The sequence below is a fragment of the Halorubellus litoreus genome (genome assembly GCF_055378595.1).
On the sequence record NZ_AP043834.1, the window covers coordinates 57,672 to 114,249 of the forward strand.

The following is a 56,578-nucleotide window of genomic DNA, read 5'->3' on the forward strand; positions in this document are numbered from 1 at the left end:
CGTGCTCCTGTACGGTCCGCCGGGGACGGGGAAGACGATGCTCGCGAAGGCCGTCGCGACCGAATCCGAATGCAACCTGCTGTCCATCCAGGGCCCGGAACTCCTCTCGAAGTGGGTCGGTGAATCCGAGTCACGGCTCCGGGAGGTCTTCCAGCGCGCCCGAGACAACGCCCCAGCGGTCGTCCTCTTCGACGAGATAGACGCGATCGCGGGCGAGCGCGGCCAGCAGACGGGGTCCGGCGTCGGCGAGCGCATGGTCGGCCAGTTACTCACCGAACTGGACGGCATCGGCGGCCTCGAGGACGTCCTCGTCGTCGCGACCACGAACCGCCCCGAGCTCATCGACGGCGCGCTCCTGCGGCCCGGACGCCTCGAACGCCAGGTGCACGTCCCCGTCCCGGACGCGAGCGCTCGCCGCGAGATCTTCGAGGTGCAGACCGCGGACGCGCCGCTCTCCGAGGACGTCGACCTGGACGCGTTCGTCGGACGCACCGACGGGTACGTCGGCGCCGACATCGAAGCGATCTGCCGGGAAGCGGCGACGCGAGCGACGCGCGCGTACCTCGAGACCGTCGGCGACGACGTCGACCCCGAGACCGGCCCCGGCCCCATCGTCTCGCACGCGGACTTCGAAGCGGCGTTCGCGGACGTCGACCCGAGCGTGCCGGCGGACGTCCGCGAGCGCTACGAGCACTACGAGACGCGCCACGAACAACCGCCCGTGGACGCGAGCTCGCCCGCAGGCTTCCAGTGACCTGAGCCTGCGATTCAGGTACCGACGCGATAGCGCGCAGATGAAGGGCGTTACCCGTTCGGAAGCCCACGAGTAGTAGCGATTTACCGTCGATAACGGACACCTACCGAGGAACGCGAAACCTCTTGAAAGATTACTCGCGGATACTACGCGTATAACCTTGCCCGTCGCCCGCTTGACTCTCCACAGACGCCGCACGCGGCGCGCGACGACGGGACCGATTCCCGGTGGGGTTCGCGACCCGCGGTGGACTACACGAACCATGGTCATAGAGCACACAGACATTTCGAACGCGGACGACGTCCACGTCGACGTCTTCCACTGCGCGTCGATGCACGGCACACACGAGCAACAACGACACGTCATCGGTCGGCTCGAATCGATCGCCGAGACGGGGAACGTCGACCGCGTGCACCGGCAGGCGTGGGCGCACGAACTCATGCCCGAAGCAGACGACGACTGGTGCGAGGAAGCCCGCGCGACGTACTCGCGGTTCTGGACGTGGGCGCGCGAGCACGACCGCACGCTCGAACCAGCGTTCGGGACGCGAACGGTCTCGTCGATGGTCTCCGACGACAGCTACGAAATCATCACGTTCCCCGTACTGTGCGTCGCGGTGTACGCGGACGGCACCCTCGTCGAGGTGGCGCCTTCGACGGACGTGGAGACAGACACGACGTACACCGTCACGGATTGCATCGACGACCTGGAACGCACCGTGAGCGCGCAACGCGCCCGCGCAAGTACCTGAACGAGGCAGTTCGTGAAGACGACTGCGCCAGTTCGTGACCCCGTCAGGTCGCGACGACGGGGAGTGGATCGATACAGGCCACTCCAACGGCGGTCACGACGCGAGATGACGAGCGACCACAGCCGTCCCCGGCAGAACCGGATATCGAACGACCACTCGCGTTCCCGCAGGACTACGGATATAGATATATCAGTGCAGACCGTATAGGACGGTAACACGACTCTCAGGTATCCTCTAATGACCCAGTACGACGTGACACCAACGTTCGACCCCGACGACGGCCGGTACCACATGGAGTGTGACTGGCATTCGGTCCCAGGTCCCGGCATCGTCGTCGTGGAGGCGGTCGCGAACGTCATGTGCTGTGATGCACTGGACCTCGAACCCTTGCAGAACGCAGTCGACGTCGACGGACTCGAATCCATCCTCACCAGCGCTCACGTCGCCCCGGTCACCATCGAGTTCGAGTACGCGAACGCCAGCGTTCGCCTCGGCCGGGACGGCCACGTCGTCATCGACCCGAAGTAGCCCCAGTGCATCCGGCGCTCCGTCGGTCGTCGACCCGGGGAGCCATCCTTTCGGTTCACCGTTCGTCTTCCTCGTCGACGTTCAACGCCTCGTACAGCCGTGCGGTGACGACGCGCTCGACGATGTCGACGAGCGGCGGGCCGTCGTCGCCGTAGTCAGCGAAGATACCGAGCGGTATCTCGCCACCGGCCATCTCGCTGTGTCCGCCCGCGCTCCCGACGTCCGCGAACGCGGCCGCGAGCACCTCGCCGACGTTCACGCGAGCGTCCGTGGTACGCGCGCTGAGGTGGATGTCGTCGTCGACGATCCCGAACACGATGGCGGTGTCGACGCCTTCGAGCGTCACGAGGTAGTCCGCGGCCTGCGGGAGCGCGTCGCGCTCGCTCGTCCGCCCGACGTGCGAGACGAGCAGCGACCCGCGGACGCTCCGGTTCGCTATCGCGTCGGCGATAGCGTCGACGGTCGCACTACTGATCGAGGGCACGGAGAGGCGATGCAGGAGGTCCTCGTCGATGCGGTCGTGGAGGTAGCCGGCGGCGTCGTACTCCGCGACGGTGACGCCACGCAGGAACCCGAGGGTCTCCCGGCGGATCGCGAACAGGAGCGCGGTGGCGAGGGTCTCGTCCACCTCGACGTCGAGCTCGCGCACGTACCCTGTGAGGATGGTGGCGGTCGCGCCGACGTCCTCGCGGTGGTCGACGAACCGCGCCTGGACGTCGTCGGCCGGATGATGGTCGAGGACGACGTCGACGGAGACGTCTTCGGGGACCTCGTTGTTCGCGCCCGGCTTCGAGTGGTCGACGAACGCGAGCAGGTCACCGGGCTCGCGGTCGCGGACCGCCGCCTCGTCGAACCGCGACAGGTCGATGTCGAGCAAGTTCACGAACGCGCGGTTCTGCTGGTGGCTTATCTCGCCGCTGTAGTAGATGTCGTACTCGTCGATGCCGGCCGCGACGGCGATGCGGCCGAGCGCGAGTGCGCTCGCGAGACAGTCCGGGTCCGGGTTGTTGTGGCAGACGACCGTGAGGGTGTCGCCGTCCGCGAGCAGGTCGAACAGGGCGCGCGCGTCCATACCGGCCAGTCGACGTGGTGACACAAGGACCTAGGGGCGATTCGTGCGCCCGCTCGCCGCTCCGGAGGCGCACCGTCGGGGCGGCTTTTTATACCCGTGGCGGCCATCCGGGCAGCTATGTACAACTACCGGGTGGCCACCGTCTGGGGGATCCCGATCAAGGTGAACATCTCCCTCGTGGTGTTCCTCCCCGTGCTCGCGTGGATCATCGGCGGAACTGGACAGATAGAGCTCTACGCGGGTCTCGTCGAGGTCGTCTCAGGCGTACCGCTGGACGTCGAGACGCTGCAAGCCGGCAACAACGGGTTCGTGCTCGGGGCGCTCGCCGCCATCGGGTTGTTCGCGAGCGTCACGGTCCACGAACTCGGGCACGCCGCGGCCGCGCGCCGGTACGGCATCGAGACGAGCGCCATCACGCTCTGGATCCTCGGCGGGCTCGCGAGCCTCGAACGCCTCCCGAAGGAACCGGGACGAGAACTCGTCATCGCGCTCGCCGGCCCCGCGGCGAGCGTCGTCACGGGCATCGCGTGCTACGCAGCGCTGTTCGTCGTGCCAGCGTCCGCGCCGAGCGTCGTGTTCGTCCTCGGATTCCTCGCAATCACGAACGTCACGCTCACCGTGTTCAACCTCCTGCCGGCGTTCCCGATGGACGGCGGGCGCGTCCTCCGCGCGTTCCTCGCACGGTCTCGTCCGTACGTGGACGCGACGCGAATCGCGGCGCGCGTCGGCGTCATGTTCGCGATCCTCTTCGCACTCGTCGGGCTCTTCGGTGGCGCACCGATGCTCCTCCTGCTCGCGCTGTTCGTGTACAGCGCCGCGAACGGCGAGAGCCGCGTCGTCGCGCTCGAAGGGATGCTCGACGGGTTCCTCGTCAAGGACGTCGTCGACCGCGACCGCCCGACCGTCGACGCCGACGTCACGCTCGACGCGTTCGCGCAGCGCGTCCTCGACGACCGCGTCGACCACCACGTCGTCCGCGACCGGGGCGGCCGCGTCATCGGCCTCGTCGGCCTCGACGCCCTCCGCGAGCACGGTCGCGACACGGGGACGCTCGTCGGCGACGTCGCCACCACCGACCTCCCCACCGTCGACCTCACCACGCCCGCGTTCGACGCCCTCCGCGAGATGGACAAGGTCGAATATGCGTTCGTCACCGACGGCACCGACGTCGTCGGCATCGTCGAACGCGAGGACTTCGCCTCCCTGCTGGAACTCACCGGCCTCAGCCAGCGCGACCGGTTCGCGCAGTGAACGCCGGTCGATACGGTTCCACGAACACGAACACCGGAACCACGCTCGAGATAGCGAGAAACACGTAACCCATTTTACGTCAATCGGTTGAAGAGCGTCAGCAGTTACTGAACACGCGATCTCGTAGCTCCCTAGGCTTCATTCGTGAACACGAGAAGCAGTTAACAACTCTCTATCGTGTTTATATGAGGTCAAACCGGGGAGGGCGGATACGAAATTGGGGGTTCTAACATTGGAGCTGAGCTAAGAAATTTCGAGCTGTTTACCCAAATATCTCAACTTGACGCTAATGATTGGGTTCAGTTAACTGGAATCTGACTCAGAGTCTTCCTCAACGAAGTCAGATAGAGTAGTCCCACCGGTCGCATATTCGCGTTCCAATTGAGTTAGCTTCTGAGATTCATATTCCTCTAGACGAGACTGCAGATCATCTTGCAATTCTGTTTCAGCCATCTTTTCGCGGATTTCATTGATTAACTTTTTTTGATTCTTATGTGCTTTGAAGATCGCCCGGTGGCCGTCCGAAAGGCGATCGCCGCTATTCTCTTCCCTCGAAATTAAATTGTAATCAATCGCCCGGTCCAAGAAGCTCAGGTACAGTGTCTTACGTTCTTCCGGCAGGTAATTGGAAAGCTCCATTTTAAACAGACTCTTCCAGTCAGAATAATTGAAGACATCATTGCCTTGGCGATGGTGCCGGTTAACCAAGGTTAGAATCATATCCTGAATTTTCAGAATGCTGCTGGATGAATAAGTGAAGTCCACATACTCCTGATATTCCACACCGCTTTGAAGCGTATTGGAAATGTATCTTGAAAGTTGATCATCCGAGTGACCATTAAATGGGGCAGTCTTCTCATGCTTGAACATTTGATGATAGATCATACAGTCCGATCCATGAGTTGCTAAACTCCACCCGATGAGGTTAATTCCGAGTTCCTCTACCTTCTGCTGAATTTTATATTCTGGAAGCTGTCTTGACGACATCACGAAGTCCATCTCTGAGGCTTCCCAACCAACCATTCGCTCAAGATAAGATGCTACGTCAAGATCATCAGGGAGATTCTGCTCAATGACTTCTTTTTTCTCTTGATAATTTTTAAGTTTCTTTTCAAGATGGGTAGTAAGTCGCCGCTCACACTCTACAAAAACAAGAACCTCTGAATCTTCAGAGGCGATTAGAATGTCTAAATTGTTCTCTTTTTGATGGAACAGAGGCTCCGTTCTGATAAAGGAATAATCAATATCCTCCCGGTCTTGGAATGCCGAAATAACCACGTTAAAATCATCTGTTTCTTCTCGATCTTCGGATATTATGTTGGAAATCTTATCCAGATACTCTTCTTTTAACTCTCGTTTTAGTTCAGATCTTTTCGTTTCGAGTGAACTATCCAACTCTTCAACAGCTTCCTCAGGTAGACGGTTTCTCCGCTTCTTAAGATTTTCAGTCATTAGTTGGCGAGTTCTTGGACTGAGGCGCTTGGATCAACGTTCTCAACGAGAAAACGATAGAACCGTAGGATGGAGTCAAACCTCGAATTATGTTTCGGAAGGATTGTCAGCTTCTTCCCATCCGTAGTGAGGGACAACATCCCACCGTTTTGTTCATCAATTAGTCTTCCAGTCAATAGTAGACTCCCCCTCTCGGTGTTGATTTCGTATGGGTAGAACTGCCCATCTTCAAGTTCGCTTATGAAGTCTTCTCGATCCTCATACTCCAACGCATTAGACAACTGAATTTCAAGTGATTGCTTATCAATCCTCTCGAGTTCGTCCTCCTTGACTAGATCCAGCTTCGTCGACTGAATCTGCTCGTTCATACGTTTTACCCGCTTCAAGGCAAATTCCTTGACAATGTCGTTGAAGAAGTAGCTAGCGTCACCACCTTTCATAACGAACTCGCCTTCTTCTCCGAATCCAAAATCGGCGAGCGAGGGAATTTCAAACTGTAATTTCTTTGGCGTCACCCCGTATTCCATCCGTGCTTCGTCAAGCGTCTGAGCGGCGTCTTCACCTTTGTACTCTTGACGTCGTTCAAACTCCGGTCTCCGTTCCTTCTGGAAACGCCGTTCACTGCTCAGCTTTTCAGCAATAAATTTTGTAAGCCGACTCCCGTCAACACTGAGAATATCTTCCATGATAGTGTCAATTTTCTCAGGAGGAATCCAAAGATGGTAGACTCCTTCAGTAGACACAATAGCGGGTTTTGCTGTCCGCCTAAAGTCCTCGGAAGAGTTTAGAGTGAATAAAATCGGCGTCTCGGTTTCCTCCTCCATGTACAAATAAAAATAGACCTCAAACTCTTTCCTGTAGCGTGTGTAGGATTGATGGAGCCTGTAGAATTCCCCTTGCTCCGAGACCTCGAAGGAACGTCCGAACAAATCCGCTAGGTCTTCTAAAGAAAGATCTGAGGTAAGACAAATCGCTCGGAAATTGTTCCGATTATCTGAATAGACTCTCTCGGACGCAATATCCAACAGCTCTGGTAGAGTCCTCGCGGCCATTTTCACCGATCGAGTCATTGTATGTACCTCTGGTCCTCTGGCGGAGGAGTCTTATGACTCACGCTTTGTTCGCGACTGTCATAACTATTCGGTGACTCAAAACATGACCGTGATGCAGCGAAATAGGCCACCGTCTGGGTTACACCTTTCACTTTCACTCCGGGTAAGAAAATAGCTCTTTAAGTACCCCCTCGAAGCCCTGTTCGCAGATGGGAATTGAGGTCAACATTGACGACGAGTTGGACCGGTGGCGGTAGTGTTGCCCGAACGGGCATCGATCATGGGAGCCGACGAATAACCACTTCTGGTGTCATTCGTGTGCGCATCGGGTGGGGGTGGATGGTGAGTTCCACCAGCTGCACGATTTCGCTACTGACGAAAAGTGCGGCGCAGGCAGGCAGGTTACCGGGCGAGAACCGTTCGAGCACACTGCCCGGAATTTGTGTGTCCTCTCCAGGCCTCACGACCCAGATGCCGTCTCGTCCGTGTCGACTTCTTCGTCGGTGCCGCCGTCACTGACGGGGTCGGCGTCGTCGCCGAGCTGTGGTTCGTTCGTGTCGGTGTCGTCGGTGGTTCCTGGGTTGGTGTCATCGTCCGGCGCTGGGTCACCCGCTTCGAGCTGGAGGGGCGAGCGTTCCTCGACGCCGTCGGCGACGAGTTCGAAGGTCTCGACGAGGAGACTGAGCGCGAGCGGCCCGGCGATGATGCCGATGGGGCCGACCGTGAACACGCCGCCGACGAACCCGACGAAGTACAGGCTCGCCGGCATTCCCGCGCTGTACTTCGCGAGGCGCGGCCGGAGGACGGCGTCCGGGAGGAACGCGACGAGCGTCAATCCGAGGACGAGAACGAGCACCGCCTGCGGGACGTTCCCGCCAGCGGCCTCCACGCCCGCGAGCGCGACGATAACGACGGACGGCCCGAGCACGGGGACGAACTGGAAGATGCCGGCGATGACCGCGAGCGAGAAGAACGCGCCGTACCCCGCGATGGCGAACACGGGGAGCGCGATGAGGAAGGTCAGGACGCCCGTCGCCGCCTGCACGAAGTACAGGCCGTAGAGCGTCTCGCGGACGCGGTCGTGGTACGCGAGGAGTTCCTCCTGGACCTCGCCGTCGACGGTCCGGAAGACCAGCGACCGCACGCCACCGGGCTTGTAGAGGAGCGCGTACACGAGGAACACGAACAGGAACACCTTCATCGCGAGCACGGGCGCGGCACTGGCGACGCCGACGGCGACCGAGGAGAGCGTTTCGCGGACGACCGGGACGAGCGACTGGAGTTCGACCGTGTACGTGAATCCGCCGAACGCGAGTTCCATGACCTCGGGCGCGTTCCGGAAGAAGTCCAGGATGGGTTTGCGTCGCTGGTAGATGACGAGCAGGACCGGAACGAACAGCCCGAGGACGCCGAAGAACGCGACGACCGTGAGGACGGCGGCAGCGAGTCGCGGCCGGAGGCCGCGGTCGACGAGTTGGCCGCGCCAGGGCTGGAGGACGTACACGAACGTCAGCGCGAAGAACACCGTCCACACGATCTGCCAGAGGACGTACAGGGAGACGATGGAGACGACGAGGAAGACGAGACCGAGCCGATGTCGTCTGTCATCGAGCCAAGACATGTCCGCTCCTACCACGGCAGGCATCTTAGAACGATGGGGTCCCGCTCGGTTCCGCGCCGTCGCTGCACGCGTCGGCACCGAGTGGTTTTCACCGACGGACGCCAAGGCTGGGGTAGTGACAGCGCCGATGGATTCGGTCGTGGAGTGGCTCCGGTCGCGACCGTACTACGACGGGCAGGTGGTGTACGAGCGGACGACGCCCGGTCGAGAGGCGACGTTCGCGGACGTCGACGTCGACCCGCGCGTCGCGAGCGCCCTCCTCGGTGCGGGCATCGAGGACGTCTACGGGCATCAGGCGCGCGCCGTGGAGGCGGTCCGCCGCGGTGACGACGTCGTGCTCGCGACGCCGACGGCGAGCGGGAAGAGCCTCGCGTACACGATCCCGGCGTTCGAGCGCGCGCTGGACGACCGCGCGACGACGCTGTACGTCGCGCCGCAGGTCGCGCTCATCAACGACCAGACCGAGACGATGAGCGACCTCGCGGCCGGCCTGCCCTTCGGGAGCGGCGTGAACGTCGCGCAGTACACCGGGCAGCTCTCGCAGACCGAGAAGCGCGCGGTCCGGGACCGCCAACCGACGGTGCTCGCGACGACGCCGGACATGCTCCACTACGGCATCCTCCCGCACGCCCATCGGCTCTGGCAGTGGTTCTTCGAGCGCCTGGAGACCGTCGTGATAGACGAGGTGCACGCGTACCGCGGCGTGTTCGGGAGTCACGTCGCGCTCGTGATGCGTCGCCTCCAGCGGCTCTGCGACCGGTTCGACGCCGACCCCGAGTTCGTCTGCTGTTCCGCGACCATCGGGAACCCCGTCGAGCACGCCGCGACCGTTGTCGGGCGCGACGAATCCGGGTTCGCTCTCGTCGACGAGGACGAGAGCGCGACCGGGCCGCGACGCTGGCTGCTCTGGAACCCGCCCGAGTACGACGCGGACGACGGCTGGGGCGACGACGGCGGCCGCAGGCGGTCGCCGCACGTGGAAGCCAAGAACCTGTTCTGCGACCTCGTGCAGCGCGACCTCCAGACGGTCGTCTTCACGGGTTCGAGGCAGATCGCCGAACGGTACGCCCAGGAGTGCGCGACCGAACTCCGGAAGCGCGGCGAGACCGACAAGGGAGAGCACGTCGCCGCGTACCAGGCCGCCCTGCGCGACGGGAAGCGCGAGGACATCGAATCGCGCCTGCACGACGGCGACCTCGTCGGCGTGTGGTCGACGAGCGCGCTCGAACTCGGCGTCGACGTCGGCGGCCTGGACGCCGTGATACTCGACGGCTACCCCGGAACGCGCATGTCGACGTTCCAGCGCGCGGGCCGCGCCGGACGCGGCGAGGACCCGGCGCTCGTCTGTCTCGTCGCCGGCGAGGACCAGCTCGACCAGTACGTGATGGGTGACCCCGCGAGTCTGTTCGACGCACCGCCAGAGCGCGCGGTCTCGAACCCGGAGAACGACCAGTTGCTGCCCGCGCACGTCGCGAGCGCCGCACAGGAGAACTGGCTCTCCGAGCGCGACCGCGGATACTTCGGCGAGCCGCTCGACGGTATCGTCAGCGGCCTCGTTCGCGACGGGACGCTCGAACGCCGCGACACCGACCGCGGGACGCGCTGGACCTACTCGGGAGGGGGGAGCCCCCAGCACGAGACGAGCCTCAGGACCGTCGACGACCGCGAGGTCGACCTCGTCGACGAGCGAAGCAACGACGTGTTCGCGACGCTCTCGTTCGCGGACGCCTTGCGGGACGCCCACGAGGGCGCAGTCTACTACCACCAGGGCGAGAAGTACGAGGTCCGCGACCTCGACCTCGACCGGGACGTCGCGGTCTGCAGCCCGACGTGGGCGGACTACTACACGCGAACGCTCCACGAGAAGACCATCGAGGTCCACGAGGACCTCGACGAGACCGCGCCGTTCGCGCGCGAGGACGTCCCCTGTCGGTTCGCCCGCGTTCGGATGCGGAAGCAGATCACGGGCTACGAGCGCAAGGACGCCCAGTCCGGCGAGACACTCGGCGAAGTTCCGCTCGACCTCCCCGAGACGACCCTCGAGACGCGCGCGCTCTACTACACGGTCCCGAGCGACGTCCAGACGACGATCACCCAGGAGTTCGACTTCCCGGGCGCCATCCACGCCGCCGAGCACGCCCAGATATCGATGTTCCCGACCACCGTGCTCTGCGACCGTCGCGACATCGGCGGGTTGTCGACGCCCCTCCACCCGCACACGGGCGCGCCGACGGTGTTCGTCTACGACGGCCACCCCGGCGGCGTCGGCCTGTCGAAGACCGCGTACGACGACGTCCACGCGCTCTCGGCGCGCACGCTCGACATGCTCGACGCGTGCTCGTGCGAGGACGGCTGCCCGGCGTGCGTGCAGAGCCCGCACTGCGGGAACGCGAACGACCCACTGGACAAAGCCGGCGCGATGCACCTGCTCGACGCACTCACCGACGCCGTCCAGTGAGGTTTCCACCGGGAGCGAAGCGAAACCAAGTTGATTTATCAACCATCAGCCAGAAGTCGCCCGGTATGAGCGATTCCCTGGCCCCCGAGCTGTTCCGGTACGGAGTGGGTGTCGGTGGCGCGATCATCGTCGCCGTCGTCGGCACGCTCTTCTTCGAGCCCCCCATCCGGTACCTCCTGTACGGGATAGCCGTCCTCGACGCAGTGGTCACGCCGTACGTCATCGGCAAAGCGATGGAGCAGAACGACACCGCGACCGCCTGACCCATCGCGCCACGGTCGTTCCCGCGTCGACTCGAGCACGGTCGTTCCCGCGTCGCTCAGTTCGTCCGCCGGTGTCGCGCGAGGAGCGCCGCCCCCATCAGCGCGACGAACGCCACGACGACACCGAACCCGGGCGAGCCACCCGACCCGGCCGCGGACTCGCTCGCGGTGTCGACCTGCTCTCGCGTGGACGCCGCACCGTCCTCACCCGACGCCGTCGTCGCGCCGTCACCGCCGCTCGCGGTCGTCGACCCGTCGTCGTCCGACGCGTCGGTGGGCGCGGCCGTCGTCGAGCCGTCCTCGGTCTCGGGCACGCTCGTCTCCGTCGGCGTCGACGGTTCCGCCGTCGTCGTCGTCGACTCCGTCGTCGTCGACTCCGTCGTCGTCGGCTCGGTCGTCGTCGGTTCCGTCGTCGTCTGGGAACCATCCGACCCGTCCGACCCGTCCGACCCACCCGAGTCGCCGTCGCCGCTGACGTCGACGGAGAGCGTCGCGGTATCGGTGTTCCCGGCGGCGTCCGACGCCGTGAACGTGACCGTGAACGTCCCCGTGCTGTCGAACGTACGCGTGGGGGTCGCGCCCGTCGCGTCCGTCTGCCCGTCGCCGTCGAAGTCCCACTCGTAGGACGTCACACCGACGACGTCCATCGACCCGGTCGCGTCGAACGTCACCGAGTCACCGACCGTGATGGAGCGGTCCGACCCGACGCTCGCCGTCGGCGCCGTCGTGTCCGCCACCGTCACCGTCACCGACGCGGTCGCCTCGTTCCCGGCGGCGTCAGCGACCGTGACCGTCGCCGTCTTCGACCCCGTCGACGTCCACGTCTTCGACGGCGTCGCACCGGTCGCGTCCGTCTGCCCGTCACCGTCGAAGTCCCACTCGTAGGACGTCACACCGACGACGTCCGTCGACCCGCTCGCGTCGAAGTTCACGGCATCCCCCGCTTCGACCGTCCGGTCCGACCCGACGTTCGCCGTCGGCGCCGTCGTGTCCTCCACCGTCACCGTCAACGTGTCCGTCGCCGTGTTCCCGGCGGTGTCCGTCACCGTCAGCTCGACCGTGTGCGTGCCCGTCGACAGGAACGTCGTCGACGGCGTCGCACCGGTCGCGTCCGTCTGCCCGTCACCGTCGAAGTCCCACTCGTACGTATCGATCTCCTTGTTGTCGGTCGAACTCGTCCCATCGAAGTCGACGCTGCTGCCCGCTTCGGCGGTCACGTCGCTCCCGGCCTCCGCCGCCGGCGCCGTCGAATCGACCGTGAACGCGGCCGTTCCGCTCGAGTAGTGGACGTCCACGGACGCCTGCACGCCGCCGCCCGGAACGTTCGTGAGCGTCGTCGACCGCGACTGCCCGTTGTACTGTCCCTCGATGGCGCTCCCGGTGACACCCCAGTAATCGAGGAGCGACTGCGGGAGGTACACCTCCGCGAACCCGTAGTTCAGCTGGCCGCTCTCGTTGAAGTGCGGGGCGCTCACGTCGAACTCGATCTTCGGGTTCGCGCCGGAGTCGTTGTACTTCGGCGGCGCGAACGACTGCGCGTCCGTCATGAAGACGATACCGCTCAAGCTGTCGCGTCGTTCCGCGGGGAACGTCGAGAGCGTGTCCGACGCGAACGTCATCGAGACGTTCCGGTGCGTCGTCGCCCGCAGGTTACCAGTCCACTCCTCCGGGTACGGGAAGTAGTAGTCCGTCTCCGAGGGCGTCCCCGTGATGGTTATCGTCCAGTTCCCGTCCTCGTTCTGCGTGCGCGTCCAGTTGACGCTCCGGCCGTTCCCGATGAGCGCCCGCGGCTTCTTGCTCTTCACCTCGACAGTCATCTGGAGTTCCGTGTCCTTCGTCAGTCCAGCGTCCTCCAGCTCGTAGCCGTGACTGTCGTTCTTCACCTGGATCTGGAGGAGGCCGCTCGCGTAGAACGCGTTCAGGCCGATCTTCCCCTCGTCGCCGGGTCCGGAGACGATGCTGACCGAGGAACTGTTCACCATCGGGTCGATGAACAGGAACGAGTCGTTCAGGTACGTGCCACCGGCGTCGTTCCCGGCGGCGTCCTTCGCGACGTCGACCGTCGCGTTGTAGTACCCGTCGCCGTCCGAGAAGCTCTGGTCGGCGCTCAGGGTGTACTCGTAGCCCGAGAACGTCGAACGCTCGTTGAACTGCGACCGGTCGAACGTGTAGACGGCCGTCGTCTGCGGGCCGTCGACCGTCACCGAGAGGTCGCCAGCGTTCGAGCCGAGGGATTCGTTCGAGAGGAACGTCACGCTGAGGTTCCCGTCGAAGTTCTTCGAGACGTCGACGCTCGTGACGTTCGGCGCAGCCGTGTCCGAGCCACCACCGCCGCCACCGCCGCCACCGCCGTTCCCGCTCGCGGTCACCGTGGCAGTGAGGCCACTTCCGCCGCCGTTCGTCCCACCGTTGTTCCCGGCGGCATCTACGGCGTCGCGTACCTCAGTGGTGTACGTCCCAGAGCCGTCCGTGAACTGCTGGCCCACAGAGATCTCGTACGTGTACGGTCCAGTGCCGGACGTGGTGAACTGCGTGCGGTCGAACGCGTACGTGGTGCCGTTCGGACCCGTCACCTCGACGAGGACGTCGGCCGCGTTCGAACCGAGCGTCTCGTTCGAGTCGAACGTGACGTACATGTACCCGCTCGCGTTCTGGAACGTGACGTTCGAGATGCTCGGCGCCGCCGTGTCAGAACTGGCTGCCGTGAGGCCGAACTGGTCGAACGCGAGGGTCATACCCTTGTTCGTGTCGTTGAGCAGGACCGTCATCGACTCGTCGGCGTTGAACGTGCCGCCGGGGATGGTGACCTCGGCGACGCCTTCGGTCGCGTCGAGCGACGCGTTCGCGGCGACGGTCGTGCCCGTGCTGTCTTTGAGGACGACCGCGACGTCGCCAGCAGCAGTCACTTTTCCGGTCGCGTTGTAGGTGACGGAGAGCGTCGTGTCCGTCGTCGGGTCGTGGCTCGTGTCCGCCTGGTTCACCCACGGCGCGTACTTCGTGTCGGTGACGGTTATCGACGCGCTGTCGAAGGTGTTCTTGACCATCTGCCCGGATGACGTGTTGAAGAGGAACGCGTCGGCAGTGAAGTCGGCGTTCTCGCCAGCGGGGATGGTCAGCTCAACCACGCCGCTGCTTCCCGAGAGCGACGCGTTGGAGTCTATCTGGGAGTCTGACCCGTCCAGGAGGATGACTTCCAGGTTCGAGGGGTCGTGACCGCCGACGTCGTACGCGACTTCGACTGTGGAGTCGGTCCCGTTGTAGATCGTTGCGTCGTTGACGAGGACGCCTGGTGACGTGCCGACGTTCCCCGCTTGTGCGGTCCCACCCGAGAGCGTCTCCGCGCCGACGGACCCGCTCGTCACGGACAGCACCATGACGAGGACGCCGAAGAGCGCGGAGAGTTTCCGCTTGCTATCTGCTTCCCCAACCATAGTGAACTGTTGCCACACACTACTTAATTCCTTACGGCCAAACGATAGGTAGACGGCCGAAGGTTGTATATGCTAAAACCCGTCCGCTTGTTTTCGCCGCTTAGAGGACCGAATGCCACTATTTTTAATTCGGGCGATTCGTCCATTCTCTCAGACAACTCTGTTCGATTTATTTATACGAACCCGGCTTGGGACGGTCAGCGACCTGTCGACGAAAGCGCCATGATGCTGGGCGCGAAACCACCGAGACCGTGACCGCCCTCGACGACGCGACGTTCCTCGCCGGAGCACCGGAGCGCTGGCGCGTGCTCGCGGCGCTCAGAGACGCCCCCGCTGCACCCGCCGCGCTCGCCGACACCGTCGACGCCTCCCGTCGAACAGTCCAGCGGCACCTCGCCGCGTTCGACGACCGCGGCTGGGTGGAGAAGCACGACGGCGCGTACCACCTCACCACCACGGGCACGGTCGTCGCTCGAACGCACGCCAACTACCTCTCCGAACTCGACAATATCGAACGACTCGAGTCGGTGTACGCGGCCCTTCCGACTGACGCGGCCGACCTGGACCCCGCGTGGCTCGACGACGCGACCGTCCGAACCGCCACGCGAGAGGACCCCCAGGCGCCAGTCGGGTTCTACGTCGACCGCGTCCGCGCGCTCGACACCGACCGCGTTCGAATGCTCTCGCCCGTCCTCAGTCGACTCTATCACGACGCGCACGCCCGACTCGCGACCGAAGGCGTGCACACCGAACTGGTCCTCCCGACCGGGACCGTCGAGCGAGCGCGCAACGAGAACCCCATCGAGTTCCGTGCCGTCCTCGGCCTCGGCGTCCTCGACCTCTACAGGACGCCCATCGACGTGGACGTCGGCGTGACGCTCGCCGACGACCGCGTCCTCCTCTGCGCGTACGGCGACGACGGCCAGCTCGCCGCCTGCGTCGACTCGACCGACGACCGCGTGCGCGCCTGGGCGACCGACCGCTACGAACGCCACCGCGACCGCGGCGAACGCGTGCGACCCTGACCGACGGAGGCACACCCACGACAGTCGCTGTCGCGAGCGACGGACGATATCGTAAACTCCCGCCCGGTCGTCCGTCGAGGTATGACGGCTCCCTCCAACCACGACGCGCAGGCAGACCGCTCGACGCGGCACGACGACGGCGAGGGAAGCGACTCGAAGCGCGGGTCGCTCGCCCGACTGGCGAGAGCGAGCGCCGGCGTCGCCGCTGTCGCAGGCGTCGGTGGCGCGCTCTACATGCTCGGCGCGTTCGGCCCGGTCAGCTGTTGGACGTCCAGGACCTCGACCAGCGCCGGGACGACGACGGTCTCGCAGGGTTGCACGGCCGGCATCGACTACCTGTTCGGAGCCGGCGGGAACGCACCCGTGCTGTTCTTCTGGTCGGTCGCACTCCTCGCCCTCGTCGGCGTCGGCGCCACGAGCGCGTGGACCGGACGAATCGGTGTGACGTGGGCGGCGACCGTCCTCTGCGGTATCGTGACCGTCATCGGCGTGTTCAGCATCGGCTGGTTCTTCCTCGTCCCGACGGTCGCACTATTGACCGCGGCGCTCGCCCGCACGGTCGCCGCGCGCTGACGAGCAACGACCACCGCGCCCGACGCGTGACCGACTCCCCCAGAATGGATGCCGACCCAAGCCATAGCTTGAAACGGGCCGTGGTCGTACCGCCGTCATGGTCGAACTGAAACGGCTGGTTCTCGACGTCCTCAAGCCCCACGACCCGGACATCCGCGAGTTCGCCGCCGCGGCCGCGCGCTGCGAAGGGGTCGCGGGCGTCAACGCCGTTCTCGTCGAGACCGACCGCGAGGTCCAGAACGTCAAATTCACCGTCGAAGGGCAGGCGATCGCGGACGACGCGGTCGAAGCCGCCATCGACGACCTCGGCGGGACCGTGCACTCGATCGACGAGGTCGTGATGGGCGACGAATTCGTCGAGCAGAGCGAGACGCCACAGGACCCCCGATAGTCGGATGTCACGCAGAAAGCGCCTGCGGGCCGTGCTCGCCGACGAGGGCGTCCGAGCGCTCTCCCGCCGGTACTTCGTCTCGAACGGGTTCGACGGGACGTTGACGAGCGTCGGCGTCGTCGTCGGCGCGTACCTCTCCGGTATCACCGACGGCGCGACCGTGTTCGCGATCGGTGCAGGGGGCGCCGTCGGTCTCGGCACGTCCGGCGTGTGGAGCGTCTGGGAGATAGAGCGCGCGGAGACCAGAGCCGACCGGTTGCGCGTGGAGGCGGCGATGCTTCGAGACCTCGACGACACCGCCATCGCCCGCCGGAACCGGACGGCGCGAGCGGTGAGTGCGACGATGAGCGGTATCGGCCCGATAGTGGGCGTGTTCGTCCCACTCCTCCCGTTCCTGGCTCCCGACGAGACGTTCACCCCTGTCGCCGCGACCGCGCTCGCGGTCGCGCTCGGCGTCTCGCTCCTGTTCACGTTCGGCGCGTACCTCGGGTCGCTCTCCGAGCAATCGTGGGTCGTCGCCGGCGCCCGCATGGGACTGGCAGGCGTCGTCGTCGCCGCACTCAACATCTTGCTCGGCGCGTGATCGGCGTCATCCGTTCGTTCCGGGGGAACGTCGTCGGTGCGGTCGACCGGTGACACCGGAACGTCGGTGCGGTCGATTGCTGACATCGGGACGTCGGTGCGGTCGATTGCTGACATCGGGACGTCGGTGGCGTGGACGTCAGTATCCGAGCTCGTACGCGACGGCGAGCCCCGAGAAGACGACGGTCGACGCGACCGTGAACGAGCTCAGCTCCGGCACGGACAACGGGAGTGCGCCGCCCAGGTACGCGCCGAGGACGCCGAACCAGACGGCGAGACAGAGGACGATCAGTCGCCGCGAGGGCGAGGGCGTTCGCGAACGACACCGGGGTTGCATTCTCGTTCGATTGTCGCTAAGAAACATAAACTAGCCGGTTAGTGACGGATACCGAGGAACAGCGACGGATAGTGCCGTGCCTCGTCGAGCGAGGACTCCCGGCCGTGGTCACGTGAACGAGAAGAGATTCACGACGAACACGGCGTACAGGAGGAGGAGCGCGAACCCGTCGTAGCGCGTGATGACGCGATCCTGGGTGATGAAGAAGTAGAGGAGCGTCGCTACGAGCATCGCGGGGAGCGCGTACGCGCGCAGACTCGTCGAGACCGACAGCGGGCCGAGGAAGCTCGGGACGCCCATCACCCAGAACGCGTTGAAGACGTTCGCGCCGAGGACGTTCCCGACGGCGAGCCCCGGCGTGTCCTGGCGGACTGCGGCCGCACCGACCGCGATCTCGGGGAGGGACGTCCCGATCGCGATCGCGGTGATGGCGACGACCTCGGTCGCGACGCCAGTGGACGCGGCGAGGTCGAGGACGGCTTGCACGAGGAAGTTCGCGCTCGCGATCACGAGCGCGAGCGCCGCGACCGACGTGAGGACGGTTCGTGCGCTGATCGAGACGTCGGCGGCGACAGCGGTCGCGGAATCCGGTTCGGTGGGGTCGGCGGTCGGGTCGACGTCCACGGGCGCGCCGACCTGTCCCTCGAGGACGTCCTCGACGGTCTCCTCGAGCCGGCGGGGTTCCTGAAGCGTGTACGTCACGTAGACGACGAGGCCGGCGAGCGCGAGCGCGCCTTCGTACCACGCGAACGTCCCGTCCCACGTCGTGAACAGGACGAACGCGGCCGAGGCGACGAGGAGCGGGAGGTCGACCCGCACGAGTTCTCGGTCGATCGTGATGCCGCCACCGAGTGCGGCGGCGAGCCCGAGGACGAGGAAGATGTTCGCGACGTTCGACCCGACGACGTTCCCGACCACGATCGCGGATTCGCCAGCGAGGACGCCGAACGTCGACGACGCGAGTTCGGGGAGGGTCGTCCCCGCGGAGACCACGGTCGCGCCGACGACGAACGGCGACACGCCGAGCGCCAGCCCGATGCGTTCGATGGTGCTCGTGAAGACGGCCGACGCGTAGAGGAGGACGGCGAGCGAAACGACGAAGACGACGGCGGTAGCGGCGAAGTCCACCATCGGTCAGTCGTCGGTCCGGCTGTCAGTTCCCGTGTCAGTCCGGCTGTCAGTTCCCGTGTCGGTCCGGCTGTCAGTTCCCTCGCCGGAACGACTGTCAGTTCCCGTGTCGGACTGGCTAGCAGTTCCGGCCCCGTAGAGGACGGCTTCGGCGTCCTCCCGGAGCTGTTCGGCTTGCACTTCGCGGTAGCTCTCGTGCGTGGTCGTCACGCTCTCGTGGCGGAGGACCTCCTGGGCGAGTTCGGCCTTCTCCGAGTACAGTTGGTGGCCGAGGCCGCGTCGCCCGCCGTGGGGTTTGAGGTACTCGCCGTCGACGTGGACGTCCGCGGTCTCGCAGCGACGCTGCATCATCGACCGCGCGCCCTGGAGGGAGATTGCGCGTGGCGTCACGTCCTCGTCGCGCGCGAGCGCGAGCGGGCCGTCGGCGTCGAGACGCTCCTCGATGCGCTCCTCGCGCCAGCCGCGCTCGCCGAGTTCCTCGCGGAGGGTCGCGTATAGCGACGGTCGATGCAGCGAGACGAACACCGGCCAGTCCGGACTCGAGGGGGCGAGCAGCGCACGGAAGCGTTCCAGGCGCTCCAGTGCCGGCGTCATCACCTGCATCGTCTGGTGTTCGCGGGTCTTCCCGAACACGCGGACGACGCCGGCGTCGAAGTCCACGTCACCCCACGTGATGCCGTTCCGGCGTTCGTCGTCGGGGTCGCGGAGGACCTCCGCGCCGCGTGCACCGGAGAGCCCGAGCGTGTAGAACAACGCTCGGTCGCGGTGGGCCTTCAACTGGTCCCACGTCGCGCGCCTCGCACCGTCGGTCCCGGCGGCATCTCCCGCGGCGTCGTTCGCTTCGTCGACGGTCGCGTCCAGCGCCGCGAACATCGCCTCGCGCTCCTCCGGCCACCAGTACTGGCGGTCCGCGTCCCCGGAGTCGGTCGGGAGGTCCTCCGTCGCCCGGAGCGTGTCGGCGGGGTTCTCCGGGATGCGGCCGTCGCGAACGCACCACCCGAGGAACGCGCGGACGACGTCGTAGTACGTGTTCGCGCTGCTCGCCGCCAGGTCGTCGTCGCGCACGCGGTCCGCGAGGTGCTGTGCGTACCGGCGACAGTCCGTCGCCGAGACCGATTCGAGCGTCTCCACGCCGCGCGCTCGCTGGAACGCGACGAACGCGTCGAGCACGAGCTCGTTGTTCCGGCGGTAGTTCCCGGCTTCCAGTCGTCGAACGCGCGCCGCCATCGCGTCCTCCAGTGGCGTCGCCGTCCCGTCGTCGCCCATCGTTACGGGGACCGTCGCCCCCCGACCTCAAGAAACCACCTCTCGTCGGAACCCGCCCCCCGTTCCGTGACGCTTCGCGGACCGTCGACGCTGCACAGTGGCTCCGGACGTGACGCCGAGCGCGAATCGGACGCGCCGAACGCTCACCAATGGAGTGGCAATAGTTATCAAGACACGACCCGTATGCGCTATCGTAATGGCAGATACCAAACGAGGCCGCGAGAAGAAGGGCCTGCGGGACGCGCGCGAAGCCGAACTCCGCGTGCTGAAGGCGGACGTCGATGCACTCCGCGACGACGAGGACGTCGAGTTCTACGACGAGGACGACGTCGACGACGAGGACGTTCTCCCGTACCTCGTCGACGACACGCGCGACGCGTCGACGATCGCCGCAGACCGCACCGGCACGTTCGACCTGCCGCGAGACGAGTGAGTACTGTCACCTGCTGACGACCACGGGGTCCCTCGACGACCTTCCGCGACCCCAATCGCATTACGACACCAGCCCCGAGCGACAGCCGTGACAGACACCAACCGCCAGTTCGTACTCGCGAAGCGACCGACAGGCGTCCCCGACCGCGACACGTTCGAGCTCGTCGAGACCGACGTCCCCGAGCCAGGGCCCGGCGAGGTCGTCGTCGAGACGCGCTACCTCTCCGTCGACCCCTACATGCGCGACCGCATGAACGCCGGGGAATCCTACGCGGAAGCGTGGGACGTCGGCGACCCCCTCCAGGGCGGCGTCGTCGGCGACGTCGCCGCGGAGAACGGAACCGGGTTCGAGGAGGGGGACGTCGTCGTCGGGAACCTCGAATGGGCTGACTACACGGTCGCGAACGCCAGCGCGCTGACACAGGTCGATCCCGACCTCGGCCCCGTCTCCACCGCGCTCGGCGTCCTCGGGATGCCCGGTCGCACCGCGTACTTCGGGACGCGCGAGGTCGCGAACGTCAAACCCGGGGACACGTTCGTCGTCACCGGCGCCGCAGGCGCCGTCGGGAGCGTCGCCGGCCAGATAGCGAAGGAAGCCGGTGCCCGCGTCGTCGGATTCGCCGGCAGCGACGAGAAGGTCGCGTTCCTCGAGGACGACCTCGGGTTCGACGCCGCGATCAACTACAAGGAGACCGACGACTACCGCGCCGCGCTCGACGACGCCGCACCCGGCGGCGTCGACGCGTACTTCGACAACGTCGGCGGCCCCATCACGGACGCCGTCTTCCAGCGACTGAACGTCGACGCGCGCGTCGCCGTCTGCGGCCAGATATCGCTCTACAACGCCACCGAGATACCGACCGGCCCCCGGAAACTCCCCGCGCTCATCGAATCCCGCGCGCAGGTCGAGGGCTTCCTCGTGAACGACTTCCAGGCGCGCTTCGAGCAAGCCACGCGCCAGCTCGCCGAGTGGGTCGGCGACGGCACCATCCAGTACCGCGAGACCGTCACGGAGGGCCTCGAGAACGCACCCGACGCGTTCCTCGGCCTCTTCGAGGGGGACAACATCGGGAAGCAGCTCGTCGCCGTCGACGAATAGGGCTCGGAAGACGCGTCCGGTCGACCCATCCGTCGACCGTCGGCCGACGCCCCGTACTTGAATGAGCGTCCGATTCGGCCACAGTGGTTTTGAGCGAGTAAACAGCATGAACGTCCATGCTCATCCCGACGCTCGCCTACCAGGCCACGCTCGTCGTCGCGATACTCGCGACGATGGGTGCACTCTACGTCGTCCTCGACCGGGCGAGTCGCCCGGGCGGCCGACCACTCCTGCTCCTGCTGGGCGGCTCGCTCGTGTGGCTCGTCGTCACGTTCGTGTACACCGTCTCGTTCAGCTTCGAGGTGGCGCTCATCGCGTCGAAACTCACGTACATCGGTATCGCGTTCGTCCCCATCGGCTGGTTCCTGTTCGCGCTCGAATACACCGGCCGCGACCACTGGATCCGCACTCCGCTCCTCGCCGTCCTCTTCCTCGAAGGGCTCGTCGTGAACGCACTCGTCTGGGTCCGCACCGACCTCATCTGGACGTCCGTCGAACGGACGGGCGCGACCGGCACTGGCTCCGAGATAATCGAGTTCGGCGCGTGGGGCGTCGGGTTCTTCGCGCACGCCGCGTTCGCGTACCTCATCCTGTTCGTCGGCGCCGCCCTCGTTCTCAAAGGCCTGTTCGGTGCGTCGACCGCCCACCGCGGACAGGTCGTCTCGATGCTCGTCGCCGTCGTCTTCCCGACCGTCGGGAACGCGGCGTACCTCGCGCTGAGCGCCGCCGGCATCCTCGCGCTCGACCTCACGCCGATCATGTTCGCGGTGAGCGCGGTCGCCATCGTCGTCGGCGCGTACCGGTACTCGCTCGTCGACGACAGCCCGCTCGCCGCCGAGGTCGGCCTCGGCGAGCGCGAGGACCCGGCGTTCCTCGTCGACGACACGGACACGCTCGTCGCCCTGAACGTCCCGGCAGCCGCCGTCCTCGGCGTCGACGCCGACCAGGCGCCCGGAAGCGACGTCGAGGACGCGTTCGAGGAACAGTCCTCGCTCCAGGACCGCTACGACCGCAACCCGGAAGCCGCCGAAGGCCTGGTCCTCGACGACCCGCTGACGGGAACCGACTACGTCGTGAACGTCGAGCGAGTGGACGCGCCGGGAGCCGCCCACGGCGGCACGCTCTTCGTCCTCGACCCACAGCAGTGACGGCGCTCGCGCTGGCGACCGTCGGACGACGCGACCGGTAGAAGAGACTGGCTGGCGTTACGCGTCGAGCGTCGCCGCGAGGTCACCGTCGTCCTCGAGTTGCTCCAGGACGTCGCTCCCGCCGACGAACTCGCCGTCGACGAACGTCTGCGGGATCGTCTCCCAGCCACTGTGGGACTCGAGTGCCTCGCGGAACTCGTCGAGCGCCGGCAGGACGTCCACGGTCTCGTACTCGTCCCGATGCCGCTGGATGAGCGCGAGCGCCTTCTTCGAGTACCCGCACTGGGGCATCAGCTCGTTGCCCTTCATGAACAGCACCACGTCGTTGTCCGCGATGGCGTCGTCGACGGTCGCTTGCACGTCCTCGGGCGCCAGGTCCGTCTCGGGGTCGAATGGCATACCCGACCCTGGGGCTGCCGGAGGCATATGGCTTGCGTCGCTGGAATCGACGCAAGTAGCTTCGACGGTGGCACTGGTCGCGTTCGACGCTCGTCAGTCCTCGACCTGGTCGGGTGTGCGCGTGGTCAGTTCGATAGCGTGGATGTCCGTCGTCATGTGTTCACCGAGTGCGTCGTACACCATCTCGTGCTGGGCGACCACGGTCTCGCCCTCGAACGCGGGGGAGACGACGGTTGCGGCGAAGTGGTCGTCGTCGTCCGGGCCGCGCGGTCGCGTCACGGTTGCGTTCGCTTCGGGGATACCGGCCTCGATGAGCTCCGCGATGTCGCGTTCGTCCATGCCTGTCGCCTGGGTCGGCGCTCGCATAGACCTTTCCGAACGGCCCGGGGACTGGTCGACGACGTAGAGTTCGACGACGGTCGGTGCTCGGACGAGAATCGTCGTTCATCCGGGCAGAACCCCGATTCTCGGGGTCGTCGCTCGGTCGCGATGCCAGCAGGCGGGCTCGCGAGTCATGCCACTTGTTCTTTCTACACAAAGCGAAAGTGCTCGAGTAACGGGTCGCATCTGCCGTTTTCCGTGCTGTGGACGCCCACAACGCACGCTGAGCACGTTCATAAATGGTATTTCGCTATAGCAAATTTGCTTGAGCGGAAGTTGAGACGACAGTGGGTTTAGCGGGCCTGTGATGCGCGAATTTGACCGATTCGGTCAGCGGAAACTGCTCCAGATCACTCTCCAAGCGGCCATTCTTGCCAAACTTTCAACCATATGGGCAGATTTTTTCAGACGTCCAATAGTGTAGCCACTCAGACGGCGGGCTAACCCAGACAGAGTGTCTCTCTACCCGATTCCAGTTTCCTTCTTCAGCAGCGTCAGCGTGTTGTCCGCTGTAATCACCGGTGAGTGCTCATACTCGCCAGTCAATTCGGCTTGGACGAGGAGATCGACAGTTCGCCAGATCGAGTACAGCAGACACGCAAACGCGAAGTAGAAGAATCGCAGCCCAAAGTTCTTCGACGTTGTCGCCGCCATGAACCGTTTGATCGACCTGTACCCACTCTCGATCTCCCACCTGTAGCCGTACTCCGTAAGGTGTCCGCTCCCCCGATTCGTCATGAACACCGAATACTGCCGGTGATCGTCGTGCTCGGAGTCCTCTTTCCGTCGGTAGGTCAGCGTCGTCTCGTGCCACTCGTTCTTGCCGAGGTGGAGCTTCCGGTCAGTTTCATATCGGCCTTGATCGCGCTGGAGCAATCGCTTGGCCTGGGCTTTCTCGCTGGTCTGCGTCCGCTTCGGAACGACGTAGGAGTGCCCGCGCTGACTAATCATCTCCAGGACGTGCTGGCTATCGAACTCCCGGTCCATCAGTACGTTATCGACGTGAACGAGCTCTTCAGCCGAATTCAGCAAGTCCTCGACGATTTCTAGTCGTGACTCGCCTTTCCGTACCGGGCGGGCATCGAGGACGAGTGGGACAGCGTTCCCGACCAGCTGGACGGTCGCCCACTGATAGGCGTACTCGTCGGTCTGTTCTTTCGTCCCGATGATCTCGTCCTCGTGGCCGGTCCGGTCGCCGGTGAAGGGAGCAGCCTCGGTGATGTCGATAGCGACGATCCCTGCCCGGAAGAACTTCTCCGTCTCTGCGACTTCATCAATGAGTCGTCGAATTGCCTGCCGGTACATCGCTCGAATCTGCTCGATAGAGAGATCACGAATGTGGTCGCGGTGGGCGTGTCCGAGTGGTGTCCGCTCCCGCGTTGACTCGTGGACGAAACTGCGAGCACCCTCGTTTGCAGCCAGCCGCTCGCGCAGTCCGAGATACGTCTGTAGGTCTCAAAAAGCGTGCTCGTGGACCTCACAGCCCTCGCCACGATTGAGCGAGAACGCAGGGAACACGACACGGCTGACGTGCTCGGTGACTCTATCGGCGTTGTCCAGAATGGCTCGGTCGTCTGGAACCGATTCGTCCACGTCATCGCAACGAGCCGGGAGGATCTGCTCTGGTTCGCGGGGGACGGTGACGTCGGCGTTCTGCGCTTTGATGAGAATCGTTCGAGCCGCTTTCTGGACCGTCTCGCGAAGCTCATCGTTGAAGCGCGTGTGCCAACTGCGCCAGAGTGTCGATTGGTCGGGAACGGCACCCAGCCCAAGACATTCACAGAGTTCGAGATGGCTTTCGAGGTACTCGCAGAGTGCGGTCTCGTGCTCCCACCCGTGGAGTTCCTTCAGAACGAATAACCGAAATAGTGTGTCAATCTCGTAGCGAGTTGGTCCCACGTAGCGGTCGTGTACGTTGAACTGAAAATACGCTAGCGGAAGTGAGCAAACGAACTTCTCAACTGACTCGTGGTGGACGTGATCGAACCAAGCTCCTGCGACGGCGCGAATATCCGACTCTAATCCGGCAAGTGAAGCGCGGTCATACAGCGGGTTTGAAGTATAGACTGGCCACTTGATAGTCGGTTGGCGAGCAATTCGACGGAAGACAGTCCGGCGTGACTCACGCGTCACACCCACATCAGGAGATAGCTGGAGAGGCTAAAGAGTCCGTCTAATCGGTGAACGAAATCAGTCTATGAAAGCCAACTCATACCTCTGAAAAATTGATTCGAACTCAGGTCTGGCTCTGATAGAGGAGAACTAGGATGGCAAGTCCGATGAAGAAGTCCGGGAGAAACACGAACGCGCCGATATTTGGGCGAGGGCGGAAGCCGAAGACGTTGTGTACTACTGGATTTGACGTACCCGCGTATAGGAGCAGCGCGAGGCTTAGCACAAGCAGGCTTGCTGTGTACTTGTTCGGAAGATCGCGATAAAGCTGCACGTAGATGACTGCGAGTGCCACCAGTAACACGAGGTTCAGGGTGGTAAAGAAAACCTCCATCCGAATGAGCAGTTCAACCTGGGAGGACAGCGCCCTCGACGGAGGGCCATGGGACGGAACTGATGTGAATAGTGCGACTAAGAGTGCGATACCACTCGCGGCGGTCGCACTCGCTACTGTCGTTCCAAGTGGACCCTTGATCCAGTTACGAATCATCATCAACTCCGGCCTGTTCCGCCACGTCTTCCATGATGTCGAGGTTGTTCATCATTCTGTCTGAGAGGAAGTACATCTGCCCGTAATTGTCACCCTCCGTGGTCACAATATTGCTCTCCTCGAGGACTTCGAGATGGTGCTGCACTGTTTTGTAGTTCAAACCTAGGTCATTCGACAATTGATTGGTGTTTCGTGGCTGGTCGTTGAGTGCGCGGAGGATACGAAGCCGATTTCGGCCTCCACGAGACCCACCAATGAGCCACCAGAGCAACTGCCGCATCTATCGAGTATTCATTTGGTCGGTGCAAATACATTCTGTCTCGGGCCGAACGATACTACGGCCTCAAATCAGTCACTAATCCAGGAGATAATCCGATCAGCGATTTCACCGTTATTGTCGTCTTGCATCATGAGATGTGTATTTCCGGATATCCCTTCGTCCGGAAGGCTAAGCAGCGTCGATGCGGGACTTGTCTCTCCTGCGAGCTCTGCAGTTGTCTGGGTCGCTTCCTTGCGACCAGTCTGCCCACGCTCGTCGACATAATCGCCATACACGCCCATGAACGGTGCATCACCACCCATCTCCGCCACAGTTTGCGGGTCAGTCGGCGCACCGACCGGCTCAACTGCGACGATCCGTTCAACGAGGTCCGGCGCAGCTTGTGCAACTGTGAATCCGGAACTACCGCCCGCTGAGTGAACGAGCAGCACTGCCGGACCAACACGGTTGAGAAGCGCCTCTAGGGCGGCAGTCTCTTGGGGTGGTGCGAACCGACTCCCACCGCCACCTCCGGTAGTCGACCCAGTCTGGGTTCCAGCTGCTGTCTCAGTGGAATCCGCAGGTGTGGAGTTCTGGTCGCCGCCACGTCCACCCGTCTGGCCCCCACTTTGTCTACCGCCACCTCCGCCACCAGTGCTAACGTATGCGGGGAATGACGCAACGAGTTGGTCGACCGACTCAACCGGGTATCGAACGTCCTCGTATGGGTCACCGACTTCAGGTCCGAACCCCCACGTCGGCCATGCTCGATCGATAGACCACCGAGAGAGTGACGCGGAGTCAGAGTTCTGGAGGGCAGCAGTGTCTAAGCCACCTGAATCGACGTTTCGAGGCGGGTTGAATACATACACTGGATGGCCAGCTTCGGCAAAGTACTCCACCCAGCCGCGTCGACCGTCAGGTGTCGTCCGGTAAATGTACGGTGACAATCCGAGGCCAGGCACCATTACGACGGGTGACTTGTCGGTGGCCGTATCGGGCCGTGTATATACGACTTCAGCACGTCCGTCGATGACTGTACTACTGCTTGTGTTTGCGTTGCCGACGTAGAAATTTCCGAACGTCGGAGAGTCGTCATTCTGTTGTTCGGATTGCGGAGAAGTCTCAGGAGAGGTCTGTGTATTGGTGTTCGGTCCGCTGTTGTCTGTTGTGCTATTGCACCCTGCGATAGTCGCAGCAAGTGCGACTCCAGTTGCGCGAAGAAACGCTTTCCGAGAGATGCCCGATGACATACAGATCGTACTGACCGGGGAACTGACTTAGTCGATTGCCGAAATCGGCCACAGGTTAGGCACAAATTCATTCCAGTTCATGCAGAACGCCCGATATTGACAAAGGATGTTAGATTGGGATAATACTGTATCGCCCAGAGCGTATGCATTGAGAGCGCCAGTCTCAACTACTGAGGTTCGCTCCACACCCTACGAACAATCGAACCACAAACCGGCCAATACCCCGTCGAAGAATGATACCGACTGATTCTGCTGTTCGTAGTCTTACGAAGGCGAGTCAGCGTTCCGCAGCCGCCAGGTGAATATCGCTTTCAGCACGACCACGAGACTGTTCGTGTCGCCCGCGCCCCAGATGGCGGTCTCGGCCCGTGGATCGGACGGGCTCGGGTCCGTGCCGTTGACGAGCACGCTCACGAGCGTCTTCGTGCCGTCGACCATCATGAGTCGGCCAGCGGGGGTGTCTGACCAGACCCATAGCGATTCGAACAGCTCGGCACCGGGAATCTCGTCCTGAATTTGGTCTTGGACGTCCGCCGAGACGCCACCGAGGCTGATCGTCACCCCGCGATCTGCGGCGTCACGTAACGCGTCGATGATGTCCTCGGTGAGCAGGTCCTCGACGGTCATATAGACGATCTCGTCGTCCGCCTCATTGATGAACTCTATCACGCGATCGGTGACCGTTGGCTGGCCGTCGACGGTCCAGACCCCACGTTGTTCCACGCTCCGTTGAACGGGTTCGAGCTCGTCCAGCGCTGTCGTCAGGATCGACAGTCGGTGGTCCATCTCCTGTTCGAATTTTCGGACGGTGGTTTCGGCTGAAATCGCCCAGAACTCCTTGGGGGAGGACTGTTGAATGTCGACCAGTCCGAAGTCGTGGAGTTCGTCGATCGCATCGTACACCCGGGTTCGGGGGACGTCCGAGACCCCACTCACGTCTTTTGCCGTGCCTGTCCCGAGACTCACGAGGGCAACGAACGTCCGCGCAGCGTACGCACTGAGGCCGAACTGTTCGAGCTGGTCGATCGCTGTCGAGTGGGGATCGTCAAACGGATCAGTACTCATACTCTGGGGACCTCGGTACGCTTGAAACCCAGCCACGGAAAGTGGCCGGGGCCGGCACGCATCGGGTTGTGGTTGGGACACAAGTTCCGAGCCGCGTGCCGGCTTCAGGATACTGCCCCGACCAGTATATTTCTTTTGTGATTAACTGAGTGAAGATCGAATATTGTCTAAGGTCGGGCGAGAGTCGATTTGTATCCCTCTCCAAAATTTTTGTGATTCTGTGGGTTACAACAGAATTGGGGCAGTGGATAGAGGGCGGTAATAACGGCTGTATCACGGAAGTGGCCCTCTACCACTGGTGAATCGCTTCTTGGAGAGTGACAACGCCTATCCGGCCAGCGGTCGAATGCTCCGAGAACTCCGGGCATCCCCGGGTTACGAGTTGGGACACATGAGCACAGATGAAACGCTAGAAGAAGCAGTTGAGGTACTCCAGCAACTCGGCTTGAAGGAGTACGAGGCGAAGTGTTTCGTCGGGTTGTCGCGCCTCTCGAGCGGAACGGCGAAGCAACTCAGCGAGGTCACTGACGTTCCCCGAACACGGGTCTACGACGCCGTCCGGTTGTTGGAAGCACAGGGACTCGTCGAAGTCCAGCATTCCAGTCCACAGCGGTTTCGGGCAGTGCCGCTCGAAGAGGCCACCGAGACCCTTCGCGACCAGTATGAGGCGCGCGTCGACCGCCTCGCGAACGCCCTCGAACAGGCCGACCCAGTGGACCCGGAGGGCGAAGACCCGGTCCAGGAGGTCTGGTCGATGTCCGGGACGGATGCGATCGCGAACCGGTCGAATCAGCTCATCAGCGACGCAACCGAGGAGGTCGTGTTGGTCCTCGGTGACGACTCGCTGCTGACGGAGCAGTTGATCGACAGTCTGAACGAACTTGGACCTGGGGTTGATCTGTTGATTGGTGCGGTAACTGAATCGCTCGAAGCACGAATTCACGATGCCGTCCCGAAAGCCACGACGTTCCTTTCGGGGTTGGATTGGCTGCGCAGCGGAGAGGGATCTGACGAGAATTTGGCGATCGGACGGCTCCTGCTCGTCGACCGGTCGACGATCCTCGTCAGTACGATCGTTCCCAACACACAGGAGGAACAGGCGGTGTTCGGTGGCGGGTTCCGCAATGGCCTCGTCGTGATTTCGCGCCGGTTGCTGGCGCAGGGCTTGCTCCCGACACGCGATCCACACCCAGAATAGCCGCGTTCGTCGGAGCTGGCGGCGTGATCGTCGTCGGAGTCGTTCACACTCGGCCACGCTGGCACGGTTTAGTGGCCCTGTCCATGCGAGCGAGTGAGTACTGCCGCCCTCGCGACTGTTAGAGCCAGTCGTCGGGTAACTGCTCCCGATTCGTCTCCAGTAGTTCGAGGAGCGGTTTTATTTCCTCAAAGCGTGGGCCTGGAGTCACGGAATAGTGATTCAGGCTAGCGTCGATGAATCCGTGATCGTCGAGTTTCGGAAGGTGAACGTGGTGCATCGACAGGCGGGGGGACTTCTCAGCAGTGGCGTGCTCCAGCTGTTCGACATCGACCGGTAGGTCCCCGTCGGCGTTCGCGTGAAGAAGTGCAAGGAGCAGCCGTCGCCGGTCGATATGACCCAGTGCGTCGAGATGAGAGTCGAAAGACGCCGACGTCACTTCCTTGCTCATAGGAAGTGTGAGGGCATCCCAGTCCCTGAACCCCTCACATTTTTAGGAATAGTCTCTTTTTGATTATCTGCGTGAATTCTTCCCAGAGTGGTTCCCCACCCGTGTAGGACCTGGGCGGTACGAATACGTCGTGGAGGCTGAACCAGACGTATGCGTTGAGACGATCGGTCGAGACTCCGGGGTTTCACCGGTCGAATCGGTCGAGAGTCCGGGGTGCGGAGTCCCTGATTGGGGGATTCGGGGCGAACGAGGGCAGCGGAATCGGTTCGGTGATGTCTGGTCGACGTCGACCAGGAGCGACCACGGGACGATTCCACGGCAGCGCATCAGGACGAACGCGAGCATGCCAGAGCGGTAGAGGGTCGCGGATACCTCAGGGCGTACTTCGAGAGCGGGTCCGTCGGCACTCTGACAGTGTAGCGACCCCTCGAACAACATCCATCATCAAAGACTATGTGGGTTCTCTGCGTAGTCGTAAGGACCGATGCGCGACGACGAACCGGAGAAGCAAGGGCCTGCTGACGCGGGGCCGAGCAGTCCCAACGACCTCTCGCGTGACGACGTCCACCGCGTGCTCGCGTCCACGTGTCGTCGTCGCCTCGTGACGCTGCTCTTCGACGACCGGTCGCGAACCCGCGACGAGCTCGCCACCATCCTCGCCGGGTGGGAGGCGACGGGGAACCGGCCGATGGCAACGGCGACCGACCGGGCTCGTATCGAGGTGGAGCTCCACCACCATCATCTCCCGCTCCTCGACGACCTCGGAGTGGTCTCGTACGACCCGACGAGTGGCCGAGTGGTCCTCGAAGCACTCACCGACGAGACGAAGGCGACCATCGAACGCGAGCGAGACTCGCCGTCGGCCCGGGAGTGATATCCATGTTCGACGCACTCATCGGGCGAGCGCGGACCGCCCGCTCCCAGTTCACGGTGTACGTCGGCGCGGACGACCGCGGTGACGTGGACGTCGCCGAGCGGTTCGCGAACCACGACGTCCACGTCGAGTACCGCACGCTCCCCTCGGGTGGGCCAGCGCCGTTCGTCGTCGTGGAGCGCGACGGCGAGTTCGCGGGCGCGATCGCGCTCGCGGACCTCGCGGACCTCCTCGAACCGCCCGTCGTTCGGCCGGGCGACGCCGACGACGTCTCCGACGGGTACCGCGTGCTGTTCGAGGTCCTCGACGACACGGTGTTCACGGCGATGGCGCGACGCGAGTTGCTCGCGGTGAGTCGCGAGATCGAGGAGCGCGCGTTCCGCATCGGCACGGGCGTCCTCCACGCGGGGTTCCAGTCGATGTCGAGGTATCGCGCCCAGTTCGACGTGTACCGGACGCTCGCGACCGACACCGACCTCGACGTCCACGTCTACGGCGCCGACGACTGGTCGCCCCCCGAGGTTCCGGGAATCGCGTACCACGACTACCCTGTCGTGGACGGCGAGCGCTACTGGGTCATCGCGTTCCTGGGTGGCGACGAGGACTCGACGGCGAACGCGCTGCTCGCGAGACAGGACGGCGACGCGTACGACGGGTTCTGGACCGACGACCCCGACATCGCCAGCGAGGTCGCGAGCGCTCTCGACCCGGCCGCCGGTCGGTGAGCGCGAACTCGAATCCGAGACCGCGGAGCGGAGGCCGCGGTCCGGTTCGAGGTGTCAGTCGTCGGCGGCGGGCGCGACGGTCGGTGCGTCCTCGCGACCGAGCGCGTCCACCGACGCCGCGGTCCACTCCAGCGCCTCGTCGTACTCGAAGAACCCGTGGTCTTGGGTTGGGTCGACGACGGTCAGCGACAGCCAGTCGTTGTCCAGGAGCTGCTGGAGGTCGTCGTGCGCGGCGAGGACGCTCGTGACGCGGTCGAGTGGTGCGTGGACGACCGTCGATAGCCGGAGCGGCTGGTGGTGGGGCCGGTCGGCGGCGGCGAACAGCGACTGGAGCGGCAGCCCGGTCATGAGGTCGCCGCCGTTGCCCTGGTAGACGCCGACGTTCCCGACCGGGTTCTGGGTGACCTTCGACCCGCTGCCGTAGACGGCGTTGTCGACGGTCGAGAAGTAGTACTGGGCGTTGATCCACTGCGTGACGACCATCGGCCCGGTGAGGATGGCTTCGAGGGCGTCGCCGTCGGGGTCGGTCGAGTGGTCGTAGGAGTGCAGGAACGCGCGCCCGTCGAGGTCGACGTCCGCGGTGAGCTCGCGGGGGCCGACGACGAACGCGGCGTTCCCGGCGAGCCCCCACTCGGGGCGGGGCTCCGCCCAGTCCGCCGCGCGGCGTTCGACGTCGCGGACGCCTTCGTCGTCGCGCACGTCCCCGCCGTCCATCGATTCGACGCGTTCTGCGGCTGCGCCCTCGCGCGCCGCGGCGAGGTCCGCGCGGAGCTGTTCGAGGTCCTCGGCGTGACTCTCGGGGACGTGGTCGTCGTAGAGCTCGACCTCGTCGGTCGTGGTGTTGTGTTCGCCGGCGAGGAAGACGGTGTCCTCGGGGACGTCGACTCCGCGCTCGCTCAGCGCCGTCTGCACGTCGGGGTCGTTGCAGATGGCGGCGAGGACGCGCGCGTTCGGGCCGCCGGGGTTGCCGGCGCACGCGCCGCAGTCGAGGCTCGACGCGTACGGGTTGTTCGCGGTCTCGCTCGCGTGCCCCGTGAAGACGACGAGGCGACCGAACGTCTCCCAGCCCATCAGCTCGAAGGCGGTGGCTGCGTACTCGACTTGCTCCTCGGTCGTCAGTCCGACCGGGAGGTCACCGTTGTAGGTGTGCTGGTGGTCGACGACGGGGTCGCAGAACTCGTGGGCGTCCGGGACCGGTTCGTCGAGCGCCTCGAACAGGTTCCGGACGCGCTCGGGGACGAGCGTCCGGGCGGCGAGCGAGACGCCGTATCCGCCGCCGGCGCTCTCGACGTAGCCGTACGCGGTCGCGGCGTTCGCCTCCAGGGTCTCGACGATCTCGTCCGCCGCTTCGCGGATCCCCAGCCAGCGGTCGTGCGTGGCCTGGTCGTCGTCGTCGGTCGGGAACGCCGAGACGTGGTGCTCGGGGTCGAGGATTGGCGGACACGCGTCGACGGCCACGTCCGCGTCGTACCCCTCGTAGCGCATCGGGACCCCGAAGAAGCCCGCGTACCCGTGGGTCTCGTAGTCGCCCTCGGCCTCCAGGTGCCGGCGGATGACCTCGGAGCGCGTGTCGATGCAGAACACGAGTTGCGCGTCGGGCCGCCCGCCGTCCTCGCGGTCGCTCAGGGATTCGCTCGCGGACGCCACCGTATCGACGAGCTCGTCGCGGTACGTCGCTTCCCACGCGCGGAGGAACGCCGCGGCGACGTCGTCGGCGGGCTGGCCTCCCGCGCGCTCGACCGTGGGCTCGATGTCGGCGCCGACGGCGTCGGCGAGTGCCAGACGCGCTGCGAGGTAGCCGGCGAGCGTCATCGGGTGCGTCGACTGCCACTCGCCGCCGTCCGCCCCGCGTTGCTTGACGAAGCTCGTCCACCCGGAGAGCGCCGCGAGTTGCTCCTCGAAGATGGCCTGCCACTGGCTCTCCGGGTACGGGTCGAGGACGGTCGCGATGGCGTCGACGGGCCGCTCGGGGAGGTCGGCGAGGACTCCGTCCGTCGGCACGTCCCCGTCGTGCGGGACGACGTCGCGGAACGCGGCGTAGAATCCGGCGTCGCGGTTCGGCATCGACCAGTGCGCGCTGCCCTCGTCGAGGAACGCCGACAGCCACTTCGAGAGCACGCGGTCGACGCGCTCGCTCTCGGTGTCGGCATCGTCCGGGTCGGTGGTCGCCGCGTCCGCGAGGCGGTCGAGGAGCGCTTCGGGGTCGTCGTCGAGGCCGGCGTCGGCGAGTTCGGCGTCGAGCGTCTCGCGGTCTATCTCGCCGGCAGCGAGCGCCCGCCGGAACGTGTCCGCGCTCGGGTACCCGCGGCCGCCCAGGAGCGAGGCGGCTTGCGCGACCGCGTCGTCGAACGACTGCGTCTCGAACCCCGAGAGGGGGTTGGCGGTCACGAACGAGTGGATCGGCCACGCGTTCCCGACGACGCTCGCCGCGTCGTCGATAGCGGTTTCGATGCGGTCCTCGACGGCGCCCCCGGAGTGGTCCTCGAGGCGCGCTTCGGTGGTGGGGTCAGTACTCATTGTAGTCCTCCGTGGTGGTGAGCAGGGTGTCCGACGACGGTTGGCTGGCGTTCAGGAGGGCGACGTACAGGCGCCGACTGCGTTCGTGGACGCCGGTCTCGATGCCGAGGTAGATGGCGACGAACCCGACGGCGATGACGCCGTGGATGACGGTCAGGTCGGTGGTGACCGTGCCGACGGCCAGCAGCCCCGAGATGGCCTCGTAGACGACGGCGTAGACGGTTATCGCGGGGAGGAAGACGAGCGGGACGGCCGCGTACCGCGCGGTCGTCGGGAGCGAGGTGTGGGCGACGGCGCTGCGGGCGGCGTGGAGCGTCGTGAAGACGACGAAGAACGTGAGGAGGAGGCCGCTGTCGACGGCGGTTCCCTTCCCGGTGAGGGCCGCGAAGACCGCGCCACCGGCGAGGCCAGTGAGGGCGGCGACGACGGCGCCGGGGACGGTCGTGACGCGCCCGATGGTGTGTTCGGTGCGGTCGCTGGGAGTGGTGCGTTCGACCTGTTCGCCGACGCTCAGGAACTGGTAGGCCTTGTAGAAGCCGTGGAGGACGAGGTGCGTGATGGCGGCACCGAAGAAACCGAGGCCGGCCTGCATGAGCATGAAGCCCATCTGGCCGACGGTCGACGACCCGAGCTTGCCCTTGACGTCGGTCTGGACGGACTTGAGGAGCTTGCCGGCGATGGCGCTCGCGCCGCCGACCGCGACGACGGCGAGCATGGCGGTGGCGTCGACGGAGAGCACGGGCGCGAACCGCGTGAGGAGGATGCCGCCGGCGTTGACGAACCCGGCGTGCATGAGCGCCGAGGCGGGCGTGGGAGCGGTCATCGAGGAGAGCAGCCAGCCGTGGAACGGGACGAGGGCGGACTGGATCATCGCGGCGAGTACGAGCGCGCCGACCGCGACCAGCCAGGGAAGCCCCCCGAGCGAGTCGGCTACGGCCCCGATGCCGGAGACGGTGGTCGCGCCGGTCGTCGACCAGAGGGTCGCGAGGGCGACGCCGAGGAGGGCGGTGCTGGCGAGGAAGTACCGGCGTGCGACGCTGGCGGCCGCCTGTGCCTGCGGCCAGCCGTCGACGGTCCCGACGAGTTCGGCCATCAGCAGGCCCATGGCGAGCCAGAGGACGACGAAGAGCGCGACGTGGTCGGCGGCGACGAGCCCGAGCACGACGAGCGTGAACGCGAACACGGTCGCGAAGAACGTCGTCTCGTGAGCGCTCCCGGCCATGTACCGCCGCGAGTAACTGTGGACGATGCCGCTGAAGAACGTCACGACGACCCACATGAGTACGGTGAGGCCGTCGACGGCGACGACGCCCGCGAACTCCCAGGGGCCGCCGAGTCGGACGTGCGCGAGGAGTGCGGCGATGCTCGCGGCGAACAGCGACCAGACGAGCCACGTCAGTGCCACGGCCACGAGCGGCGTGTCAGCCGTCGTGTCCGGGAGCGATCCGACCGTCGTCCGCGAGGTGCGTCCTGACATCGTTCGCTCGAAGCGACCGGTTCGGGCCGTCCGCCCCGCACGCCACGACCAGACCAGTCGTATTCGGCCGATGAGAGAACAGATTAACTAATAAATCTATCTATGTTCCCAAATCGTTCGCAAGAATCGCCCGAAAGAACGTTATGTTTTCGCATGGGTCGTGGTGGCACGCCCCTGACTGTTGCGACGCCCGACGGAGAACACCCCAGAGACGGCCGTTTCGAACGCGCGGAGACAGAACCACGAGTCCACGTTCGACGCATCACTCCCACGAACGGCCACTGGTTACCAGTTCGTTCGATATTCCCGATTCAAAACCCATATCGTGAACAACGCCGCAGTGCGTTGCATGGAGGAACTCACGGGGACCATCCTCGCCGGACGGTCCTTCGAACCCATCCGGGGGCGCGTCGTCGTCGACGACGGCCGCATCGAGGCCGTCGAGGAGACCGCCACGGAATCGACCGACATCGTCCTCCCCGCGTTCGTGAACGCTCACACGCACCTCGGGGACTCCATCGCGAAGGAGGCCGCCGTCTCCCTGTCGCTCGACGACGCCGTCGCACCCCCCGACAGCCTGAAGCACCGACGGTTGGCCGACGCCGACCGCACCGAACTCGTCGACGCGATGACGCGAACGCTCCAGTACATGGCACGGACCGGCACCGTCGCCACGCTCGACTTCCGCGAGAACGGCATCCCGGGGGCGCGCGCACTCCGCGACGCAGCCGACCCCCTCGACGTCGACGCGTTCGTCTTCGGGAGCGACGACACCGCCGTCCTCGACGTCGCCGACGGCTACGGCGCCTCCGGCGCGAACGACGACGACTTCGCCACGGAGCGAGCCACGTGCACGGAGCGCGACGCCCCCTTCGCCATCCACGCCGGCGAACCCGACGCCACCGACATCCATCCCGCACTCGACCTGGAACCCGACCTCCTCGTCCACATGGTCCACGCGCGCGACGACCACCTCGACCGCGTCGCCGAACAGGACGTCCCCATCGCCGTCTGCCCACGCGCGAACGCAGTCCTCGACGTCGGGAGCGCACCGATACGCGACCTCCTCGACCACACCACGGTCGCACTCGGCACCGACAACGTGATGCTCAACCAACCGTCGATGTTCCGCGAGATGGCGTTCACCGCCAAGCAGTTCGACGTCACCGCCCGCGACGTGTTACGGATGGCGACGACCGCCGGCGCCGACATCGCCGGACTCGACTGCGGCGTCGTCGAACCCGGTCGGCGAGCCGCCCTCCTCGTCCTCGACGGCGACTCGCACAACCTCGCCGGCACCGAGGACACCGTCGAAGCCGTCGTCCGCCGCGCCACCGGCCTCGACGTCGAACGCGTCCTCCTCTAGCCCGCCCCGCGCACTCACTCGTCGTCGCGGCCGCCGCCCGTGTCGAACTTCCCGAACGGCGTCGTCTCGTGACTCCGAACCAGCACCTCGTCGGCCACGGTCAACCCCATGTCCAGCAGCTCCTGGGCGACCGGCGTGATGTCGTTGTCCGACTCCCCCACCGCCGTCACCAAGAGGTTCTGCTCGCCCGTCACCAGCTCCTGTACCGACACCACCCCCTCGATCTCGAGTATCTCCGGGATGATCGTCCCGCGCTCGGGGATCGACGCCGTACAGAACAACAGCATCCGCAGCGGATACCCCGACTTCTGGTAGTCGACGCTCGCCTCGTACCCCTTGACGACACCGCTCTCCTCGAGTCGCTGGATTCGCTTGCGGACGGTACTGTCGGACGTCCCGGTTCGCTCCGCGATGTCACCGGACGACATGTTCCGCGCGTCCTCCTGGAGCGCGTGGAGGATCGCGCGATCCACGTCGTCGATGGGCTCGTCAGCCATACCCGTGACTCCGTAGCACTGGTCCTTTACTGTTCGACATTACGCGGACGTGACGACGCCCTCGCAGAGCGTCGGTCACCCCCGGGAGCGGGCTCGAGGGACTAGTGGATGCCCATCGCTTCGATCTGCTCCTGATACCGGTTCCGGATCGTGACCTCCGTGACCTGCGCGACGTCCGCGACCTCGCGCTGTGTCTTCTTCTCGTTACAGAGCAGGCTCGCGGCGTAGATCGCGGCCGCCGCGAACCCGGTCGGGGACTTCCCGGAGAGCAAGCCCTTCTCGGTGGTGACGTCGATGATCTCGTTCGCCTTCATCTTCACCTCCTCGCTCACCTCCAGTTCCGAACAGAACCGCGGCACGTACTCCTTCGGGTCGACCGGCTCCATCTTCAGGCCGAGTTCCTTCGAGACGTACCGGTACGTCCGCCCGATCTCCTTCTGTTCCACGCGAGACACCTCGGCGACCTCTTCGAGACTCCGCGGAATGCCCTCCTGTCGGCACGCCGCGTACAGGCACGCCGTCGCGACGCCCTCGATGGACCGGCCGCGGATGAGGTCCTCGCTGAGCGCGCGCCGGTAGATGACGGAGGCGACCTCTCGCACCGACCGTGGGACGCCGAGCGCGCTCGCCATCCGGTCGACCTCGCTGAGCGCGAACTGCAGGTTGCGTTCGCCCGCGTCCTTCGTCCGGATGCGCTCCTGCCACTTCCGCAAGCGCTGCATCTGGCTGCGTTTCTCCGAGGAGATCGAGCGCCCGTACGCGTCCTTGTCCTTCCAGTCGATCTGCGTCGTCAACCCCTTGTCGTGCATCGTCTGCGTGGTCGGGGCGCCGACGCGGCTCTTGCTCTCTCGTTCGCCGTGATTGAACGCACGCCACTCCGGCCCGCGGTCTATCATGTCTTCCTCCAGAACGAGCCCGCAGTCGTCGCAGACGAGCTCGTCGCCGTCCCCGCTCGTGACGAGCCGTTCGGAGTTGCACTCGGGGCACGTCTCCGTCTCCGACTCGTCGGTTTGTTGCTCGTCCGAACTGGCGACCGATTCCTGTGTTCCACGTTCTCGATTCAGACGAGCCATCGGATTCTGTTGCCGTCTAGCCGTTCGCGACATTTATATGTGTGGGCGCGGCGGCCGTGGCCGACGTCGCTGAAAGTCGGTCCGTGGCGCTGCCCGACGGGCCGCTTGGGTGGGCGAGCGACGGCTCACCAGGGGTATCACCAGGTCAAGACGGGGAATTCGGGCTGTCAGCGACGATGCTGGCGTTCGGTGTGGACGACGAGAACGGCGGCCGTCGCGAACAGTGCGAACCCGAACAGCGTCCACGCGCCGAGTTCGAAGTTCAGGAAGTGACTGACGAACGAGGAGTCGTTCTCGTACGGCGGGAGTTCGAGCAGCGGCCAGACGAGGAAGGTCAGGAACTCCCATTCGAGACCGACGAGGGCGTGAAGCGAGTCCCCGAGGAGGTGACTGGCGTACCCGATGCCGAACACGACGGCGAGCGTCGGCCGGTCGTAGCGACGGCAGACGACCCACGCGAACCCGACGACGACGACGAGCGCGAACACGGAGTGCGCGAGGCTCCGGCCGGACGGGAGGATGGTGAACGTCCACGCGAGCGGTTTGTCGACCAGGTCGGGGAATTGCGTGCCGAGCGCGACGGCCAGCAGGTGTGCGCCGCGAACCTGGTCCGTCGGGACGCTCGCGCGAGCGAGTAGATAGCCGAGACCGAGATGTCCCCAGGGCCACATCGTGACGGGGTATCGGGCCGGGGCGGATAGCTTCGTCGGTATCGACCGTCTGGTTCCCGGGATATTCACGCTTATATTTAATGGCCGATCGGAGTGTAGCGTGTGGTAACGGTAGTTGGGACCATGAGTGAGACAGTTCATTGCACGACGTGCGACGAGGAGGTTGCCGTGGTACAGACGGTTGGCTGGCAGGCGAACGTCTGCGCCCAGTGCGGGAACGAACTCGACGACTGACGGGAACGGGGCGACTGTAGCACGCGCGGTCTGCTGTGGAGACGACACCTTCTTATCACCGCCCGGACGAGTTCCTTGCGATGACGACGCGGCGTCGCCAACGGTTCGTCGCCGGGACGATGGCGTGGGCGCTCGGGAGTGCACTCGTCCTGGCATTGGTGGACGCCCTCGCGTACGAACTGTTCTTCGTGACCACCCTCATCGGGTTCCTCGTGGTCGTGGAACTGACGGCACCGCTGAACGTGACGCCCACGTGGCGGGCGCGGTTGAAGTGGCTCATCGGCCTGGGCCTCGTCGCGTTCGCGTACGTCGTCGTTCGACGCATCCTCGAGATACTGCCGCCGGGGGTCCTCTAGATGCGCGTCGAGCTCCCGCAGTACGTGCTGGCGTTCGTCGTGCTCGTCGCCGTCGCTGGCGTCGTCTACGCCGGGAGCACGTCCACCGCTGCCTTCGGGGGGTACAACCCGGCGTGGGACGGGTCCGAGGACGCACGCGTGCTCGCTGCCGAACACGGTGAGACGACCGTCGTTCGGGACGCCGAGGCGTACGAGTCGCTCTCGTCGAACGCGACCGCGGTGGTGTTGTCGCCGGTGAGCGAGTACGATCAGGCGTCGCTCTCGGCGGTGCGAGCGTTCGTCGAACGCGGCGGGACGCTCGTCGTCGCCGGGGACTTCGGTGGCGGCGCCAACGCGTTGCTCTCCGGCGTCGGTGCCGAGGCGAGGATAGACGGCCGCCTGCTCCGCGACGAGCGACGGTACGGGGCGACCCCCGCGATGCCCCTCGCCACGAACGTCACGAACAGCACGTACACGCGCGGCGTCGACCGCCTCGCGCTCAACTATCCGTCCGTGGTGAACGCGACGGATGACGTGCGGGTGCTCGCGCGGAGTTCGTCGTTCAGCTATCTGGACGTGAACCGGAACGACGCGCTCGACGACGCCGAGACGCTCGGCGCCCGCCCGGTCGTGACGGCCGAGTCCGTCGGTGACGGCACCGTCGTCGTCGTCTCCGACCCGAGCCTGTTCATCAACACGATGCTCGACCGGCAGGACAATCGCGCGTTCGTCGTCGCGCTCGCGGACGACGGCCCGGTGGCGTTCGACTACTCGCACGCGGGCGGCGTCCCGCCGCTCGCCGTCCTCGTGCTCGTCCTCGAGGAGTCCGCGCTCGCGCAACTCGCCGTCGGCGCGGTACTCGTCGCGCTCGCCGCCGCGCTCCTCGAGGGCGTCAGTCCACTCGCCGCGCTCGCCGCCGCGCTCCTCGAGGGCGTCAGTCCACTCGCCGCGCTCGAGGACCGACTCGGCCGGGAGCGTCCGCGGACGCCGCTTCGCGACGACGACGTCCGAGCGTTCATCAGGGACCGCCACCCGGACTGGGACGCCGACCGCGTCGAGCGTCTCGCGCAAAGTATTAACCGTCGGTCGCAGAACGATGAAGGCGAACGATGACCCCGGCCGAGGCGTACGAAGCGCTCCGTGACGAGACCCAGACCGTCCTCATCGGACAGGACGAGCTTATCGAGCAGTTCACCGTCGCGCTCCTGACGCGCGGGCACGTCCTCCTGGAGGGCGTTCCCGGGGTCGCGAAGACGACCGCTGGCCACGCGTTCGCTCGCGCGGTCGGCGTCCAGTACAACCGCATCCAGATGACGCCGGACGTCCTGCCGGCGGACGTTACGGGCACGCACGTCTACCGGGAGGCGACCGGCGAGTTCCAGCTCCAGCGCGGTCCGATATTCGCGAACGTCCTCCTCATCGACGAGATCAATCGCGCGACGCCGAAGACCCAGTCCGCGCTCCTGGAGGCGATGCAGGAGCGTCGCGTCACCATCGAGGGCGAGACGCTCGCGCTCCCGACGCCGTTCATGGTCATCGCGACGCAGAACCCCATCGAGATGGAGGGGACGTTCGAGCTGCCGGAGGCGCAACGCGACCGCTTCCAGTTCAAGCTCGTCGTCGACACGCCGTCCCGGGACGACGAACGCCGGATTCTGGACCGGTTCGACGCGGACGTCACGTTGGACGCCGAGTCCGTCGAGCCGGTGTTGTCGTCGGGTGACGTCGCCGAGTTACGCGAGGTCGTCGCGGCCGTGCACGTCGCGCCGCCGGTGAAGGAGTACATCCTGGACGTGGTGCGGGCGGTCCGCGAGCACGAGCACGTCGACGTCGGTGCGTCACCGCGTGCGGCGTTGACGCTCCTGAACGCGGGGAAGGCGCGTGCGGCGATCCACGGCCGAGAGTACGTGATCCCGGACGACGTGAAGGCGATCGCGTTGCCGACGCTCCGGCATCGGATGGTGCTGAACACCGACGCCGACCTCGGGGGCGTCTCGCCAGAGGACGTCGTCGAGGACGTCCTCGGGTCGGTCGTCCCACCGGAAGGGGCGACGGCCGATTCCGCGGCGTCGGACTGACCGCGCTCGATGTCGTATCGCCGCCAGCTCTGGTTCGAGTTCTCTCGACGCGATCACCTGACGGTGCTGACGGTCGCGGTCGCGGTTGCGTTCTTCACGAGCACGGTCATGGTGGCGGGTGCGGTCGCGGGCCAGACGACGGCTATCGCGGCGGACTTCGGGACGCCGGGCGTCGTCTCCGCGGTCGACGCTGAATCCGAGGGCGTGGAGGACCAGTCGGTCGAGGACGGTGTGTACCTCCCGGCGGTGACTGTCGACGGCGGGCGCGTCGACGGGGGGAGCGCCGACGGCGACCGTCGGATACTGGTCGGGGCGAGTAACGCGAGTGCGGCGTGGGTGCGTGACACCGTCGGCGTGCCGTTACCGGGGCCGCCCCCGCGGGGGGTGTCGGTCGAACGCCCGGGGGAGACGACGTCCGTTATCGTGCCCAGCGGGTCGACGACGCGGTCGGTTCGCGTGGTCGCGAGGGACGGTGGTCGGACGGTCGTTCCCGGGGACTGGTACGTCGGTGGGAGCGACCTGGTTCGCGGTGTCGATTCGACCGACGGCGTTCGGGCGAGCGAGTCGACCGGCGGGTACGTCATCCGGAACGCGTCGACGGTCGCCGCGAACGACGGAACGCCACTCCAGGGCGGACTGGCGTTCTTCGCGGCGGCGACCCGCGGCGTGCGAGCGCTCCTCACCGTGACGTCCCTCGGCGTCGGCATCCTGACCGCCGGTATCGTGTTCAGCGTGACCCGGATGACCGTCCGCGACCACCGGCGGACGATCAAGGTTATCCGCGTCACCGGCGGGAGTCGCCGGCGCGTCCTCGTCGACTTCGCCGTGCGTGCGGGCATCCTCGTCGCCGTCGGGCTCGCGCTCGGGTACGCGTTCGGCGTCATCGGCACGAACGCCGCGGTGAACGTCGCCGTCTTCGCCGGACTGCCGACGTCGCTGACGACGCGCGTCACCGCGGAGATAGCGGCGACGCTACTTCCGGGGTACGTCGTCGTGCTCGCGCTCGGCGTCGTCGCCGGCGCGCTCGCGGCACTCCCGTCGGTGCTCGCGAACCCCGCGCACGTCGACGCCGACCGGGACCGCGAGAGCGCCGACGGCCGGTTCTCGCCGACGGTGCTGTCCTGGCGCGTCCTGTGGCCGGCCGCGAGTGCCCTCACGGTGTTCGTGACGGTCGTGCTCGTCGTCGCCGCGGTCGGGGGAGCGCTCGGCCCGCTGGTCGCGGGCGGCGGTCAGACGCTCTCCGAACCGGGCGCCGTCCACCCGGTCGCGAGTAACGTCCCCACGGCGTACGCGGGCGTCTTCGAGGGGAGCGGCGTCGAGGCGAGTCCGGAGGTGCTCGCGTTCACCGTCCTCGACGGACGGGCGACGCTCGTCAGGGGCGCCGAGTACGACCGATTCGCGGCCGTCAGTGACGCGACGATCGAAGCCGGACGCACGCCGAGTGCGCGTCACGAAGCAGTCGTGGGCGCGGACCTCGCGGCCACGCTCGACCTCGGTGTCGGCGACACCGTCACGCTCGGTGGCAGCACCACGCCGGCGTTCACGAGCGTCGACGTCGTCGGCCGCTACGACGCGCCCGGATACCACGACGACCAGCTCGTCGTCTCCCTCCCCACGAGCCGGCATCTCACGGGGAAGGCCGACGATAGCGTGCACTTCGTTCGGCTCGACGACCGCGTCGACGGCGACGACTCGGTCCGCGTTATCGACGTCACCGTCCCCGAGCGAGTCGCCGTCGGCGACCCCGTGCGCGTCACCGCCAGCGTCCTGAACCCCACGAACGAACCGCAGTCGGTCTCGCTACCCGCTCGCTTCGGGGACGCGACCACGCGCATCGAGGCCGACGTCCCTGCGTCGGAGACGTCGACGCTCGACTGGACGGTGACACCGAACGCGACCGGCGAGCAGCCCGTCGAGGTCGGCGACGTGACTCGAACCGTCTCCGTCGTCCCCCCGAACGCGGTCACAGTCGAGGGCCTCCCGGACCGCGTCCCACCGAACGCCACGCTCACCGTCGTCGTCCGAACGCTTTCGGGAAGTCCGGCGAACGCGACCGTCGCGTTCGACGACCAGACCCGGAAAACCGGCGCCGACGGTCGGACGACCGTAACCTTCGCCACCACCGGGACGAGAACGCTCGTCGTCGAACACGACGGCTACGAGACGACCACGACCGTCGAGGTAGCGGCGAACGCGACGCGGTCGCTCACCTACGACTGGAACGCTCCGGCGTCAGTGACGCCGCTCGCACGACCGACGCCGGCACTCGTCGCCACCAACCCCTGGAACCAGTCCGTGACCGAGACCGTCTCGATCGGCGGGCCAGGCGTCCAGACGACGCGAACCGTCACCGTCCCCGCAGGTGGTCGCGACCGGTACGTCGCCCGACCCGGTCGAATCGCGCCCGGTTCGTACGCGTTCACCGCGACCGTCGACGGCCGCACCGTCGTCTCGCACGCGCTCGCCGTCCGCGGCGACGACCGCCTCGCCGCCGCACTCGCCTCGCGCGCCGGCACCGGAGCCGGGTCGACCGGCATCGGTCGCGCCATCGCGACCGTCTTCGGGAACGTCCAGCTCGTGCTCGCCGTCGTCCTCGGGTTCGCCGCACTCATGTCCGTCGCCGGAACCGCCGCCGCGTTCGCGTACGACGTCCACGCCAAGCACCACGAACTCGGCGTCTACCGGACCGTCGGCGCAAGCCGCACGCAGGTCCTCCGAGTCCTCGTCGGTGACGCAGTCCGCATCGGCACCGTAACCACCGCCGTCGCCGTCGCCGCAAGCGGCCTCGCCGTCGCCGCCCTCGACCACAGCGGGCTCCTCCGACTGTTCGGCGTCGACGTCGCACCCGGACTGGCCCCCGGTCTCCTCGCCATCACCGCCGGGACCGCGCTCGCGCTCGCGCTCGCCGGCACCGTCGTCGCCGCCGTCCCCGTCCTCCGCGCCAACCCGATATCGCTCCTCGAACGAGGTGACCGATGATGAATCGACGACAGGCAGTCCTCGGTATCGCGGCCGCGTTCACCGTCGGTATCGCCCTCCGGACGTGGCCGCTCTGGCACTCGCCGCTCCCGTTCAACCCGGACGGCATCATCTACGCTCGCTTCGTCCACGATACCGTTCGCACCGGCTCCCTCCCGCTCTCGCGGATGCACGTCGACGAACTCGCGTTCACGAGTTTCCTCACCACCATCTCGCACGTCACCGGCCTCGACGCCCTCAGGCACGCTCAACCAGCTATCGCCGTCGTCGGCACAGTCCCAGTACTCCTCGCCGCAGCGTTCGCGGGCCGCATCGCCGCCGGTACCCGTCTCGACGCACTCGGTCGCCGGTACGCGGCCGTCCTCGCAGCGGTAGTCCTCGCCGTCGAAGGCCTCTACCTCCACCGGTCGATGCCGGTGGACGAACAGACTCTCGGGCTCGCGCTCGTCCCACTGGCGCTCCTCGCGGTCGCGTACGCCAGTCGACGTGACGCCCGCTGGTGGTTCGTCGCCCTGCCAACGCTTCTCGTGGTTCCAGCCGTCCACAACCTCGACGCGTTCGTCCTCGCGCTCGCGCTCGTCCTCCTCGCCGTCCTTGCACTCGACTCTGCCGAACTCGGGCGGCTCAGGTCCCTCGGTACACTCGCCATCGGCTTCTTCGCGTACTTCGCGACGTATAACGTCGCCACGCAAACACTCACCGACGCCAGCATCAACCAGCAGGACCGACTGACCACCGTCCCCGGTCTCATCCTTGCGTGGCTCGTCCTGGCCGCCATCGGCCTCCGCTGGTTCACCAGCCGTCGCGACAGCACCAAGCGTACCCTCCTCGCGAGCGTCCTCCTCACCTGGTTCGTCGTCCTCGCGGTCAACGCCCTCGCCCCCATCTTCCCCGGGCTCCCCAGTACGCACCCAACGATACTCTACGGGATCGCGCCGCTCGTCCTCCTCGTCGTCCTCCTCGCCTACGGTCTCCCGGACGTGCTCGACACCACCGAAGGGACGTCGCTCCTCGCCGGACTCGCGGCCGTCGTCGTCCTCGTCGGCATCTCCCTGACAGCCTCCCTCACCGCCGACTACCTGAACACCCTCTACCGCGTCCAGACGTTCTCGCACCTCCCCGTCGTCACGATAGCCGCCGTCGCCGCCGCTCGCATCAGCACTCGAACAGGCCTCCTCGACGACATTCCAGGGTTCGACCGCAGGCGACCGTCGGCGCGTACGGCCGCCGGCGCGCTCGCCGTCGTCGTCGTCCTCGCGAGCGTCGCCAGCATCCCGATAGCCTACGGCGGCCTCGACGTCCTCCCGTACAAGGGCGTCACCACCCCCGCGGAACTCCAGAGCACGGGGTTCGCCGAACGCCACGTCCCGGGTGCGTGGACGAGCGACGACCACCTCACGCGGATGACGCCGTACTACACGAGCGCGGGCGACGGGCGGAGAGGGCCGACGGACGCCTACCTCACGGGAAGTCCACCCCCCGGGTGCCCGATGCTCGTCCAGGCATCGTGGTCGACGACCGGTGCACAACGCTACCCACAGACCGCCGCCGTCGTCCCGCCACCACGACTCGAGGCCACGATGATCACGAGCCACGTCGTCTATCACACCGGAGGGGCGGACCCCATCTCGCTCACGATTGCTCGGTCCGCCGCCGACGACTGCACCAATTCGAGCGTCTGACCGCAGAAACCTCGCTCTCGTCGAGGAACATCGCTGGGAGGTTCTCGCTGACGACTACCCCGTCGATCGCGCCCGACCACTCAGAGAGGGCACCCATCGATCGCGGTCACTGGACAGTAGAGTCGGAGCAGATTCCGCGACCGGTTCGAACACGAACCAAACACTAGCGGGTCGCTTCCAGTCAGGAGAGTCGCTGGTGAGAGTCGAACGGAGGACGCCCGCGAACCGGTACGGGGAGGCTAGTTCCGTTGTGCGAGCGTGCTCAGGAAGAACGCGCTGAACACCGTCTGCATCCCCAGGACGAGGAGCGTGAACGCGCCGATGTTCGCGACGACCGACGGCAGCATCGCGTACCCCTGGGTCAGCCAGACGTAGAGACTGTACGCCGCGTACAGCCCGCCAGTGGCGACCATGAGCGTGCCAATGGTCGCACCGCGCTCGAGACTGACGGCGGTCGTCAACCAGTGCGTGAGCCGGTCGTCCGGCTTCCGGATCGGATCGCTCGCAACCGTCGAGAACACCCCGAAGCTCCCGACCTGATACCCGACCATCGTGAGGAGACTCCCAGCGATCATCGTCCGAACGCCGAACATCGCACCGCCGACCGACGTTCCGGTCGCGGCAAGCCCCATCAAGACGACACCTAGAGCGCCGATGACGAGCCCCGGAATCGAGAACAGGTACCCCGGAGCGTTCACGAGCATGAACCGGACGTGCCGCCACCCGTCCTTGAAGCTCTCCAGGGTCTCCTCCCCCTCGCGCTCGTGGTAGACGATCGGCGTCTCGTCGATCGTGAGGTCACGAGCGCCAGCCTCCATGATCATCTCGCTCGCGAACTCCATCCCGTCGGTCTCGAGGTCCATCTCGTCGTACGCGGCCTTCGAGAACACGCGGAACCCGGAGTGCGCGTCCGACACACCGGCCTCGTAGAAGACGTTCAGGAACTTCGTCAACAGCGGATTCCCGACGTGCTGGTGGAGTGCCGGCATCGCACCGTCCTTGATCTCGCCCTCGAGACGACTCCCCATCACCATGTCCGCGTCGCCGTTCCGGACCGGTTCGAGCAATCGCGGTATCTGCTCGAAGTCGTACGTCGTGTCGGCGTCGCCCATGACGATGTACTCGCCGCGCGTTCGGTCGAACGCGTACCGGTACGCGTACCCGTACCCCTTGCCGTCCGGTTCGACGACGATCGCACCCATCTCGCGAGCGATCTCCGGCGTCCGGTCGCTGGAGGAGTCGCTCACGATAATCTCACCGGTCAATCCAGCCGTCTCAAGGGCGCGTTTCGTTCGTTCGATGCATTCGGCGATCCCTTCCTCCTCGTTCATCGTCGGCATGACGATGGAGAGGACGGGTTCGGTGTCGCTGTCGGCGCCGAGGAGCAACTCCTCCGCACTCTCGTTCTCGTCTATCTCACGCTCGATGCGGCTCTCGTCGTCATGTCTACCGTGTGTGTCAGCCTTCGTGGACGCGTTACTCATCTCTATCTCCCATTCCCTTGGTGGTTCACTCGCGAGGTGTGATCGGTGACGATCCGCAGTCGACGCAGACGTAATCCCCCTGGACCGTCTCGGCGACAGGCGCATTGCACTCAATACATTTCAAGCGCGCGTTCCGCACGCGGCGTGGGTATCTCCCCATCGACTCATACTTCTCGCCCCCATCGAAATAAGTTGTGGCTCGCGTATTTACCGAATTGTTATAATCAAGAACAGTTGCCGGAATCAACCCTGCAGTAGCAGGGCACAAACAGTGCTGTGTCGGGCGTAATGACTGGTACGCAATGAGACACGTCACCGGCTGTGACCCGTTCAGGCGCCGGGCATGCGTCTGAGGTCGCTGTGAACGCTGCTGGTCGTTCGAGTCCAGTCCCCGGGACCGGTTGCTTCCACGGGAACGCTCGTCGTCGCGTTGGTCCCCTCGGTGACGTTCACCCAGAGGTGTAGTTCTCGGTACGCGTTCTCCGCGGTCGGATCCGGTGGGGCGTCGCCCGCGTAGAGGAGGAAGACGACGCGGAGGTCCTCGCCGGTCATCGTCGGGGTGATGGAGACGTTCCGGAGTGCCGTCTCGTTGTCCGCGACTCGCGTCGTGTAGCTGTCGAGCTGTCGCTGTTCGAGGACGGAGACGTTCGTCTCGTTGTCGACGAGTTCGACGCGTTGGAGTGCGACGACCACGGTGTAGTTCTCGGTGCGGCCTTCGTGGTTCCCGACGCCGACGACCACGGGCTTCGATTCGCTCGCGGTGTAGTTCGTCGGGTAGTCGTCGGCGACGAGCGCGCCGGTCTCGTTCTCGGTGAGGACGTAGAACTCGCTGAACTGCTCGCCGTCCTTCGGCACGGCGACGGCGTACCCGACGCTGGCGGCCGCGAGGAGGATGGACGCGACGAGGAGGACGTTCAGTGCCGCGTCGCCTCGGGAGTCGGGGTTCAGGAGTTCGTCTCGTCCGGCTGCGAACCAGGCGGCGTATGGAACCGTGAACCGGTCGTCGACGGGGAGTTCGCGTCGGCGTCGGGCGGCGACGGCGACGGCGGCGAGCGTGAACGCTGCGAGACTCACCATGATGGGGACGAGGCGGATGCCGAACGGCGTGAAGTTCAGGGCGAGGCCGATGAGTGGAACGATCGCGATACTGAGGCCGAACGAGAGCGCGACGCGCTCGATGCCGTCGATGCCGCCGTCCCGGTTCGTCGGGCCGGTCGTCAGTTTCTCGCGGAGACCGCCAGCGTCGTCGTCGGCTTCGTCGTCCGCGCCGGTCGAGTTCGGCCGGTCGGGAGCGTCCGCTTCGGTGGTGGTATCCTCGAGGTCGGGGCCTGCTTCGGGGAAGAGTGCAGCGATGAACGCGTACCCCGGAACGAACAGGACGAACGGGAGGCCGAGGACGACGCGCAGCGGCGTCTCGCGCACCCCCGGGACGAACACGGCGACCACGGTGAGCACGAGGAGTGCGAGGATCGCCGCGAGGTCCGCGGGGAGGGTCCGGACTGGCTTCGGAATCGCCAGCCACCAGTCCGACGTGTCAGCCATCGCCAACGGCTAACGCGACCGCGCCATTAAGTCGTTCGATTACTGGAACCCGGCTGATACGACCGGATCGGGGGACGTCGGCGTCGACGTCGTTCACGTCCCGGTCGCGTCCGTCGTCGGTGTGTCCGCTGTCGAGCCGGCGTCGTTCGCCGAGACCGTGTCCGCAGCCGAGAGGGTGTCCGCGAGCGAGTGCGCGGCGGTTCGGACGGCGGCGGCCTGGTCGTCGTCGACGTCGGTCTCGGCGAACGTGACGCGTTCGTACGCTTCGACGACGGTGCGGAGGTCGTCGTCGAGTTCCGGTGCGTCCGCGACGACCGCGCGGTAGAGCTCCCAGTGAGTCGCAGTCCGCGAGATGTCCAGGTGTCCGCGGAGTGCGTTCCGGAGTGCGTGGTACGTCGATTGGACCTGGCTGTTCGGGTCGCTGTCGGCGAGTTCGTCGAGGCGGTCCTCGAGGGTTCCCGCGGTCGAACTGTCGGGTCGCGCTGGCTTCGGGTCGGTCGCCCATTCGACGTCGGCCTCGGTCGAGGACGTGGACTGTCGTCGCCAGCGGACCGCGACCGCGAGAGCGACGACGACCGCTAGCCCACCGCCGAGGTACGGGCCGACCGCGACGAGTTGCGCGACGATACCCGTCGCGCCCGGTCCCGTCGACGGCCCGCCGTCGCCCGAGCCCCCGGCGGCTTGCAGTTCGATCTGCTGGCTGGCGGAGCTGTCCGCGAGGTTCGTGCCGGTGCCGTCGTAGACGGCGCGCACCGTGACCGTCCCAGTGGTCGCGTCGACGCGCGCCGTCGTCCGGTATCGGCCGTCCGCGTCGGTGCGCGTGACGGCGACGCGCTCGCCGGCGACGCGGACGACGACGCGCTGGTCACCGACTGGGGTTCCGTCGTCCGTGGTGAACGTCCCCGATAGCTGCACGCGGTCGTCGTTCGTCGCGGTGGCGTCGAGCGAGAGGTCGGTACCCGTGGTCTCGACGAGGAGCGTGCTCCGTGAGACGTTCGCGTCGACGGCGCGACCGGTCTCGCCAGCGCGGACGCGAACCGTCACCTCGCCGGGCGAGACGTCGGCCGGGAGTCGAGGCGTCGCGCGATACCGGCCGTCCGCACCGGTCCGGACGGTGGCGAGCGTGCTGCCAGCTACCGTCACGGCCACGGGCACGTCGTCGACCGCGACCCCGTCGACGGTGACGCGGCCGGCGACGGGGACGCGGTCGCCGTATCCCGCGGCCGTCACGTCGTCGACGGTGACTCGTGGCGTCACGCCGACGACGGTCACGTTCACGGACGCGTTCGTCCCGACGTAGAGCGACGTCGGGTCGGGCACGAACGCGACGGGGAGTCGCTGGTCGCCGACGGGGGTCGTCCGCGGCCGATACTCGGTTCGTATCGAGCCGTTCTCGGCGACGCCGACCGTCCGCGTCCGGCCACCGATTCGAAGCCGGACCTCGTCGGGCATCGAGGCGTTCCCGAGAACGCGGAGTTGACCTCGTAGGACGGCCGGTTCGAGGAACGAGATGGTGTCGTCGTCGACGGACACGGTTAGTTCCGTGGCGACGAGTTCCTCGGCCTGGATGGTCGACGCCTCCTCGGTGACGTTCTCCGTCACCGATTCGAACTCCTCGACGGTCGAGGAGAGGTTCTGCCCGGTGAGGTTCCCGAGGCGCGTGTAGGTCTCGTTCAGCCGGCGTTGTGAGCGTCGGAGTTCCTCCGAGAGCGTCGTCAGTTCGCGAGCGAGTTCGCGGGCGCGAGCGTCGTTCCCGTTCGCCTTCGCCTCCTGGTACGCCTCGTAGGTCGCCTCGTACTCCTGGGAAGTGTTCGCGTACGTTCGCTGCGCGGCGCGCGTGGCGTTCAGGGTGTTCGCGGTCCGGTCGTCCGCTCGCGCGTCGGTCTCGCCCGCGACGTCGACGTACTGGCCGAGGAAGCCAGTGTACTCGTCGCCGAGTGCGCGTTTCCCGGCCTCGTACTGGCCTTGCGTGATCTGGACGCTGCTCTCCTGGAGCGAGTTCAGCATGCGCGAACTCAGCCAGCCTTTCACGGCGCCGAGGTCGCCGTTCTCGTCGACGGCGTCGGGGTCCTCGTGCTGGACGGTCGTCCCGTTCGACGATTCGTTGTCGTCGTCCTGGAAACCGTGCTGACGCGCGGCGAGCGACGACGGTTCAGCTGGTGGTTCCGACACCGCGTGCTCGTCGTCGCTCGCGTCGGACGCCAGCGGTGTTCCGGGCGTGCTCCCGCTGACTGCGGTGGGCGTGCTCCCGCTGACTGCGGTGGGCGTGCTCCCGCTGACTGAGCTAGGCGTGCTTGCGGCGACGACGGTCGGTGCCGTAAGGACGAGGACGAGCAGGCAGGTGGCGACGACTCGGCCGCGAGCACGCATCGTGTGGTCGATATCGGCGGGTTCGAGGTAAACCTCTTTCGCCATCGGGAGGTCCGAGACCGCGAGCGGACGCGTCGATGGCGCGGAGAATCGGTTCGAACCCAAAGAGTTCAATGCGGTTCGCTCGTTCGCCTACGGTATGCTTCCGACGCGTCGGTGCTGGGTGACGGGTGGCATCGGCGTGGCGCTCCTCGCGCTGTTCGCGCTCACCGGGTCGGTTCCGTACCTCGTCGGCGCGGTCGGCGTCGGCGCGTTCGTGCTCGCGGACGCCATCGCGTTCGCTGGGCGCGCGAGGCGCGTCGTCGAGGACGTCCAGGTGACGCAGACGCTGTCGCCGACGAGCGTCCTGGAGGGCCGGCCCGTGCAATTGACGACCGAACTCGTCACGAACGCGCCCGTCGACTGCGTCGCCGCGGTGGAGTGCGACGCGCCGCTGGCTGCGACGCACGTGGACGGCCGGACGCGACGGACCGTCGATGCGGGGTCGTCGACGGGCGACGACGAGACGACGGTCAGCGGTGTGACGACGGTTCGCGTGTTCGGGACGTACGAGCTACCGGTTCCTGGACGGTTCGCGTTCGGTGCGCCGACGCTCGAACTCGCGAGCCCGCAGGGGTTGTTCACGGAACGCGTCGCGTGCGGCGACGCCGTCTCCTGTACCGTCGAGCCGAGCACGCCGACCGACGTCGTCGTCGGCGAGAGCGGCACTCGCATCAGTCTCGGCGTCGGCGAGCACGACGCCCTGATCGGTGGGAGCGGGTTCACGCCCGGGGACCTCCGCGAGTACACGGCGAGCGACCCGCAGTCCCGTATCGACTGGAAGACGACGGCGCGACAGGGAGAGCCGTACGTCCGGGATTTCGAGGCCGCCGGGGAACTGGAGACGCTCCTGTTCGTCGACCACCGCGAGTCGACGGCCGTGGGACCGGAGGGCCGTCGAGCGCTCGATTACCTGCGGTCGGTCGCGCTCTCGCTCGTCGACCGTGCGGCAGCCGCTGACGACCCGGTCGGATTGTTCACGCTCGGTGACGACGGCATCACGGGTCGGTTCGCGCCGAGCGCCAACACCACGCAGTATCGGCGCGTGAAGACGGCGTTGTTCGACGTCGATGCGTCCACCGGGACGACGGACGGTCGTCGTAGTCGGGCGCGACGGCCCGTGCAACCGCGACCCGGTGAGGAGACGGCGTTCGACCGGACGTTGGCTGCGTACACCGAGACGGTTCAGGGGTTCGTCGAGCAGGTCACCGAGGACCCGCTGTTCCGGACGGTGGAGACGACGCTCGCTCGAACGCGTGGCGAGCCCTGGGTCGTCCTGTTCACGACCGACGCTCGCCCTGCGGAGGTCCTGGAGACGGTCCGAGGGCTCGGGTCTCGCGTCGCGCACGTCACCGTGTTCGTCGCGCCGACGGTCCTCTTCGAGGAGGACTCGCTGACCGACCTGGACGGTGCGTACGACCGGTACAGCGAGTTCGAGTCGTTCCGTCGCCGGCTCGTCGGCGACGGCGTCGACGCCTACGAGGTCGCACCCGGGGACCGGTTGGACGCCGTTCTCGCCGCGGGGACGGGGAGGAGGACGGATGCGTCGACGGCGCAGAGCGACGTCAGTGGGGGGTCGCGATGACGTCGGTTCGCGAGCGCGTTCGGGTGGCGCCGACGGTCGCGGTCGCGGTGGCGTGCGTCGGCCTCGCGCTCGCTCGACCGGCCGGTATCGCGCTCGCGGTCCTCCTGGCGCTGTCGGTCGCGTTGCCGTGGCCGCTCCCGTTCGCGTTCGGCCAGGTCGCGGCCGCTGTGGCGTTCGACGGCCTGGCGTTCTCGACGCCGTTCGTCCTCGTCCAGGCCGGGTTGTGGCTGGCGCTCGCGCTCGCCGTGGGGACGTCCGCGGGTACTGACGGTCGGTATCCACGAGCAACGGCGCTCGCAGTGGGGGTCGCCGGGACCCTCCTCGTCGCGCTCGTGGCGTGGCCGGCAGGGAGTCCGCTGACGCAGGCGGGCGTCGCTGCGACCGTGATTACGGTGGTTCTTTATGTCGTTCACCGATACGAGCAGGTGACAGTGGGACTGGTAGAACGATGAGCGAGACGGATTCCACAGCCACGTCGTCGCCGGCCGACGACGAGTCCATCGACGCGTCGACAGCTGCGGTGTCGTCGGGGGATGATTCGGTAGCGGACGTCGAGCGGTCGCTCCTGCGGACCGAGAACGAACGTCTGCGCCGGGAGCTCGAACGGACGACGCGGACGACGTACCGACGGACCGCGCTCGCGCTCCTCGCGGTCGGACTGGCGAGCGCCGGACTCGGACTCGTCCTGCCAGCCGGGCGAACCGTCCTCGTCGTCGTTGGCGCGATCGGTATCTTCGGGGGGATCCTCACGTGGTACCTGACGCCCGATACCGTGCTCTCGGCGTCCGTTCCCGAGTCCGTCGTGGACGCGCACTCTCGCACCGTCTCGGACCTCCAGACCGAACTGGGGCTCCGCGAGGACGTCCTCTACGTCCCCGCCCCGGGACAGGTCGCCGAGACCAGGGTGTTCCTGCCGCTCCACGCCGCCTACGAGGTTCCGGACGCGCTCACGGACCTGTTCGTGACCGCCGTCGACGACGCGGACGAACGGACTCGCGGCGTCGCACTGCAGCCGACGGGCGCGCACCTCTATCGGGCGCTCGACGGGTCGCTCGACGGCGACCTCACTCCCGACAGACTGCCGGATGCGGTCCCAGAAGCGCTCGTCGAGCAGTTCGAGCTCGCCGCGAGCGCTCGTGGGGACCGCACCGGGGAGACGTTCACCGTCGAGCTCGACGCACCCGCGATCGACGGTCTCGACCGACCCGACCATCCGGTCGTCTCCTTCGTCGGTGTGGCCACAGCTCGTGCACTCGACCGCCCCGTGACGGTCGAGACGGTCGACGCCGAGGACGGCCGCATCGTCCTCGCCTGGTGACCGGTCATCGCCGTCGGGTCCGCGAATCATTGTAAAGGTGCCCCAACTGTGAGAGGGGTACGCACTCCGATACCGTACGCGCTCCGGGCATTACCGCGGATAGTCGCTGTATACTTATCTTCCGATAGAGCGTCCTCTGACCACTGATGGCGGAGTTCGAGCGGTGACGAGCGAGACGGTCGACTGGGCTCGACTGACGCGGCCCGGGTGTCCGGGTTGCGTGCCGTAGAGAGAGTGCAATACCGTGTTTCATTACACCGACGAAGAGAAGGGCTGGACCGTGGATGCCGTCGACGAGCCGAGTTCGCTGACGGTCGGAACAGAGTGGCGGAAGGTGCCCAGTATGGCGGTGATAGAGACCGTGGCCGTGGCGACCGACCGCTCGCAGCTCGAGCTGCCGCCCCTGCAGGCGTCTATCGAGGTGGACGCGCTCGACGACCTCCTCACGGGCCCCTCGGTGTCCGTCATCTACGTGTCGTTCCGGTACGCCGGGACGACGGTGACGATCGGGAGCGACCGCTCTCTCGTCGTCGACGTCCAGTGAGCCATTGGTCGACCTAACCGCTCGTGTCTCTCCGCGCCGTCGTTCAGTTGAACGACGACACCGATTTATCACCATTGGTTCCGTGTGTCCTCGTATGAGCGGAGAGGACTTCGACGGCAACCGCGCCGGCGGGAGCGGAGAGTGCTCGCCGGTCCCGGGTCTCGATGCTGGGACGCATCGCGCGCTCAGCTCCGCGGTCAGACGCCGCGTCCTCGACCTCGTCCTCGACGACCCACGTGAGTGGTCGCGGGGAGAACTCGCGACAGCACTCGTCGAGTGGGAGCGCAACGCGACGGTCGAGTCCGCGACGCCAGCGAACCGAGACCACCTCCTGATACTGCTCCATCACGACCACCTGCCGCACCTCGACGACGCTGGCTTGCTCTCGTACGATCCCGAGGACGGTATCGTCACCCCTGAACCGATGGACGACGCGGTGAAGCGTGCCGTCCGTCGAGCGACCGGCGACGAGGGCGACGACTGACGCACCTGGTTCGGGGACCACGGCCCGGCTCGACTCAACTTATTTCTCGTCGCCGAGCGTACGTCTTGGTGGACGATACCATGCCCCGAACAATCGAACTCGACGACGAACTGGCAGAACGACTCGACCGCCACCTCGAGGAGGACGAGACCATCCCCGAACTCATCGCCGAACTCGTGTCGATGTACGAGACGGATGGCACGTTCCTCCAGGAAGGCTACAGCGAGTGACGTGCTGCGAAGCGTCGCGCCTCGACGTACCAGGTCGTTCCCGCGTAACTCCGGGCCCATGCAGTCGCCGAACGGCGCTCGCGCCCGGAGTCGCTCGCGACTCTCGGGCCGCGAGATTCAGCGTCCTGGTTGATACGCGCTAGTCGCGTCTAGAAGGACATGAGTCGGAATGCCGACGCCCCCGAGCGGACCGAC

Annotated in this window: 52 protein-coding genes and 1 pseudogene (2 of these 53 only partly in view); 29 read left to right on the plus strand and 24 right to left on the minus strand. The window is 65.9% G+C overall.

Going from position 1 to position 56,578, the window contains the following annotated elements:
• The 3 genes from ACZ48X_RS00275 to ACZ48X_RS00285 all read left to right on the plus strand — a co-directional run.
• Positions 1–754, plus strand: partial view of an AAA family ATPase gene (locus ACZ48X_RS00275; RefSeq protein WP_336351573.1) — the end only. It extends 1,610 nt beyond the left edge of the window; only the last 754 of its 2,364 coding nucleotides appear in the window; its start codon lies beyond the left edge, outside the window; it ends in the stop codon at positions 752–754.
• Positions 755–1,016: 262 nt separating this feature from the next.
• Positions 1,017–1,505 carry an HTH domain-containing protein gene (locus ACZ48X_RS00280; protein WP_336351572.1) on the plus strand — a complete coding sequence of 163 codons (489 nt, stop codon included), beginning with the start codon at positions 1,017–1,019 and terminating at the stop codon, positions 1,503–1,505.
• Between the two features lie 237 nt (positions 1,506–1,742).
• The gene (locus ACZ48X_RS00285) at positions 1,743–2,033 is read left to right on the plus strand and encodes a HalOD1 output domain-containing protein (RefSeq protein ID WP_336351571.1); all 291 of its coding nucleotides are present in this window, start codon (positions 1,743–1,745) and stop codon (positions 2,031–2,033) included.
• 55 nt (positions 2,034–2,088) lie between these two features.
• On the opposite strand, the gene ACZ48X_RS00290 is transcribed toward ACZ48X_RS00285, so the two are convergent.
• Positions 2,089–3,105: a DHH family phosphoesterase gene (locus tag ACZ48X_RS00290; protein WP_336351570.1), complete on the minus strand. Its 1,017-nt coding sequence runs from the start codon at positions 3,103–3,105 to the stop codon at positions 2,089–2,091.
• A 117-nt stretch (positions 3,106–3,222) separates the two neighbouring features.
• Here ACZ48X_RS00290 and ACZ48X_RS00295 point away from each other — a divergent pair, with 117 nt between their 5' ends.
• Entirely contained in the window at positions 3,223–4,356 is a 1,134-nt protein-coding gene (locus ACZ48X_RS00295) for a site-2 protease family protein (RefSeq protein WP_336351569.1), read from the plus strand.
• A gap of 303 nt (positions 4,357–4,659) precedes the next feature.
• Here the strand turns inward: ACZ48X_RS00295 and ACZ48X_RS00300 are convergent, their stop codons facing one another.
• The 3 genes from ACZ48X_RS00300 to ACZ48X_RS00310 all read right to left on the minus strand — a co-directional run bounded on the left by ACZ48X_RS00300 (position 4,660) and on the right by ACZ48X_RS00310 (position 8,481).
• Positions 4,660–5,808: a hypothetical protein gene (locus ACZ48X_RS00300; protein WP_336351568.1), complete on the minus strand. Its 1,149-nt coding sequence runs from the start codon at positions 5,806–5,808 to the stop codon at positions 4,660–4,662.
• Positions 5,808–6,632, minus strand: a complete 825-nt coding sequence (locus ACZ48X_RS00305; RefSeq protein ID WP_336351567.1) for a hypothetical protein — start codon at positions 6,630–6,632, stop codon at positions 5,808–5,810. Before ACZ48X_RS00305 ends, ACZ48X_RS00300 begins: the two co-directional genes overlap by 1 nt.
• Positions 6,633–7,320: 688 nt before the next feature.
• Complete coding sequence (locus ACZ48X_RS00310) at positions 7,321–8,481, minus strand: AI-2E family transporter (protein ID WP_336351566.1); 1,161 nt, start codon at positions 8,479–8,481, stop codon at positions 7,321–7,323.
• A gap of 127 nt (positions 8,482–8,608) precedes the next feature.
• Here ACZ48X_RS00310 and ACZ48X_RS00315 point away from each other — a divergent pair, with 127 nt between their 5' ends.
• Entirely contained in the window at positions 8,609–10,939 is a 2,331-nt protein-coding gene (locus ACZ48X_RS00315) for a DEAD/DEAH box helicase (RefSeq protein ID WP_336351665.1), read from the plus strand.
• A gap of 65 nt (positions 10,940–11,004) precedes the next feature.
• Complete coding sequence (locus ACZ48X_RS00320) at positions 11,005–11,202, plus strand: hypothetical protein (protein WP_336351565.1); 198 nt, start codon at positions 11,005–11,007, stop codon at positions 11,200–11,202.
• A 56-nt stretch (positions 11,203–11,258) separates the two neighbouring features.
• Here ACZ48X_RS00320 and ACZ48X_RS00325 read toward each other — a convergent pair whose 3' ends face one another.
• Complete coding sequence (locus tag ACZ48X_RS00325) at positions 11,259–14,633, minus strand: PKD domain-containing protein (RefSeq protein WP_336351564.1); 3,375 nt, start codon at positions 14,631–14,633, stop codon at positions 11,259–11,261.
• 251 nt (positions 14,634–14,884) lie between these two features.
• Between ACZ48X_RS00325 and ACZ48X_RS00330 the strand changes: the two genes are divergently transcribed.
• The 4 genes from ACZ48X_RS00330 to ACZ48X_RS00345 all read left to right on the plus strand — a co-directional run bounded on the left by ACZ48X_RS00330 (position 14,885) and on the right by ACZ48X_RS00345 (position 17,205).
• On the plus strand, positions 14,885–15,658 hold the full coding sequence (locus ACZ48X_RS00330; RefSeq protein WP_336351563.1) for a helix-turn-helix transcriptional regulator: 774 nt from the start codon (positions 14,885–14,887) through the stop codon (positions 15,656–15,658).
• A gap of 81 nt (positions 15,659–15,739) precedes the next feature.
• Positions 15,740–16,231 (plus strand): hypothetical protein, encoded by a 492-nt coding sequence (locus ACZ48X_RS00335; RefSeq protein ID WP_336351562.1) that lies wholly within the window; start codon positions 15,740–15,742, stop codon positions 16,229–16,231.
• A gap of 97 nt (positions 16,232–16,328) precedes the next feature.
• A complete protein-coding gene (locus tag ACZ48X_RS00340; protein WP_336351561.1) occupies positions 16,329–16,622 on the plus strand; it encodes a DUF211 domain-containing protein in 294 nt (97 codons plus the stop codon).
• 4 nt (positions 16,623–16,626) lie between these two features.
• Complete coding sequence (locus ACZ48X_RS00345; protein WP_336351560.1) at positions 16,627–17,205, plus strand: VIT1/CCC1 transporter family protein; 579 nt, start codon at positions 16,627–16,629, stop codon at positions 17,203–17,205.
• Positions 17,206–17,343: 138 nt separating this feature from the next.
• Here the strand turns inward: ACZ48X_RS00345 and ACZ48X_RS00350 are convergent, their stop codons facing one another.
• From ACZ48X_RS00350 to ACZ48X_RS00360, 3 genes are all read right to left on the minus strand, one after another.
• Positions 17,344–17,541, minus strand: coding sequence for a hypothetical protein (locus tag ACZ48X_RS00350; protein WP_336351559.1), 198 nt, complete (start codon positions 17,539–17,541; stop codon positions 17,344–17,346).
• 108 nt (positions 17,542–17,649) lie between these two features.
• Entirely contained in the window at positions 17,650–18,672 is a 1,023-nt protein-coding gene (locus ACZ48X_RS00355) for a calcium/sodium antiporter (RefSeq protein WP_336351558.1), read from the minus strand.
• Between the two features lie 3 nt (positions 18,673–18,675).
• A complete protein-coding gene (locus ACZ48X_RS00360) occupies positions 18,676–19,935 on the minus strand; it encodes a tyrosine-type recombinase/integrase (protein WP_336351557.1) in 1,260 nt (419 codons plus the stop codon).
• A 196-nt stretch (positions 19,936–20,131) separates the two neighbouring features.
• Between ACZ48X_RS00360 and ACZ48X_RS00365 the strand changes: the two genes are divergently transcribed.
• The 3 genes from ACZ48X_RS00365 (at position 20,132) to ACZ48X_RS00375 (ending at position 22,614) form a co-directional block, all read left to right on the plus strand.
• Positions 20,132–20,368, plus strand: a complete 237-nt coding sequence (locus ACZ48X_RS00365) for a hypothetical protein (RefSeq protein WP_336351556.1) — start codon at positions 20,132–20,134, stop codon at positions 20,366–20,368.
• Between the two features lie 87 nt (positions 20,369–20,455).
• The gene (locus tag ACZ48X_RS00370; protein ID WP_336351555.1) at positions 20,456–21,466 is read left to right on the plus strand and encodes an NADP-dependent oxidoreductase; all 1,011 of its coding nucleotides are present in this window, start codon (positions 20,456–20,458) and stop codon (positions 21,464–21,466) included.
• A 116-nt stretch (positions 21,467–21,582) separates the two neighbouring features.
• A complete protein-coding gene (locus ACZ48X_RS00375; protein WP_336351554.1) occupies positions 21,583–22,614 on the plus strand; it encodes a histidine kinase N-terminal 7TM domain-containing protein in 1,032 nt (343 codons plus the stop codon).
• A gap of 57 nt (positions 22,615–22,671) precedes the next feature.
• Here the strand turns inward: ACZ48X_RS00375 and ACZ48X_RS00380 are convergent, their stop codons facing one another.
• The 7 genes and pseudogenes from ACZ48X_RS00380 to ACZ48X_RS00410 form a co-directional block, all read right to left on the minus strand.
• Positions 22,672–23,013: a glutaredoxin family protein gene (locus ACZ48X_RS00380; protein ID WP_336351553.1), complete on the minus strand. Its 342-nt coding sequence runs from the start codon at positions 23,011–23,013 to the stop codon at positions 22,672–22,674.
• 93 nt (positions 23,014–23,106) lie between these two features.
• The gene (locus tag ACZ48X_RS00385; protein WP_336351552.1) at positions 23,107–23,352 is read right to left on the minus strand and encodes a BolA family protein; all 246 of its coding nucleotides are present in this window, start codon (positions 23,350–23,352) and stop codon (positions 23,107–23,109) included.
• Between the two features lie 504 nt (positions 23,353–23,856).
• Positions 23,857–25,533: pseudogene (locus tag ACZ48X_RS00390) on the minus strand (transposase).
• 97 nt (positions 25,534–25,630) lie between these two features.
• Positions 25,631–26,059 (minus strand): DUF8036 family membrane protein, encoded by a 429-nt coding sequence (locus ACZ48X_RS00395; RefSeq protein WP_227133032.1) that lies wholly within the window; start codon positions 26,057–26,059, stop codon positions 25,631–25,633.
• On the minus strand, positions 26,046–26,336 hold the full coding sequence (locus ACZ48X_RS00400; RefSeq protein WP_227133031.1) for an ArsR/SmtB family transcription factor: 291 nt from the start codon (positions 26,334–26,336) through the stop codon (positions 26,046–26,048). The genes ACZ48X_RS00395 and ACZ48X_RS00400 overlap by 14 nt, the downstream gene beginning before the upstream one ends.
• Positions 26,337–26,404: 68 nt before the next feature.
• A complete protein-coding gene (locus ACZ48X_RS00405) occupies positions 26,405–26,767 on the minus strand; it encodes an alpha/beta hydrolase family protein (RefSeq protein ID WP_227133030.1) in 363 nt (120 codons plus the stop codon).
• Between the two features lie 1,065 nt (positions 26,768–27,832).
• A complete protein-coding gene (locus ACZ48X_RS00410) occupies positions 27,833–28,633 on the minus strand; it encodes a TrmB family transcriptional regulator (RefSeq protein ID WP_379762720.1) in 801 nt (266 codons plus the stop codon).
• A 391-nt stretch (positions 28,634–29,024) separates the two neighbouring features.
• On the opposite strand from ACZ48X_RS00410, the gene ACZ48X_RS00415 reads away from it, so the two are divergent.
• Positions 29,025–29,831: a TrmB family transcriptional regulator gene (locus tag ACZ48X_RS00415; protein WP_336351550.1), complete on the plus strand. Its 807-nt coding sequence runs from the start codon at positions 29,025–29,027 to the stop codon at positions 29,829–29,831.
• Positions 29,832–29,949: 118 nt separating this feature from the next.
• On the opposite strand, the gene ACZ48X_RS00420 is transcribed toward ACZ48X_RS00415, so the two are convergent.
• On the minus strand, positions 29,950–30,279 hold the full coding sequence (locus tag ACZ48X_RS00420; RefSeq protein ID WP_336351549.1) for a hypothetical protein: 330 nt from the start codon (positions 30,277–30,279) through the stop codon (positions 29,950–29,952).
• A gap of 484 nt (positions 30,280–30,763) precedes the next feature.
• Between ACZ48X_RS00420 and ACZ48X_RS00425 the strand changes: the two genes are divergently transcribed.
• Together ACZ48X_RS00425 and ACZ48X_RS00430 are read left to right on the plus strand one after the other, a co-directional pair.
• A complete protein-coding gene (locus ACZ48X_RS00425) occupies positions 30,764–31,153 on the plus strand; it encodes a DUF7344 domain-containing protein (protein ID WP_336351548.1) in 390 nt (129 codons plus the stop codon).
• A gap of 5 nt (positions 31,154–31,158) precedes the next feature.
• Positions 31,159–31,878 (plus strand): DICT sensory domain-containing protein, encoded by a 720-nt coding sequence (locus ACZ48X_RS00430; RefSeq protein ID WP_336351547.1) that lies wholly within the window; start codon positions 31,159–31,161, stop codon positions 31,876–31,878.
• A gap of 54 nt (positions 31,879–31,932) precedes the next feature.
• On the opposite strand, the gene ACZ48X_RS00435 is transcribed toward ACZ48X_RS00430, so the two are convergent.
• Both ACZ48X_RS00435 and ACZ48X_RS00440 read right to left on the minus strand, forming a co-directional pair.
• On the minus strand, positions 31,933–34,395 hold the full coding sequence (locus ACZ48X_RS00435) for a DUF2309 domain-containing protein (protein ID WP_336351546.1): 2,463 nt from the start codon (positions 34,393–34,395) through the stop codon (positions 31,933–31,935).
• Complete coding sequence (locus ACZ48X_RS00440; RefSeq protein ID WP_336351545.1) at positions 34,385–35,872, minus strand: proton-conducting transporter transmembrane domain-containing protein; 1,488 nt, start codon at positions 35,870–35,872, stop codon at positions 34,385–34,387. The genes ACZ48X_RS00435 and ACZ48X_RS00440 overlap by 11 nt, the downstream gene beginning before the upstream one ends.
• Positions 35,873–36,221: 349 nt before the next feature.
• Between ACZ48X_RS00440 and ACZ48X_RS00445 the strand changes: the two genes are divergently transcribed.
• Positions 36,222–37,238 carry an amidohydrolase family protein gene (locus ACZ48X_RS00445; RefSeq protein WP_336351544.1) on the plus strand — a complete coding sequence of 339 codons (1,017 nt, stop codon included), beginning with the start codon at positions 36,222–36,224 and terminating at the stop codon, positions 37,236–37,238.
• 14 nt (positions 37,239–37,252) lie between these two features.
• Here ACZ48X_RS00445 and ACZ48X_RS00450 read toward each other — a convergent pair whose 3' ends face one another.
• The 3 genes from ACZ48X_RS00450 to ACZ48X_RS00460 form a co-directional block, all read right to left on the minus strand.
• Positions 37,253–37,735, minus strand: coding sequence for an Lrp/AsnC family transcriptional regulator (locus ACZ48X_RS00450; RefSeq protein WP_336351543.1), 483 nt, complete (start codon positions 37,733–37,735; stop codon positions 37,253–37,255).
• Positions 37,736–37,836: 101 nt separating this feature from the next.
• On the minus strand, positions 37,837–38,808 hold the full coding sequence (locus ACZ48X_RS00455) for a transcription initiation factor IIB (protein WP_336351542.1): 972 nt from the start codon (positions 38,806–38,808) through the stop codon (positions 37,837–37,839).
• 167 nt (positions 38,809–38,975) lie between these two features.
• Positions 38,976–39,479 (minus strand): metal-dependent hydrolase, encoded by a 504-nt coding sequence (locus ACZ48X_RS00460; RefSeq protein ID WP_336351541.1) that lies wholly within the window; start codon positions 39,477–39,479, stop codon positions 38,976–38,978.
• Between the two features lie 314 nt (positions 39,480–39,793).
• Between ACZ48X_RS00460 and ACZ48X_RS00465 the strand changes: the two genes are divergently transcribed.
• The 5 genes from ACZ48X_RS00465 to ACZ48X_RS00485 are packed head-to-tail and all read left to right on the plus strand — an operon-like array spanning position 39,794 to position 46,787.
• Entirely contained in the window at positions 39,794–40,069 is a 276-nt protein-coding gene (locus tag ACZ48X_RS00465; RefSeq protein WP_336351540.1) for a hypothetical protein, read from the plus strand.
• Positions 40,070–41,161 carry a DUF4350 domain-containing protein gene (locus ACZ48X_RS00470; RefSeq protein ID WP_336351539.1) on the plus strand — a complete coding sequence of 364 codons (1,092 nt, stop codon included), beginning with the start codon at positions 40,070–40,072 and terminating at the stop codon, positions 41,159–41,161.
• Complete coding sequence (locus ACZ48X_RS00475; RefSeq protein WP_336351538.1) at positions 41,158–42,126, plus strand: AAA family ATPase; 969 nt, start codon at positions 41,158–41,160, stop codon at positions 42,124–42,126. The genes ACZ48X_RS00470 and ACZ48X_RS00475 overlap by 4 nt, the downstream gene beginning before the upstream one ends.
• Positions 42,127–42,135: 9 nt before the next feature.
• Positions 42,136–45,105, plus strand: coding sequence for an FtsX-like permease family protein (locus ACZ48X_RS00480; protein WP_336351537.1), 2,970 nt, complete (start codon positions 42,136–42,138; stop codon positions 45,103–45,105).
• The gene (locus tag ACZ48X_RS00485) at positions 45,105–46,787 is read left to right on the plus strand and encodes a hypothetical protein (protein ID WP_336351536.1); all 1,683 of its coding nucleotides are present in this window, start codon (positions 45,105–45,107) and stop codon (positions 46,785–46,787) included. Before ACZ48X_RS00480 ends, ACZ48X_RS00485 begins: the two co-directional genes overlap by 1 nt.
• 239 nt (positions 46,788–47,026) lie before the next feature.
• Here the strand turns inward: ACZ48X_RS00485 and ACZ48X_RS00490 are convergent, their stop codons facing one another.
• The 3 genes from ACZ48X_RS00490 to ACZ48X_RS00500 all read right to left on the minus strand — a co-directional run bounded on the left by ACZ48X_RS00490 (position 47,027) and on the right by ACZ48X_RS00500 (position 52,228).
• Entirely contained in the window at positions 47,027–48,271 is a 1,245-nt protein-coding gene (locus ACZ48X_RS00490) for a glycosyltransferase family 2 protein (RefSeq protein ID WP_336351535.1), read from the minus strand.
• 330 nt (positions 48,272–48,601) lie between these two features.
• Positions 48,602–49,813, minus strand: a complete 1,212-nt coding sequence (locus ACZ48X_RS00495) for a DUF1616 domain-containing protein (RefSeq protein ID WP_336351534.1) — start codon at positions 49,811–49,813, stop codon at positions 48,602–48,604.
• A 93-nt stretch (positions 49,814–49,906) separates the two neighbouring features.
• On the minus strand, positions 49,907–52,228 hold the full coding sequence (locus tag ACZ48X_RS00500) for a DUF4129 domain-containing protein (RefSeq protein WP_336351533.1): 2,322 nt from the start codon (positions 52,226–52,228) through the stop codon (positions 49,907–49,909).
• A gap of 94 nt (positions 52,229–52,322) precedes the next feature.
• Here ACZ48X_RS00500 and ACZ48X_RS00505 point away from each other — a divergent pair, with 94 nt between their 5' ends.
• The 7 genes from ACZ48X_RS00505 to ACZ48X_RS00535 form a co-directional block, all read left to right on the plus strand.
• Positions 52,323–53,807, plus strand: a complete 1,485-nt coding sequence (locus tag ACZ48X_RS00505; RefSeq protein ID WP_336351532.1) for a DUF58 domain-containing protein — start codon at positions 52,323–52,325, stop codon at positions 53,805–53,807.
• Positions 53,804–54,259, plus strand: a complete 456-nt coding sequence (locus tag ACZ48X_RS00510) for a hypothetical protein (protein WP_336351531.1) — start codon at positions 53,804–53,806, stop codon at positions 54,257–54,259. Before ACZ48X_RS00505 ends, ACZ48X_RS00510 begins: the two co-directional genes overlap by 4 nt.
• Positions 54,256–55,125: a DUF7982 domain-containing protein gene (locus ACZ48X_RS00515; RefSeq protein WP_336351530.1), complete on the plus strand. Its 870-nt coding sequence runs from the start codon at positions 54,256–54,258 to the stop codon at positions 55,123–55,125. The genes ACZ48X_RS00510 and ACZ48X_RS00515 overlap by 4 nt, the downstream gene beginning before the upstream one ends.
• Before the next feature lie 244 nt (positions 55,126–55,369).
• Positions 55,370–55,669, plus strand: coding sequence for a HalOD1 output domain-containing protein (locus tag ACZ48X_RS00520; RefSeq protein ID WP_336351529.1), 300 nt, complete (start codon positions 55,370–55,372; stop codon positions 55,667–55,669).
• Between the two features lie 94 nt (positions 55,670–55,763).
• A complete protein-coding gene (locus ACZ48X_RS00525; protein WP_336351528.1) occupies positions 55,764–56,153 on the plus strand; it encodes a DUF7344 domain-containing protein in 390 nt (129 codons plus the stop codon).
• Between the two features lie 80 nt (positions 56,154–56,233).
• The gene (locus tag ACZ48X_RS00530) at positions 56,234–56,383 is read left to right on the plus strand and encodes a DUF7557 family protein (RefSeq protein WP_227133084.1); all 150 of its coding nucleotides are present in this window, start codon (positions 56,234–56,236) and stop codon (positions 56,381–56,383) included.
• A gap of 159 nt (positions 56,384–56,542) precedes the next feature.
• Positions 56,543–56,578: the 5' end (the start) of a hypothetical protein gene (locus ACZ48X_RS00535; RefSeq protein WP_336351527.1), read on the plus strand. It continues 570 nt past the right edge of the window; the window shows 36 of its 606 coding nt (coding positions 1–36); its start codon is at positions 56,543–56,545; the stop codon falls past the right edge of the window.

Bases quoted from the DNA above. Each gene is read 5' to 3' on its own strand.
- ACZ48X_RS00380 (WP_336351553.1), bottom strand. From the start codon at position 23,013: ATGCCATTCGACCCCGAGACGGACCTGGCGCCCGAGGACGTGCAAGCG.
- ACZ48X_RS00325 (WP_336351564.1), bottom strand. From the start codon at position 14,633: ATGGTTGGGGAAGCAGATAGCAAGCGGAAACTCTCCGCGCTCTTCGGC.
- ACZ48X_RS00490 (WP_336351535.1), bottom strand. From the start codon at position 48,271: ATGAGTAACGCGTCCACGAAGGCTGACACACACGGTAGACATGACGAC.
- ACZ48X_RS00365 (WP_336351556.1), top strand. From the start codon at position 20,132: ATGGCAGATACCAAACGAGGCCGCGAGAAGAAGGGCCTGCGGGACGCG.
- ACZ48X_RS00465 (WP_336351540.1), top strand. From the start codon at position 39,794: ATGACGACGCGGCGTCGCCAACGGTTCGTCGCCGGGACGATGGCGTGG.
- ACZ48X_RS00455 (WP_336351542.1), bottom strand. From the start codon at position 38,808: ATGGCTCGTCTGAATCGAGAACGTGGAACACAGGAATCGGTCGCCAGT.
- ACZ48X_RS00345 (WP_336351560.1), top strand. From the start codon at position 16,627: ATGTCACGCAGAAAGCGCCTGCGGGCCGTGCTCGCCGACGAGGGCGTC.
- ACZ48X_RS00480 (WP_336351537.1), top strand. From the start codon at position 42,136: ATGTCGTATCGCCGCCAGCTCTGGTTCGAGTTCTCTCGACGCGATCAC.
- ACZ48X_RS00470 (WP_336351539.1), top strand. From the start codon at position 40,070: ATGCGCGTCGAGCTCCCGCAGTACGTGCTGGCGTTCGTCGTGCTCGTC.
- ACZ48X_RS00460 (WP_336351541.1), bottom strand. From the start codon at position 39,479: ATGTGGCCCTGGGGACATCTCGGTCTCGGCTATCTACTCGCTCGCGCG.
- ACZ48X_RS00350 (WP_336351559.1), bottom strand. From the start codon at position 17,541: ATGCAACCCCGGTGTCGTTCGCGAACGCCCTCGCCCTCGCGGCGACTG.
- ACZ48X_RS00290 (WP_336351570.1), bottom strand. From the start codon at position 3,105: ATGGACGCGCGCGCCCTGTTCGACCTGCTCGCGGACGGCGACACCCTC.
- ACZ48X_RS00450 (WP_336351543.1), bottom strand. From the start codon at position 37,735: ATGGCTGACGAGCCCATCGACGACGTGGATCGCGCGATCCTCCACGCG.
- ACZ48X_RS00435 (WP_336351546.1), bottom strand. From the start codon at position 34,395: ATGAGTACTGACCCCACCACCGAAGCGCGCCTCGAGGACCACTCCGGG.
- ACZ48X_RS00300 (WP_336351568.1), bottom strand. From the start codon at position 5,808: ATGACTGAAAATCTTAAGAAGCGGAGAAACCGTCTACCTGAGGAAGCT.
- ACZ48X_RS00385 (WP_336351552.1), bottom strand. From the start codon at position 23,352: ATGGACGAACGCGACATCGCGGAGCTCATCGAGGCCGGTATCCCCGAA.
- ACZ48X_RS00400 (WP_227133031.1), bottom strand. From the start codon at position 26,336: ATGCGGCAGTTGCTCTGGTGGCTCATTGGTGGGTCTCGTGGAGGCCGA.
- ACZ48X_RS00500 (WP_336351533.1), bottom strand. From the start codon at position 52,228: ATGGCGAAAGAGGTTTACCTCGAACCCGCCGATATCGACCACACGATG.
- ACZ48X_RS00320 (WP_336351565.1), top strand. From the start codon at position 11,005: ATGAGCGATTCCCTGGCCCCCGAGCTGTTCCGGTACGGAGTGGGTGTC.
- ACZ48X_RS00440 (WP_336351545.1), bottom strand. From the start codon at position 35,872: ATGTCAGGACGCACCTCGCGGACGACGGTCGGATCGCTCCCGGACACG.
- ACZ48X_RS00505 (WP_336351532.1), top strand. From the start codon at position 52,323: ATGCTTCCGACGCGTCGGTGCTGGGTGACGGGTGGCATCGGCGTGGCG.
- ACZ48X_RS00530 (WP_227133084.1), top strand. From the start codon at position 56,234: ATGCCCCGAACAATCGAACTCGACGACGAACTGGCAGAACGACTCGAC.
- ACZ48X_RS00415 (WP_336351550.1), top strand. From the start codon at position 29,025: ATGAGCACAGATGAAACGCTAGAAGAAGCAGTTGAGGTACTCCAGCAA.
- ACZ48X_RS00485 (WP_336351536.1), top strand. From the start codon at position 45,105: ATGAATCGACGACAGGCAGTCCTCGGTATCGCGGCCGCGTTCACCGTC.
- ACZ48X_RS00375 (WP_336351554.1), top strand. From the start codon at position 21,583: ATGCTCATCCCGACGCTCGCCTACCAGGCCACGCTCGTCGTCGCGATA.
- ACZ48X_RS00335 (WP_336351562.1), top strand. From the start codon at position 15,740: ATGACGGCTCCCTCCAACCACGACGCGCAGGCAGACCGCTCGACGCGG.
- ACZ48X_RS00495 (WP_336351534.1), bottom strand. From the start codon at position 49,813: ATGGCTGACACGTCGGACTGGTGGCTGGCGATTCCGAAGCCAGTCCGG.
- ACZ48X_RS00510 (WP_336351531.1), top strand. From the start codon at position 53,804: ATGACGTCGGTTCGCGAGCGCGTTCGGGTGGCGCCGACGGTCGCGGTC.
- ACZ48X_RS00425 (WP_336351548.1), top strand. From the start codon at position 30,764: ATGCGCGACGACGAACCGGAGAAGCAAGGGCCTGCTGACGCGGGGCCG.
- ACZ48X_RS00445 (WP_336351544.1), top strand. From the start codon at position 36,222: ATGGAGGAACTCACGGGGACCATCCTCGCCGGACGGTCCTTCGAACCC.
- ACZ48X_RS00295 (WP_336351569.1), top strand. From the start codon at position 3,223: ATGTACAACTACCGGGTGGCCACCGTCTGGGGGATCCCGATCAAGGTG.
- ACZ48X_RS00395 (WP_227133032.1), bottom strand. From the start codon at position 26,059: ATGATGATTCGTAACTGGATCAAGGGTCCACTTGGAACGACAGTAGCG.
- ACZ48X_RS00305 (WP_336351567.1), bottom strand. From the start codon at position 6,632: ATGGAGGAGGAAACCGAGACGCCGATTTTATTCACTCTAAACTCTTCC.
- ACZ48X_RS00475 (WP_336351538.1), top strand. From the start codon at position 41,158: ATGACCCCGGCCGAGGCGTACGAAGCGCTCCGTGACGAGACCCAGACC.
- ACZ48X_RS00410 (WP_379762720.1), bottom strand. From the start codon at position 28,633: ATGAGTACTGATCCGTTTGACGATCCCCACTCGACAGCGATCGACCAG.
- ACZ48X_RS00355 (WP_336351558.1), bottom strand. From the start codon at position 18,672: ATGGTGGACTTCGCCGCTACCGCCGTCGTCTTCGTCGTTTCGCTCGCC.
- ACZ48X_RS00310 (WP_336351566.1), bottom strand. From the start codon at position 8,481: ATGTCTTGGCTCGATGACAGACGACATCGGCTCGGTCTCGTCTTCCTC.
- ACZ48X_RS00315 (WP_336351665.1), top strand. From the start codon at position 8,609: ATGGATTCGGTCGTGGAGTGGCTCCGGTCGCGACCGTACTACGACGGG.
- ACZ48X_RS00340 (WP_336351561.1), top strand. From the start codon at position 16,329: ATGGTCGAACTGAAACGGCTGGTTCTCGACGTCCTCAAGCCCCACGAC.
- ACZ48X_RS00525 (WP_336351528.1), top strand. From the start codon at position 55,764: ATGAGCGGAGAGGACTTCGACGGCAACCGCGCCGGCGGGAGCGGAGAG.
- ACZ48X_RS00360 (WP_336351557.1), bottom strand. From the start codon at position 19,935: ATGGGCGACGACGGGACGGCGACGCCACTGGAGGACGCGATGGCGGCG.
- ACZ48X_RS00515 (WP_336351530.1), top strand. From the start codon at position 54,256: ATGAGCGAGACGGATTCCACAGCCACGTCGTCGCCGGCCGACGACGAG.
- ACZ48X_RS00285 (WP_336351571.1), top strand. From the start codon at position 1,743: ATGACCCAGTACGACGTGACACCAACGTTCGACCCCGACGACGGCCGG.
- ACZ48X_RS00430 (WP_336351547.1), top strand. From the start codon at position 31,159: ATGTTCGACGCACTCATCGGGCGAGCGCGGACCGCCCGCTCCCAGTTC.
- ACZ48X_RS00280 (WP_336351572.1), top strand. From the start codon at position 1,017: ATGGTCATAGAGCACACAGACATTTCGAACGCGGACGACGTCCACGTC.
- ACZ48X_RS00420 (WP_336351549.1), bottom strand. From the start codon at position 30,279: ATGAGCAAGGAAGTGACGTCGGCGTCTTTCGACTCTCATCTCGACGCA.